General features: G+C 47.2%; 60 protein-coding genes, 1 tRNA gene, 1 rRNA gene and 1 riboswitch (1 of these 63 running past the window's edge). Of the genes, 46 read left to right on the forward strand and 16 right to left on the reverse strand.

The window, feature by feature from the left end; all coding sequences use genetic code 11:
• The first annotated feature begins 36 nt into the window (after window positions 1-36).
• From ATH33_RS13065 to purD, 15 genes are all read left to right on the forward strand, one after another.
• Window positions 37-113: transfer RNA gene (locus ATH33_RS13065), tRNA-Arg, on the forward strand.
• 9 nt (window positions 114-122) lie between these two features.
• A 5S ribosomal RNA gene (rrf, locus tag ATH33_RS13070) occupies window positions 123-237 on the forward strand.
• An 883-nt stretch (window positions 238-1120) separates the two neighbouring features.
• A riboswitch (purine riboswitch) is annotated at window positions 1121-1222 on the forward strand.
• Between the two features lie 102 nt (window positions 1223-1324).
• The gene (gene purE, locus ATH33_RS13080; RefSeq protein WP_037996222.1) at window positions 1325-1813 is read left to right on the forward strand and encodes a 5-(carboxyamino)imidazole ribonucleotide mutase; all 489 of its coding nucleotides are present in this window, start codon (window positions 1325-1327) and stop codon (window positions 1811-1813) included.
• Window positions 1810-3009 carry a 5-(carboxyamino)imidazole ribonucleotide synthase gene (gene purK, locus ATH33_RS13085; protein WP_231564614.1) on the forward strand — a complete coding sequence of 400 codons (1200 nt, stop codon included), beginning with the start codon at window positions 1810-1812 and terminating at the stop codon, window positions 3007-3009. Before purE ends, purK begins: the two co-directional genes overlap by 4 nt.
• A gap of 16 nt (window positions 3010-3025) precedes the next feature.
• A complete protein-coding gene (gene purB, locus ATH33_RS13090; RefSeq protein ID WP_121874500.1) occupies window positions 3026-4324 on the forward strand; it encodes an adenylosuccinate lyase in 1299 nt (432 codons plus the stop codon).
• A gap of 60 nt (window positions 4325-4384) precedes the next feature.
• Entirely contained in the window at window positions 4385-5104 is a 720-nt protein-coding gene (gene purC, locus ATH33_RS13095) for a phosphoribosylaminoimidazolesuccinocarboxamide synthase (RefSeq protein ID WP_037996219.1), read from the forward strand.
• Window positions 5097-5348, forward strand: coding sequence for a phosphoribosylformylglycinamidine synthase subunit PurS (purS, locus tag ATH33_RS13100; protein ID WP_037996215.1), 252 nt, complete (start codon window positions 5097-5099; stop codon window positions 5346-5348). The genes purC and purS overlap by 8 nt, the downstream gene beginning before the upstream one ends.
• Window position 5349: 1 nt before the next feature.
• Complete coding sequence (gene purQ, locus ATH33_RS13105) at window positions 5350-6033, forward strand: phosphoribosylformylglycinamidine synthase subunit PurQ (protein ID WP_037996214.1); 684 nt, start codon at window positions 5350-5352, stop codon at window positions 6031-6033.
• Complete coding sequence (gene purL, locus ATH33_RS13110; protein ID WP_276319276.1) at window positions 6023-8305, forward strand: phosphoribosylformylglycinamidine synthase subunit PurL; 2283 nt, start codon at window positions 6023-6025, stop codon at window positions 8303-8305. The genes purQ and purL overlap by 11 nt, the downstream gene beginning before the upstream one ends.
• Window positions 8269-9693: an amidophosphoribosyltransferase gene (gene purF / locus ATH33_RS13115; protein ID WP_037996212.1), complete on the forward strand. Its 1425-nt coding sequence runs from the start codon at window positions 8269-8271 to the stop codon at window positions 9691-9693. The genes purL and purF overlap by 37 nt, the downstream gene beginning before the upstream one ends.
• Window positions 9690-10733, forward strand: coding sequence for a phosphoribosylformylglycinamidine cyclo-ligase (gene purM / locus ATH33_RS13120; RefSeq protein ID WP_037996208.1), 1044 nt, complete (start codon window positions 9690-9692; stop codon window positions 10731-10733). Before purF ends, purM begins: the two co-directional genes overlap by 4 nt.
• Window positions 10724-11299 carry a phosphoribosylglycinamide formyltransferase gene (gene purN, locus ATH33_RS13125; RefSeq protein WP_062843403.1) on the forward strand — a complete coding sequence of 192 codons (576 nt, stop codon included), beginning with the start codon at window positions 10724-10726 and terminating at the stop codon, window positions 11297-11299. Before purM ends, purN begins: the two co-directional genes overlap by 10 nt.
• Before the next feature lie 33 nt (window positions 11300-11332).
• Entirely contained in the window at window positions 11333-12883 is a 1551-nt protein-coding gene (purH, locus tag ATH33_RS13130) for a bifunctional phosphoribosylaminoimidazolecarboxamide formyltransferase/IMP cyclohydrolase (RefSeq protein WP_121874501.1), read from the forward strand.
• 103 nt (window positions 12884-12986) lie between these two features.
• Window positions 12987-13259 (forward strand): hypothetical protein, encoded by a 273-nt coding sequence (locus tag ATH33_RS13135; RefSeq protein WP_037996198.1) that lies wholly within the window; start codon window positions 12987-12989, stop codon window positions 13257-13259.
• A 23-nt stretch (window positions 13260-13282) separates the two neighbouring features.
• Window positions 13283-14542 (forward strand): phosphoribosylamine--glycine ligase, encoded by a 1260-nt coding sequence (gene purD, locus ATH33_RS13140; protein ID WP_037996191.1) that lies wholly within the window; start codon window positions 13283-13285, stop codon window positions 14540-14542.
• A 136-nt stretch (window positions 14543-14678) separates the two neighbouring features.
• Here purD and ATH33_RS13145 read toward each other — a convergent pair whose 3' ends face one another.
• Both ATH33_RS13145 and ATH33_RS13155 read right to left on the reverse strand, forming a co-directional pair.
• Window positions 14679-14891, reverse strand: a complete 213-nt coding sequence (locus ATH33_RS13145; RefSeq protein WP_037996188.1) for a hypothetical protein — start codon at window positions 14889-14891, stop codon at window positions 14679-14681.
• Between the two features lie 708 nt (window positions 14892-15599).
• On the reverse strand, window positions 15600-15797 hold the full coding sequence (locus tag ATH33_RS13155) for a YgaP family membrane protein (RefSeq protein ID WP_037996180.1): 198 nt from the start codon (window positions 15795-15797) through the stop codon (window positions 15600-15602).
• 122 nt (window positions 15798-15919) lie between these two features.
• Between ATH33_RS13155 and ATH33_RS13160 the strand changes: the two genes are divergently transcribed.
• On the forward strand, window positions 15920-17701 hold the full coding sequence (locus ATH33_RS13160) for an adenine deaminase C-terminal domain-containing protein (protein ID WP_052186760.1): 1782 nt from the start codon (window positions 15920-15922) through the stop codon (window positions 17699-17701).
• Between the two features lie 110 nt (window positions 17702-17811).
• On the opposite strand, the gene ATH33_RS13165 is transcribed toward ATH33_RS13160, so the two are convergent.
• Entirely contained in the window at window positions 17812-18639 is an 828-nt protein-coding gene (locus ATH33_RS13165; protein WP_049719587.1) for an ABC transporter ATP-binding protein, read from the reverse strand.
• A 355-nt stretch (window positions 18640-18994) separates the two neighbouring features.
• On the opposite strand from ATH33_RS13165, the gene ATH33_RS13170 reads away from it, so the two are divergent.
• From ATH33_RS13170 to ATH33_RS13660, 4 genes are all read left to right on the forward strand, one after another.
• Window positions 18995-20344 carry an O-antigen ligase family protein gene (locus ATH33_RS13170; RefSeq protein WP_037996176.1) on the forward strand — a complete coding sequence of 450 codons (1350 nt, stop codon included), beginning with the start codon at window positions 18995-18997 and terminating at the stop codon, window positions 20342-20344.
• 124 nt (window positions 20345-20468) lie between these two features.
• Window positions 20469-21065 carry a 3D domain-containing protein gene (locus ATH33_RS13175; RefSeq protein WP_049719588.1) on the forward strand — a complete coding sequence of 199 codons (597 nt, stop codon included), beginning with the start codon at window positions 20469-20471 and terminating at the stop codon, window positions 21063-21065.
• 163 nt (window positions 21066-21228) lie between these two features.
• Complete coding sequence (locus ATH33_RS13180; RefSeq protein ID WP_121874503.1) at window positions 21229-22128, forward strand: DNA-3-methyladenine glycosylase family protein; 900 nt, start codon at window positions 21229-21231, stop codon at window positions 22126-22128.
• Between the two features lie 45 nt (window positions 22129-22173).
• The gene (locus tag ATH33_RS13660) at window positions 22174-22326 is read left to right on the forward strand and encodes a hypothetical protein (RefSeq protein WP_165489714.1); all 153 of its coding nucleotides are present in this window, start codon (window positions 22174-22176) and stop codon (window positions 22324-22326) included.
• A 77-nt stretch (window positions 22327-22403) separates the two neighbouring features.
• Here the strand turns inward: ATH33_RS13660 and ATH33_RS13185 are convergent, their stop codons facing one another.
• Window positions 22404-23336 (reverse strand): mechanosensitive ion channel family protein, encoded by a 933-nt coding sequence (locus ATH33_RS13185; protein WP_049719590.1) that lies wholly within the window; start codon window positions 23334-23336, stop codon window positions 22404-22406.
• A 34-nt stretch (window positions 23337-23370) separates the two neighbouring features.
• Window positions 23371-24348, reverse strand: a complete 978-nt coding sequence (locus ATH33_RS13190; RefSeq protein ID WP_037996171.1) for a metal-dependent hydrolase — start codon at window positions 24346-24348, stop codon at window positions 23371-23373.
• Window positions 24349-24590: 242 nt separating this feature from the next.
• On the opposite strand from ATH33_RS13190, the gene mutY reads away from it, so the two are divergent.
• The 16 genes from mutY to ATH33_RS13275 all read left to right on the forward strand — a co-directional run bounded on the left by mutY (window position 24591) and on the right by ATH33_RS13275 (window position 40890).
• Window positions 24591-25694 (forward strand): A/G-specific adenine glycosylase, encoded by a 1104-nt coding sequence (gene mutY, locus ATH33_RS13195; protein WP_206760065.1) that lies wholly within the window; start codon window positions 24591-24593, stop codon window positions 25692-25694.
• Between the two features lie 3 nt (window positions 25695-25697).
• Window positions 25698-27050 (forward strand): VanW family protein, encoded by a 1353-nt coding sequence (locus ATH33_RS13770; protein ID WP_220214893.1) that lies wholly within the window; start codon window positions 25698-25700, stop codon window positions 27048-27050.
• 457 nt (window positions 27051-27507) lie between these two features.
• Entirely contained in the window at window positions 27508-28197 is a 690-nt protein-coding gene (locus tag ATH33_RS13205) for a hypothetical protein (protein WP_037996169.1), read from the forward strand.
• 64 nt (window positions 28198-28261) lie between these two features.
• A complete protein-coding gene (locus ATH33_RS13210; RefSeq protein WP_082240699.1) occupies window positions 28262-28705 on the forward strand; it encodes a GNAT family N-acetyltransferase in 444 nt (147 codons plus the stop codon).
• 687 nt (window positions 28706-29392) lie between these two features.
• Window positions 29393-30223: a pyrroline-5-carboxylate reductase gene (gene proC, locus ATH33_RS13215; RefSeq protein WP_037996166.1), complete on the forward strand. Its 831-nt coding sequence runs from the start codon at window positions 29393-29395 to the stop codon at window positions 30221-30223.
• Window positions 30224-30253: 30 nt separating this feature from the next.
• Window positions 30254-30592, forward strand: coding sequence for a hypothetical protein (locus tag ATH33_RS13220; RefSeq protein WP_121874504.1), 339 nt, complete (start codon window positions 30254-30256; stop codon window positions 30590-30592).
• Between the two features lie 133 nt (window positions 30593-30725).
• Complete coding sequence (lepB, locus tag ATH33_RS13225) at window positions 30726-31250, forward strand: signal peptidase I (protein WP_170151269.1); 525 nt, start codon at window positions 30726-30728, stop codon at window positions 31248-31250.
• Between the two features lie 220 nt (window positions 31251-31470).
• Complete coding sequence (gene codY / locus ATH33_RS13230) at window positions 31471-32250, forward strand: GTP-sensing pleiotropic transcriptional regulator CodY (protein WP_037996159.1); 780 nt, start codon at window positions 31471-31473, stop codon at window positions 32248-32250.
• Between the two features lie 167 nt (window positions 32251-32417).
• Window positions 32418-34199 carry an ABC transporter ATP-binding protein gene (locus tag ATH33_RS13235; protein WP_052186753.1) on the forward strand — a complete coding sequence of 594 codons (1782 nt, stop codon included), beginning with the start codon at window positions 32418-32420 and terminating at the stop codon, window positions 34197-34199.
• A gap of 12 nt (window positions 34200-34211) precedes the next feature.
• A complete protein-coding gene (locus ATH33_RS13240; RefSeq protein WP_037996158.1) occupies window positions 34212-34622 on the forward strand; it encodes an ATP-binding protein in 411 nt (136 codons plus the stop codon).
• A 430-nt stretch (window positions 34623-35052) separates the two neighbouring features.
• Window positions 35053-36003 (forward strand): heme o synthase, encoded by a 951-nt coding sequence (gene cyoE, locus ATH33_RS13250; RefSeq protein ID WP_231564613.1) that lies wholly within the window; start codon window positions 35053-35055, stop codon window positions 36001-36003.
• A 167-nt stretch (window positions 36004-36170) separates the two neighbouring features.
• On the forward strand, window positions 36171-37124 hold the full coding sequence (gene coxB / locus ATH33_RS13255) for a cytochrome c oxidase subunit II (RefSeq protein ID WP_049719596.1): 954 nt from the start codon (window positions 36171-36173) through the stop codon (window positions 37122-37124).
• A gap of 196 nt (window positions 37125-37320) precedes the next feature.
• Complete coding sequence (ctaD, locus tag ATH33_RS13260; protein WP_231564615.1) at window positions 37321-39090, forward strand: cytochrome c oxidase subunit I; 1770 nt, start codon at window positions 37321-37323, stop codon at window positions 39088-39090.
• A complete protein-coding gene (locus ATH33_RS13265) occupies window positions 39090-39704 on the forward strand; it encodes a cytochrome (ubi)quinol oxidase subunit III (protein WP_037996154.1) in 615 nt (204 codons plus the stop codon). The genes ctaD and ATH33_RS13265 overlap by 1 nt, the downstream gene beginning before the upstream one ends.
• A 3-nt stretch (window positions 39705-39707) precedes the next feature.
• Complete coding sequence (locus tag ATH33_RS13270; protein WP_049719597.1) at window positions 39708-40016, forward strand: cytochrome C oxidase subunit IV family protein; 309 nt, start codon at window positions 39708-39710, stop codon at window positions 40014-40016.
• 142 nt (window positions 40017-40158) lie between these two features.
• On the forward strand, window positions 40159-40890 hold the full coding sequence (locus ATH33_RS13275) for a hypothetical protein (protein WP_037996153.1): 732 nt from the start codon (window positions 40159-40161) through the stop codon (window positions 40888-40890).
• Between the two features lie 65 nt (window positions 40891-40955).
• Here ATH33_RS13275 and ATH33_RS13280 read toward each other — a convergent pair whose 3' ends face one another.
• Both ATH33_RS13280 and ATH33_RS13285 read right to left on the reverse strand, forming a co-directional pair.
• On the reverse strand, window positions 40956-41165 hold the full coding sequence (locus ATH33_RS13280) for a hypothetical protein (RefSeq protein ID WP_131470860.1): 210 nt from the start codon (window positions 41163-41165) through the stop codon (window positions 40956-40958).
• 247 nt (window positions 41166-41412) lie between these two features.
• The gene (locus ATH33_RS13285) at window positions 41413-42468 is read right to left on the reverse strand and encodes an alpha/beta fold hydrolase (protein ID WP_170151270.1); all 1056 of its coding nucleotides are present in this window, start codon (window positions 42466-42468) and stop codon (window positions 41413-41415) included.
• Between the two features lie 401 nt (window positions 42469-42869).
• On the opposite strand from ATH33_RS13285, the gene ATH33_RS13290 reads away from it, so the two are divergent.
• Window positions 42870-43214, forward strand: a complete 345-nt coding sequence (locus tag ATH33_RS13290; RefSeq protein WP_037996151.1) for a hypothetical protein — start codon at window positions 42870-42872, stop codon at window positions 43212-43214.
• Window positions 43215-43248: 34 nt separating this feature from the next.
• On the opposite strand, the gene ATH33_RS13295 is transcribed toward ATH33_RS13290, so the two are convergent.
• Entirely contained in the window at window positions 43249-43647 is a 399-nt protein-coding gene (locus tag ATH33_RS13295) for a globin domain-containing protein (protein ID WP_049719600.1), read from the reverse strand.
• A 21-nt stretch (window positions 43648-43668) separates the two neighbouring features.
• The gene (locus ATH33_RS13300; RefSeq protein WP_121874506.1) at window positions 43669-44961 is read right to left on the reverse strand and encodes a glutamate-1-semialdehyde 2,1-aminomutase; all 1293 of its coding nucleotides are present in this window, start codon (window positions 44959-44961) and stop codon (window positions 43669-43671) included.
• 252 nt (window positions 44962-45213) lie between these two features.
• Between ATH33_RS13300 and ATH33_RS13305 the strand changes: the two genes are divergently transcribed.
• From ATH33_RS13305 to ATH33_RS13315, 3 genes are all read left to right on the forward strand, one after another.
• The gene (locus ATH33_RS13305; RefSeq protein ID WP_037996149.1) at window positions 45214-46905 is read left to right on the forward strand and encodes a coiled-coil domain-containing protein; all 1692 of its coding nucleotides are present in this window, start codon (window positions 45214-45216) and stop codon (window positions 46903-46905) included.
• Window positions 46906-46983: 78 nt separating this feature from the next.
• Window positions 46984-47727 carry a sporulation protein gene (locus ATH33_RS13310; RefSeq protein WP_052186751.1) on the forward strand — a complete coding sequence of 248 codons (744 nt, stop codon included), beginning with the start codon at window positions 46984-46986 and terminating at the stop codon, window positions 47725-47727.
• A gap of 43 nt (window positions 47728-47770) precedes the next feature.
• On the forward strand, window positions 47771-48523 hold the full coding sequence (locus ATH33_RS13315; protein ID WP_121874507.1) for a sporulation protein: 753 nt from the start codon (window positions 47771-47773) through the stop codon (window positions 48521-48523).
• A gap of 59 nt (window positions 48524-48582) precedes the next feature.
• Here the strand turns inward: ATH33_RS13315 and ATH33_RS13320 are convergent, their stop codons facing one another.
• From ATH33_RS13320 to gerPC, 6 genes are all read right to left on the reverse strand, one after another.
• Entirely contained in the window at window positions 48583-49350 is a 768-nt protein-coding gene (locus tag ATH33_RS13320) for a MurR/RpiR family transcriptional regulator (protein WP_062843400.1), read from the reverse strand.
• Window positions 49351-49460: 110 nt separating this feature from the next.
• Window positions 49461-50807: a 6-phospho-alpha-glucosidase gene (locus ATH33_RS13325; protein WP_037996264.1), complete on the reverse strand. Its 1347-nt coding sequence runs from the start codon at window positions 50805-50807 to the stop codon at window positions 49461-49463.
• 147 nt (window positions 50808-50954) lie between these two features.
• Window positions 50955-52547, reverse strand: coding sequence for an alpha-glucoside-specific PTS transporter subunit IIBC (locus ATH33_RS13330; RefSeq protein WP_037996263.1), 1593 nt, complete (start codon window positions 52545-52547; stop codon window positions 50955-50957).
• Window positions 52548-52786: 239 nt separating this feature from the next.
• Entirely contained in the window at window positions 52787-53110 is a 324-nt protein-coding gene (locus ATH33_RS13335) for a FluC/FEX family fluoride channel (RefSeq protein WP_232335546.1), read from the reverse strand.
• Window positions 53001-53516, reverse strand: coding sequence for a fluoride efflux transporter FluC (locus ATH33_RS13780; protein ID WP_049719607.1), 516 nt, complete (start codon window positions 53514-53516; stop codon window positions 53001-53003). The genes ATH33_RS13335 and ATH33_RS13780 overlap by 110 nt, the downstream gene beginning before the upstream one ends.
• Before the next feature lie 61 nt (window positions 53517-53577).
• Complete coding sequence (gene gerPC / locus ATH33_RS13345; protein ID WP_049719608.1) at window positions 53578-53895, reverse strand: spore germination protein GerPC; 318 nt, start codon at window positions 53893-53895, stop codon at window positions 53578-53580.
• Between the two features lie 146 nt (window positions 53896-54041).
• Between gerPC and ATH33_RS13350 the strand changes: the two genes are divergently transcribed.
• The 6 genes from ATH33_RS13350 to nth all read left to right on the forward strand — a co-directional run bounded on the left by ATH33_RS13350 (window position 54042) and on the right by nth (window position 57253).
• Window positions 54042-54449, forward strand: a complete 408-nt coding sequence (locus tag ATH33_RS13350) for an Hsp20/alpha crystallin family protein (protein ID WP_049719609.1) — start codon at window positions 54042-54044, stop codon at window positions 54447-54449.
• A 20-nt stretch (window positions 54450-54469) separates the two neighbouring features.
• On the forward strand, window positions 54470-54676 hold the full coding sequence (locus tag ATH33_RS13355; protein WP_082240704.1) for a spore germination protein: 207 nt from the start codon (window positions 54470-54472) through the stop codon (window positions 54674-54676).
• Window positions 54600-54860 carry a hypothetical protein gene (locus ATH33_RS13665; protein WP_037996256.1) on the forward strand — a complete coding sequence of 87 codons (261 nt, stop codon included), beginning with the start codon at window positions 54600-54602 and terminating at the stop codon, window positions 54858-54860. Before ATH33_RS13355 ends, ATH33_RS13665 begins: the two co-directional genes overlap by 77 nt.
• 381 nt (window positions 54861-55241) lie before the next feature.
• Window positions 55242-55709, forward strand: a complete 468-nt coding sequence (gene bcp / locus ATH33_RS13365; RefSeq protein WP_037996254.1) for a thioredoxin-dependent thiol peroxidase — start codon at window positions 55242-55244, stop codon at window positions 55707-55709.
• A 91-nt stretch (window positions 55710-55800) separates the two neighbouring features.
• The gene (locus ATH33_RS13370; RefSeq protein ID WP_037996253.1) at window positions 55801-56571 is read left to right on the forward strand and encodes a class I SAM-dependent methyltransferase; all 771 of its coding nucleotides are present in this window, start codon (window positions 55801-55803) and stop codon (window positions 56569-56571) included.
• 19 nt (window positions 56572-56590) lie between these two features.
• Window positions 56591-57253, forward strand: a complete 663-nt coding sequence (gene nth, locus ATH33_RS13375; protein WP_121874508.1) for an endonuclease III — start codon at window positions 56591-56593, stop codon at window positions 57251-57253.
• A 65-nt stretch (window positions 57254-57318) separates the two neighbouring features.
• On the opposite strand, the gene ATH33_RS13380 is transcribed toward nth, so the two are convergent.
• Window positions 57319-57671 carry the 3' portion of a DUF4383 domain-containing protein gene (locus tag ATH33_RS13380; protein ID WP_049719610.1) on the reverse strand. The gene runs 19 nt beyond the window's last position, so the window shows 353 of its 372 coding nt (coding positions 20-372); its start codon lies beyond the right edge, outside the window; the stop codon is at window positions 57319-57321.

Consider the following 57671-nt stretch of genomic DNA (forward strand, 5'->3'; position numbering starts at 1 on the left):
TTGCTTCTTCCATCCTCATTTTCAGGGTGTGTTCATGTGCCCTTAGCTCAGCTGGATAGAGCGTCTGACTACGGATCAGAAGGTCGGGAGTTCGAATCTTCCAGGGCACGCCAATCAAATTGTCTGGTGACCATAGCGGAGGGGATTCACCCGTTCCCATCCCGAACACGGAAGTTAAGCCCTCCAGCGCCGATGGTACTTGGGGATGACCCCTGGGAGAGTAGGTCGTTGCCAGGCGAATTGTCACCCGAACCACCTTCAGCAATCATGCTGAAGGTGGTTTTTTTATGCTTGTTTTGATTTTTTTATGCTTGTTTTGATTTTTTTTTCTTCTTTTGCTATGGATGAGAGGGAATGGGGGCATTTATGGTCATATGTATTTCCTGAAACATATGTCTTCCCATATAAAGTGATGATGGGCAAAGATTGACGAAAGCTGTGGAAAGGATGGCAGGAAAAGATAGATGAACGGGTTTTCCTTTGCAAACCAAAACGTTGAAGGCATCTGGTTCAGCTAAAGGATTGAATGCGTGAATTTTCAATACGTAATGCAGGAATCAAAGAAAGCAAACAAATTATCAGGTTGAATGCATGTATATTTAACACGAATGGCTTGGTGTTTTCTGCCCGGATCTGCAGAAAATATGAAAGAACCGGTCAAAAAATCCGGAATCATTTATTCCGCCAGAGGATGCGGATGCAGAATGATTGCCTCTTGGTTCAGGACGGATATGGATTAAAAAATTTCAATCATCCGGAAAGCCGGTTTAAAAACGGGTATGAGAGGAATTTGGCAACGTCTTTGGCCGATACGTCCATACCGGCATCTGTTTTTTCAGAGGGAGTGAAAGATTTTACATACGAGACGCAGGCGGGCGGTACAAATATAGAAAAGAAAATCCGGATGTTTTTGCAACGAATGGAAACGGAACGAGACGACTGTTTCTTATCAAGCGGATCCCCAACAAGGTTTTTACGGATTTTGTGTTGTCAGAGGCCTCTTTTTTTCTTGAAACACCAGATTTATGATAAAAAACACGAACGAGATGAAATTTTTTAACCGTAAATGTTCGTTTATTATATTGACGCGTTCCTTGGTTTCCTGTTACACTGAGAGTGAATTGAATAGCTGTTGTTTTCTCATATATGCTCAGGAATATGGCTTGAGCGTCTCTACCAGGAAACCGTAAATTTCCCGGCTATGAGAAAAAACTGTTTGTTTGGGATCTTCTTGAGAGAAGATGAGCCTAAGCAGTAGTTTTTCTCATGCCCTTTTTCAGAAAACCTGCTGTTTAGGCTTATCTTTTTGAAAAGGAGAGGAACCATGGATCAGGCAAAAGTCGGAGTGATTATGGGGAGCACCTCAGATTGGCCGACAATGAAAAATGCATGTGAAGTGTTAGACGAATTGGGAATCAGTTATGAAAGCAAAGTCGTATCTGCCCATCGTACCCCGGATGAAATGTTTCAATATGCCAGTGAAGCCGAAAACAGAGGCATTCAAGTCATTATTGCGGGGGCAGGGGGAGCGGCCCATTTGCCGGGCATGGTGGCAAGCAAAACCGTGTTGCCGGTGATCGGGGTTCCCATCAAAACTTCTTCCCTGAATGGATTGGATTCCTTGTTGTCCATCGTGCAAATGCCGGGAGGCGTTCCGGTGGCAACCGTTGCCATCGGCAAAGCCGGCGCGGTCAATGCCGGATTGCTGGCGGCGGAAATGCTCGGCATCAAAGATCCGGAAATTCGCAAACGCCTGCAGCAGCGAAGGGAGCAGATCCGTGAGCGGGTATTGAAGGAGAGTGATCTTGCTTGAATTCATACCTGAAGGAAAAACCGCAAGCATTGATCTCTCCGGGTCAAACCGTCGGTATTTTAGGCGGGGGGCAATTGGGAAGAATGGTCATTAATGAAGGGAGAAAGATGGGCTTTCACTTTGTGACCCTGGATCCCGATCCCGATTGTCCGGGAGCGCAAGCATCAGACCGGCATATTGCGGCTAAATATGACGATTGGGATGCTGTGGCCAAACTGGCCGGACAATGCGATTTGATTGTTTATGAATTTGAAAACATCCCTCCGGAAGTGGTCGAATACCTGGAAAAGATCAAACCGCTCCCCCAGGGAAGCCGGTTGCTGAAAACCACCCGGCATCGGTTGAGGGAGAAAAAAGCGCTCCGGGAAGCGGGCGTCCCGGTGGCCCGTTTTCAAGAAGTGAATACGTTTCAGGATCTCATGCAAGCAGTGGAAGAGTTGGGATGGCCGGCCGTGCTCAAAACGACAACCGGCGGGTATGACGGAAAAGGACAGTGGATTTTGCATTCCCTGGACGATGTGGACCGGTTGCCGGCCGGACTGTTTGAAGAAGGCAAACCCTTCATTTTGGAGGAATGGGTTCCTTTTGAAAAAGAAATTTCGGTGGTCGTTGCCAGGAGTATTCACGGAGAAATGGCAGCTTTTCCGCCGGCTGTTAATTTGCACCGCAATCATATTTTGCATCTGTCGGTTTCTCCGGCTCCTGTTTCCGATTCCGTCATCCGACAGGCCGTCCATTGGGCAAAGCAAATCGCGGAGTCTTTGGAGGTTGTCGGGCTCATTGCAGTGGAGATGTTTTGCATGGAAGACGGAAGGCTGCTGGTGAATGAACTGGCTCCCCGGCCTCACAATTCCGGCCATTACACCTATGATGCCTGCCTGACTTCACAATTTGAACAGTTGATCCGCGCTGTTGCCGGGCTGCCGCTCGGACCGGCAGAGCAAGTAAAGCCGGCTGTGATGGTAAATCTCCTCGGCGAGCACATGGAAATGTTCCGGAGTCATTTTCCCCGGCTCCCGGGGGATATCAAGCCGCATTGGTACGGAAAAAAAGAAGCAAAGCCCGGACGGAAAATGGGGCATCTGACCTTGCTCGGCCGGTCCATGGAAGAAGCAGTTCAGTGGATGGACGGGAGCGGAATTTGGCCTCCTTTGACGGAACAAGAAAAAAAGGTTATTTATAATAGAGATTCTTAAAAAAGGTGGAAAAGCAATGATTGAACGTTATACGCGACCCGAGATGGGACAAATCTGGACCGAAGAAAACAAATACCAAGCATGGTTGGAAGTAGAAATCCTTTCCTGCGAAGCTTGGGCCAAATTGGGCGTCATTCCGGAAGAAGACGTCAAACAGATCCGCAAAAACGCGGAAATTCATGTGAACCGCATTTATGAAATTGAACAGGAAACGCGCCATGATGTGGTGGCCTTCACCCGGGCAGTGGCGGAAACATTGGGCCCGGAATCCAAATGGGTCCACTACGGATTGACCTCCACCGATGTGGTGGATACGGCGCTTTCCTATCTCTTAAAGCAAGCCAATGAAATTTTGCTGAAAGACCTGGACCGTTTGATTGAGGTGTTGAAAGAAAAAGCCAAAGAGCATAAATACACCGTCATGATGGGGCGCACCCACGGGGTTCATGCCGAACCGACCACATTCGGATTGAAAATGGCCCTGTGGCTGGAAGAGATGAAACGAAACAGAGAGCGCTTCGTGCAAGCCATGGAGACCGTGCGGGTCGGAAAAATTTCCGGGGCGGTCGGAACGTATGCCAATATTGATCCCTTTGTGGAGAAATATGTTTGCGAAAAACTGGGGTTGAAACATTCCCCGATTTCGACGCAAACCCTGCAACGCGACCGTCATGCGCAATACGTCTCCACCTTGGCCCTGATTGCCACATCGCTGGAGAAGTTTGCCACCGAGATTCGCGGTTTGCAAAAAAGCGAGACCCGGGAAGTGGAAGAGCCCTTCCGCAAAGGACAAAAAGGATCATCGGCCATGCCGCACAAACGCAATCCGATCGGTTGTGAAAACATCAGCGGATTGGCCCGAGTGGTTCGCGGACACATGGTCTCTGCATATGAAAATGTTTCTCTCTGGCATGAACGGGATATTTCCCATTCATCGGTGGAACGGGTGATTTTGCCGGATTCCACGATTTTGCTCAACTATATGTTGAATCGTTTCACCAACATCGTTCGTGATTTAACCGTATTCCCGGAAAATATGAAACGGAATATGGAACGGACCTTCGGGCTCATTTATTCGCAACGGGTGCTGCTCAGTCTCATCAATAAAGGATTGAAACGGGAAGAGGCTTATGACCGTGTGCAGCGTTTGGCCATGCAGGCTTGGGAAGAACAGCGTCCGTTTAAGCCTCTGGTGGAACAAGACGAGTTGATTTCCCGGACATTAACCCCCGAAGAGGTGGAAGATTGTTTTGATTACCGTTACCACTTAAAACAAGTGGACACGATTTTCACCCGGTTGGGATTGGATGATTGATTTCGCGGTGAAGCCGGTTTTCCGGCTTCCCTCCCACCTTCCTTTGAAAGGAGCAGGCCAATGGATACCTTGGAGATGTTATATGAAGGAAAGGCCAAGCAAATTTTTAAAACCGGTGACCCTTCCTTGGTTCTGGTGCGCTACAAGGATGCGGCAACGGCTTTTAACGGTGAGAAGCGGGCTGAGCTTTCAGGCAAAGGCGAATTGAACAACCGGATCAGTTCCTTCTTCTTTCAATTGTTAACCAAAGAAGGCATTCCACATCATTTTGTAAGAGAAGTTTCCGCATGCGAGCAACTGGTGAAAAAGGTGAACATCATCCCGCTGGAAGTGGTGGTGAGAAACCGGGTGGCCGGTTCCATGGCCAAAAGGCTGGGGCTGGAAGAAGGAAAAATCCTGCCGCAACCGGTGGTGGAGTTTTATTACAAAAACGATGAGCTGGGGGACCCGCTTTTGACGGAAGACCACGTGGCCATTTTGAATCTGGCGACCCCTGCGCAAAGAGCCCGGCTCAAAGAGACGGCTTTAAAGGTAAACCGCTTTTTGTCGGAATGGTTGGATCAACGGGGAATTGTGCTGGTGGATTTTAAATTGGAATTTGGAACGGATGAAAAGGGCGAAATATTGTTGGCGGACGAAATTTCACCGGATACTTGCCGCTTTTGGGATAAAGAAACCGGGGAGCGTCTGGATAAGGATCGTTTTCGCCGTGATCTCGGCCAGGTTGTGGAATCTTATCAAAAAATTTGGAATCGTTTGGAAGGGGATAGCCATGTTTAAAGCTGAAATTTTCGTGTCGCTGAAAGAAAGTGTTCTGGATCCGCAGGGAGTGGCCGTCAAAAGTTCACTGCATTCCCTCGGGTTTCAAAAAGTGAGCGATGTCCGCATCGGCAAGCGCCTGGAGATGATGCTGGAATGCGACAGCCGGGAAGAGGCGGAAAAACAGGTTCAGGCGATGTGTGAAAAAATGTTGGCCAATCCAACGATCGAAAATTATACCTTTGAAGTGGAGAGGGTGTCCTGACGTGAAATTTGCGGTTCCCGTATTTCCCGGATCCAATTGTGACATGGACTGTATCCATGCGGTTGAAGACGTATTGGGCAATCCGGTGACACCGGTATGGCATCATGAATCGGATTTGTCTTCCTATGATGCCGTGATTTTGCCGGGAGGATTTTCTTACGGCGATTATTTGCGCTCCGGTGCCATTGCACGGTTTTCCCCGGTGATGCAAGGTGTCAAAAAAGCAGCGGCAGACGGAAAACTGGTGATCGGTATCTGCAACGGATTTCAAATTTTGCTGGAAAGCGGATTGTTGCCGGGAGCGATGTTGAAAAACAAAAACCTTTCTTTTCTCTGTGATTTTCAGACCCTGCGCGTGGAAAACGCCAAAACCCCGTTTACGATGCAGTATCAGGAAGGCGAACGGATCCGGATTCCGATCGCGCATCAGGAAGGCAATTATTACTGTGATGAAAAGACCCTCGCCGGGTTGGAAGAAAACGGGCAGATTGTGTTTCGTTATGCGGATGAAAATCCCAACGGCTCCGTGCAAAACATCGCAGGCATTTGCAACCGGGAAGGAAACGTGCTGGGCATGATGCCCCACCCGGAAAGGGCAATTCACGAGTGGATGGGATCCGAAGACGGAAGACGCCTGTTTCAATCGATGTTGAAATACGGGAAGGAGAATGGCGGTGCAGCTTGAGAACAAAGTGATCGAGAAGTTGGGCAATGAACCCTCCCCGGAAGTGATCAAGGAGAAAAAATTATACCGGGAGATGGGGCTGTCGGATCAGGAGTTTGAACAAATTGCCGGGCATCTGGGACGTTTGCCGAACTGGACGGAAACAGGGATTTACAGTGTCATGTGGTCAGAACACTGCAGTTATAAAAATTCAAAACCGTTGTTGAAGCGGTTTCCGACCCAGGGCCCAAGGGTGATTCAAGGGCCCGGGGAGGGAGCCGGGGTGATCGACATTGATGATGGCCAAGCCGTTGTTTTTAAAATCGAAAGTCACAATCACCCTTCAGCCATTGAACCGTTCCAGGGGGCCGCAACCGGGGTGGGCGGCATCATCCGGGATGTCTTCTCCATGGGCGCCAGACCCGTTGCGCTTTTAAATTCGCTCCGGTTTGGCGATTTGCGTTCCCCGAGGGTCCGTTATCTGTTTGAACAAGTTGTGGCCGGGATTGCCCATTATGGAAATTGCATCGGCATCCCGACCGTGGGCGGGGAAGTCGTTTTTGACGATGCATATGACGGCAATCCGTTGGTCAATGCCATGTGCGTGGGTGTCTTGAATCATGACGAGTTGCAAAAAGGGGTTGCCATTGGTCCGGGAAATCCCGTGATTTATGTCGGTTCCAGCACCGGACGGGACGGGATCCACGGAGCCACGTTTGCCAGTGAAGAGTTGAATGAATCGGCCGGGGAAAAACGTCCGGCGGTTCAAGTCGGTGATCCGTTTATGGAGAAGCTGCTGCTTGAGGCTTGTTTGGAAATGGTGAAAAAGGAAATGTTGATCGGGATTCAGGACATGGGCGCCGCCGGACTCACCTGTTCCAGTGCTGAAATGGCGGCCAAAGGCGGGCACGGATTGGAACTGAATCTGGATCTGGTTCCCCAGCGCGAAAAGGGAATGACCCCCTATGAGATCATGCTTTCCGAATCCCAGGAACGGATGCTTCTGGTGGTGGAAAAAGGGCGGGAGCAAGAAATCATGAACATCTGCAAGAAGTGGGGCTTGCAATCCGCCGTGATCGGGCAGGTGACTGAAGGGGATCGTTACCGGATTTATTCCCAAAATCAATTGGTTGCCGACATTCCTGTCAACACGTTGGTGGATGATGCTCCGGTTTATACCCGGGAGGAAAAAGTCCCAGAATATTATGTGCAAAATGCCTCGGTCCAACCGGAAGAAGACTTGAAAGATATTGATCCGGGGCAAGCGCTTTTGCAGATGGTTTCTTCCCCCAACATGGGAAGCAAAAAGTGGGTTTACCGCCAATATGACCACATGGTGCGTGCCAGCACGGCGGTGCGGCCGGGATCGGATGCCGCGGTGGTCATTCTTCGCGGGACGGAGAAAGCCTTGGCCATGTCCACCGACGGAAACGGGCGTTATGTTTACCTTGATCCGGTTCAGGGAGGAAAAATTGCCGTCAGTGAAGCGGCGCGAAATGTGGTTTGTTCCGGGGCTGAGCCTTTGGGCATCACGGATTGCCTGAATTTCGGAAACCCGGAAAAACCAGAAGTGTATTGGCAGCTGTCCAAGGCGATTGACGGCATGTCCGAGGCTTGTCGCGTGCTTGAATCCCCAGTTATTGGCGGAAATGTCAGCTTATACAACGAAACCAAAGGAAATCCGATTTACCCGACTCCGGTGGTGGGAATGGTCGGGCTGATCCAAAAGCGGGAGCATATCACGACGCAAGCGTTTAAAAACGACGGGGATGTGATTATTCTCCTGGGGGACACTTATGCCGAATTGGGAGGAAGCGAGTTGCAACATCTGATCACGGGCTTGGTCAGCGGCCGGCCGCCGGTATGTGATCTTCAGAAAGAACAGGCTGTGCAAAAAGCGGTTCTTCAAGCCATTCGTTCCGGATACGTCCAATCGGCGCATGATGTGTCCGAAGGCGGTTTGGCTTTGGCTCTGGCCGAATCTTGTATTTCCGGCGGAAAAGGGGCAACCGTCTTCGTGGAGACTGACTTGGCACCGGCCGTCTGTTTGTTCAGTGAAAGTCAGTCGCGCATTTTGATCACCGCTTCCCCGGAAAATGCGGGTCAGATTCAGGAGATTGCCCGCCAATACGGAGTTCCTTGCCGCAAAATCGGGGAAGTGACCGGTGAACGTAAGTTGAAGGTCTCGGTAAACGGGCGCGGTGTTATTCACCAAGATGTTGATCTTTTGAGCAAACGATGGGAGGCTGCCATTTCATGCGCGATGAATCCATCTTCGACTTCGATGAGTTAAACGAAGAATGCGGTGTATTTGCGATCATCGGACATCCGGATGCCGCGCTGCTCACATATTACGGCTTGCACGCTTTGCAACACCGGGGGCAGGAAAGTGCCGGTATTGTTTCCGCTGAGGACGGGGAATTGTTTGCCAAACGGGGGACCGGGCTGGTGACCGAAGTGTTTGATTCCGCGAATTTGAAAGGGTTAAAGGGAACCACCGCCATCGGCCATGTCCGGTACTCCACCTCCGGGGGATCAGGATTGGAAAATGCCCAACCCTTGGTCTTTAATTTTTCGTCGGGCAAATTGGCGATTGCGACCAACGGCAACTTGGTGAATGCCAAACGGTTGCGCTTGCAACTGGAAAAAGAAGGATCCATTTTTCAAACCACATCCGATACGGAAGTCATTGCCCATTTGATTGCCCGTTCCAAAGCCCCGACATTGGAAGAAGCCGTCAAAGAAGCCCTGAAGCAAGTGGTCGGCGCCTATGCTTTGCTCATCCTGACCAATGATCAATTGATCGTCGCTTCGGATCCGCACGGCCTTCGTCCTTTTGCCATGGGGAAAATCGGAGAGGCTCATGTCTTTTCATCCGAAACCTGTGCGTTTAATGTGATCGGCGCAGAATTGGTAAGAGAAATCGAACCGGGGGAGATGATTGTTTTCGACCGGAACGGCGGGATGAAAACCACCCGGTTTGCCGGAAAAAGAGAACGCGCGCTTTGCGCATTTGAATATGTGTATTTTGCCCGTCCGGACAGTTTGATCCGCGGGGTGAATGTGCATGCGGCCCGCAAGCGGATGGGAAGAATCTTGTCGCAAGAAGCACCGGTGGAAGCGGATGTGGTGACCGGGGTGCCGGATTCCAGCACCTCAGCGGCAATCGGGTTTGCCGAAGCCACAGGCATTCCGTACGAGTTGGGATTGATTAAAAACCGCTATATCGGACGGACTTTCATTCAACCGAGCCAGGAATTGCGGGAACAAGGCGTGCGGATGAAGTTAAGCGCCGTGGAGGGTGTGGTTTCCGGAAAAAGAGTCGTCATGGTGGACGATTCGATTGTCCGGGGCACCACCAGCCGCCGGATTGTACGGATGTTGCGGGAAGCGGGCGCCACGGAAGTTCATGTCCGCATCAGTTCCCCTCCTGTGAAAAATCCGTGTTTTTACGGAATTGACACGCCGGACCGCAAACAGTTGGTGGCGGCGGTGAAAAGCATCGATGAAATTTGCAAAGAGATTGGCGCCGATTCGCTGGCTTTTCTCAGCGCCAAGGGAATGCTGAATGCCATTGGATACACTTCATCCGATCAAAACCACGGGCACTGTCTGGCTTGTTTCACCGGTGAATATCCGACCGAAGTGGAAGAGGGACTGGCATTGGAGGGGAAATCATGAGTCAAGCGTACAAGGCCGCAGGAGTCGATATCCAAGCCGGCAATGAGACTGTCAAACGGATCAAAAAGCATGTGCAAAGAACCATGCGTCCCGAAGTGTTGGGGAACATCGGCGGATTTGGCGGATTGTTTGCCTTAAAGCCTTATGAGGAGCCGGTGTTGGTATCGGCAACCGACGGCGTCGGGACCAAACTTTTGATTGCCATGATGATGGACAAACATGACACCGTCGGCGTGGATTGTGTGGCCATGTGTGTGAATGATATCATTGTTCAAGGGGCAGAGCCCTTGTTTTTCCTGGATTATTTGGCAACCGGCCGCCTTTTGCCCGAACAGGCCGAACAAGTGATCAAGGGGATCGCCGATGGATGCGAACAGGCAGGCTGTGCGTTGATCGGGGGAGAAACAGCAGAAATGCCCGGGATGTATTCATCGGGAGAATATGATATTGCCGGGTTTGCAGTGGGGGTTGCCGAGAAGAAAGATCTTTTGCCGCGGAAGGACATTCAAGAAGGCGATGTCTTGATCGGGCTTGCTTCCAGCGGACTCCACAGCAACGGGTTCAGCCTGGTGCGGAAAGTGCTGCTTCAAGACCGAAAACATTCGCTTCACGAAGAAATTCCGGCACTGGGACAAACCTTGGGCGAAGAGTTGCTCACCCCGACCCGCATTTATGTAAAAACCATATGGACGCTTCTCCGGGAATTTACCATCAAAGGCATGGCCCACATCACCGGAGGCGGGTTTGTGGAAAATATTCCCCGCGTTTTGCCGGAGGGGGCTTGTGCCTTGATTGACCGGTCTTCATGGGAGATCCCACCGATTTTTTCCTTGATTCAAAAAGAAGGAGCCATTGGTATTGAAGAAATGTACCAAACATTCAACATGGGAATCGGCATGGTTCTGATCGTTCCCGAAGAAGAGGCCAAAGCGGTGCTTCAAGCTGCCGGGCAACTTGGTGAGAAGGCTTGGGTGATCGGAAACATCGGGAGCGGAACACAACCTGTCCGGTGGGCAGGAGGGGATGCAAAGTGGGTGTAGCCATTTTTGCATCCGGAAACGGGAGCAACTTTGAAGCACTGGTCCACCATTCCCGCAAGCACGCTTGGGCAGATGAAATCAGGCTGTTGTTTTGCGACCGGCCGGGAGCCGGTGTGATCGGGCGTGCCCAGCGGTTGAAGATTCCGGCCATTCAACGGAGCCCCAAGGAATTTGCCGATAAAGCGTCTTATGAAAGATGGCTGCTCGGGGTGTTAAAGGAACATGGGATTGACCGGATTGTGCTGGCAGGATATATGCGGTTGATTGGCCCGACTTTGCTTGAGGCATATCCCGACCGGATAATCAATATCCATCCGTCTTTGTTGCCGGCATTTCCCGGAAAAGATGCCATATTAAAAGCCTACCGCCATCCGGTGTGTGTGTCCGGCGTCACGGTTCACCTGGTGGATGAAGGAATGGATACCGGACGGATTTTGGCACAAGTCCCGGTTTCTATTGAAAAAGGGGACACTCTGAAAACATTTGAGGAAAAAATGCATCAGGCAGAGCACCGGTTGTATCCCGAAGTTGTTCAAAAATGGATTGCCGGTGAAATCGGGGATTAGAAGAACAGTACAGCTGATAAGGGAGGCAGAACATTGGCAAATGCAAAGCGCGCATTGATCAGTGTGTCGGACAAAACCGGGATCGTCGATTTCGCGCAGAAACTGGCATCCTTGGATATGGAAATCATCTCAACGGGAGGAACCTGCCGGTTATTAAAAGAAGCCGGGATTCCTGTCAAAAATATCTCGGAAGTCACCGGGTTTCCGGAAATATTGGATGGCCGGGTCAAAACCTTACATCCCAAAATTCACGGCGGGATTTTGGCCAAACGGGACGCCGTTTCCCACCTGGAGCAATTAAAAGAAAACGGGATCGGGACCATTGACGTGGTCATCGTCAACCTTTATCCCTTTCAAAAAACAATTGAAAATCCGGATGCAACGTTGGAAGATGCCATCGAAAACATCGATATCGGCGGCCCTTCCATGCTTCGTTCCGCGGCCAAAAATCATCAAGATGTCACGGTCGTGACCGATCCTCAGGATTATGACCGCGTTTACCGGGAATTGTCGCAACAGGGAAGCACCAGCTTGGAAACCAGAAGATATCTGGCCGCGAAAGCTTTTAACCATACGGCTTATTATGATGCGCTCATCGCCGGATACTTTAATCAGTTGCTGGACAATCCATTCCCGGAACAACTGACGATGACATTCACCAAAGCACAATCGCTCCGCTACGGGGAAAACCCGCATCAAAAAGCGGCTTTCTACAAAAAAACCTTTGGCAACCACAGCCATACTTTGGCCGGAGCCAAACAACTGAACGGAAAAGAACTGTCTTACAACAACCTCAATGATGCCAATGCCGCCTTGGAACTGGTGCGCGAATTTGACCAGCCGGCCGTCGTTGCAATCAAGCATATGAATCCTTGCGGAGTGGGACTGGGTTCCAACCTTTTGGAGGCATATCAAAAAGCGTATGAAGCCGACCCGGTATCCATTTTTGGAGGCATTGTCGCAACCAATCAGACGGTGGATGCCCAAACGGCGGTGGAAATGAAAAAAATCTTCTTGGAAATCATCCTGGCGCCGGCCTTTACGGAGGAAGCCCTTGAGATTTTAAAAACGAAGAAAAATTTGCGTTTGTTAACCGTGGCAGAAGCGGCGCAAGGACAAGCGGGCATTCCGCTGAAATTGCAATCAATCGGCGGAGGACTTCTTGTACAGGAAGAAGACCTCAAGGGCTTGGCGAAAGACGAATGCCAAGTGGTGACAGACCGTGCACCCAGTGAAGAAGAATGGGAGCAATTGTTGTTTGCCTGGAAAGTCGTCAAACATGTCAAATCCAATGCCATTGTGTTGGCGAAAGATTTCCGGACGGTGGGTGTCGGTGCCGGGCAGATGAACCGGGTTGGTTCGGCGAAAATTGCCATTGAGCAGGCCAAAGAGGATTCCAAAGGATCCGTGCTTGCTTCGGATGCTTTCTTCCCGATGAGGGACACGGTACAAGCCGCCGCCGAAGCTGGGGTGACTGCCATCATCCAACCGGGCGGATCGATCCGGGATGAAGAGTCCATCGAAGAAGCCAACCGGCACGGCATTGCCATGGTGTTCACAGGCATTCGCCATTTTAAACATTAATCATTCATGAAAGAGAACGGGAGATGTATCAGAAGCCTTTTCTTGTGCGTATACTGAGAATAATTTTTGTGGAAAATGTAAATAGCACAAAGGAGGAATGTTGATGCGTCTCCTTTCATGGTCTCTCATGTGGATCGGCATCGCTCTGGCTTTAACCGGGGTGACGACCTATTGGGCGTATGACCTGGATCCCGCTGTTTGGCAAAGGCAACTGCAGACCGCAAGCGGTGTCTTTTACATGGCGGCGATGATCATCGGCGGGGTGTTTACAACCAAACGGTCTTATCGCCATAAAAACCCTTTGGATAAAGAGCGGTCCTTTATCTGCATCATGGTCACACTGGGATTGTTTACGATCAGCCTGATGATTTCATAAGAAGAGCGGGGAGGAGACAATAAGTGAAAGTGCTGGTTGTCGGCAACGGAGGAAGAGAACATGCCATTGTTTGGAGTTTGCTCAAAAGCCCCAAGGTGGAAAAAGTGTATTGTGCACCAGGCAACGGAGGCATTCAGAAAGATGCCGAATGTGTGGATATTGCCGCCACCGACATTGAGGGGCTGGTTCACTTTGCAAAGGAAACCAAGGTGGATTTAACGGTGGTCGGTCCTGAAGTTCCCTTGTTGTCGGGAATTGTTGACCGCTTTGAAGAAGAGAGGCTTGCCATCTTTGGGCCCCGCAGGGAAGCGGCACGGATTGAAGGAAGCAAACGTTTTGCCAAAGAGTTCATGAAAAAATACGGAATTCCGACGGCGGATTTCAAGTCATTCACGGAATCTTCGAAAGCGATTGAATATATCCGCGGGAAAGGAGCCCCCATTGTCGTTAAGGCGGATGGTTTGGCTGCCGGAAAAGGGGTTGTGGTGGCAAGCACTGTGGAAGAAGCGGAAAAAGCCGTCATTGACGCAATGGAAGAAAAGGTTTTTGGCGATGCCGGCCGGGAGATTGTCATTGAAGAGTTTTTAAGCGGTCAGGAAATGTCGTTGATGGCGTTTATGGACGGAAAAACGGTCAAACCGATGGTGGTTGCTCAAGACCATAAGCCGGTGTTCGATCATGATCAAGGCCCCAACACCGGGGGAATGGGCGCTTATTCACCGGTTCCCCAGATTCCGGAAGAAGTGATCCGCGAAGCCGTTGAAACAATTTTGCTTCCTGTACAAAAGGCGTTTCAGGAAGAAGGAATCGAGTATAAAGGCGTCTTGTATGCGGGGTTGATGATCACCGCATCCGGGCCGAAAGTGATCGAATTCAATGCCCGCTTTGGCGACCCGGAAACACAAGTGGTGCTGCCCAGACTGAAAACGGATTTGGTGGAAATCATGGAATCGGTCATCGATGGCAAGCTCTCGGAACAGGACATCGTGTGGAGTGATCAAGCTGCTGTTTGCGTGATTCTGGCCTCGGGCGGTTATCCGGGATCGTATCAAAAAGGAATGGCCATTCAGGGGCTTGACAAACCGGCTGCCGATACGGTGATTTTTCATTCCGGAACGGTTTTGAGCGGTGAAGAGTGGTTAACGGCAGGAGGACGGGTTTTGGGAGTGACGGCATGGGGTGAGTCGATTCAAGAAGCACAAACGCGGGCTTATGAGCGGGTTAAACAAATTTCGTTTGACAATGTTCATTACCGGACAGATATTGCAAAGAAAGCTTTGTAAATCGCTGAACGGGACTGCTGGAACCAAACCAGCAGTTTTTTTATATGTAAGGAAAATAATAAAAACGAGCCACTGGGTCAGGCTCGTTAAATTTGGCAACCGGCACCGGTTGCGCAATAAAAGCCGTTTTCATTGATTATCCAATTTGAGTCGTTTCTTTTTCACCTTGAATGCTGATTCCATTGACCGGGATCTTAAACCACCAACCACCTTGTGTTTTTTTGACCGGTTGGTAACCCGCTTTTTTCAGGGAACGGGCAACCGTCCAGCTGGCGGTGTATACGGTGGCCAAATTGGTCGACTCATCAAATTGGATCACAGTTTCTTTTTCCATTTCGCTAAGAGACATATAACTCACGCTCCTAAACGGTTTTAATTTTCAAAAAACCGATCGTTTGTTCGCATTGCTATTAACCTTATTGTACCACTTTTTTTATGAAATGCCACCTCTGAATCAAAATCAACTTGATTCTTTTTTTCGACGTCAGGTTACAAATTATCCTGCTTATTCATGATAAAAAATGACGAAATTTGTATACAATATTACCAAAGTTCGATTTTTGTCGAATGAAGAGTTGGAAAGGTCGGACAAGTGTTATGGTGATCTTAGCTTGATTCTACGCCATCTGACGCATTTAATCAACTGCCATCTTACAGCACAGGAAGGAAAAAGGCTGAAAAAAGCGTTAAAATTCTTGTCGATCAGGTGGATGAGAGATTTTTATGAAGAATTTTTCATCAATTTTTCACGAATGAAAGCGTTTTCCTGTGTGTTGGCAGACACCTCGTATGTCAGAAACCGTCAAATTTCGAAGGTGACCCGCGGGACAGATTTTCTTGAAAATCATTATACAAAAGAGTCAGAATTTAATCAAGAGATTCTCTTTTATATTTTTATATTTTCATGTTATTTATGATTGCGTCTCCCCTTTCTTTTTCTAAATCAGGAAAAAAGGGGAGAAAAAAATTAAATTTTCATAGATTCCGTCATGAAAATGCAATCATCCATTCCATGATTCATTCTAATATTGTATAGTTTTAATTAAATATAACTTTTTCATGAAAGGTTTCTGTTTTCTTTTCCGAAAATGGCGATAATTGGACAAAAACGGGTGATCCCCTCTGCGACTTTCAGAGCCGAATGAATCGCCAAACACCAAGGAAAACGTCGTTTTGTCGATGCACAATAAGCCAAACCAACCAGTCCGAACGTAATGCGAATCAAAGCATCCAACGTACCCACATTCTTTTGCAAAGGAATTCCTCCTTTCGGCTTGTTACTGTTATTTTTGCAGGTTGTGCGCCGAAGTATGCAACCTGTGGGCAGGTAAAATGTTGTTCGACTGGCAAGTACAAAAATTGAAGGGGAGAGAAAGATTGTTCATCGAGATTTCAGCTGCGGAACAAAACAGGTTGATTGATGTGGCAATGGGAAGAATAGCCCCCAGCAAGTTGATCTTGGGAGGAACGGTACTGAATGTATACACCGGACAGCTGGAAAGAGCCGATATTGCCCTGTCCGGAAAAAGAGTGGCCTATGTTGGTCCGATGGAGCAAAGCGGGCTGAAGCTGGATGAAGAGATTCCCACTCTGGATGCGACCGGGCAGGTGTTGGTCCCCGGATATATCGAACCTCACGCACATCCGTCACAAATTTACCATCCGTTGACACTGGCTGAAAAAGCCGGATCACTGGGTACCACCACTTTGATTTGTGATAATGTGGTCTTTTTTGCCGAAAAAAATTTGTCACAAGTCATACATATGATGGATCAATTCAAGAAGTCACCCGTTAAATTTTTCTGGTGGGCACGGCTGGATCCCCAAGCTACTTTGCCGGATGAACGGCAAGGATTGTTTGAGCAAAAACGGGTGGAAGAAATGATCGGCTATGACCAGGTGGTGCAAACCGGCGAGCTGACCGACTGGGCGTCCCTGTTGGATGGCGATGAGAAAATGGTTTCCTGGATCACTTCGGCCAAGAATCAAGGCAAAAAAGTGGAGAGCCATGCTCCAGGGGCTTCTTATCAAACTTTGGCCAGATTGTCTGCGGCCGGCGTGACCGGTGATCATGAAAGCATCAGCTGCGATGAAGTATTAAATAGACTCCGCTTGGGTTATATGGTCTCCTTGAGATACAGTTCCATCCGCCCGGACCTTCCGGAGATCATGAAAGAACTGGTCCGGCAAGAGAATGTGCCGTGGCACCGGTTGATGATGACAAGCGACGGAGCGACGCCGTTATGTTTTAAAGATGGCTTTGTTGATTATTTGATTCGTTTGGCCATCGAAAGCGGTTGTCCCCCGGTTCATGCTTACCAAATGGCAACCATCAATCCGGCGGTTTATTACCGTATGGATGAGCATTTGGGAGGGATTGCCCCGGGACGGATCGCCGACATTAACTTTTTGTCTTCATTAAATGATCCCACTCCTGTCAAGGTGATGGCAAACGGCGAAGTGATTGCTGAAAACGGAAGATACAAGGAAGAGAAAAAATTGTCGCGTGAATCCGTCTATGCGGGAATGAAGTGGGATATGTCATCCTTTGAAGTGAAGCCGGAGGACTTGACCATTCCGGATCCGGGGAAAAAGAAATTTCCGGTGATCCAATTGATCAACTCTGTGATCACCAAACGGTCCAAAGAAAAAGTGGAAGCAAAAGATGGAAAAGTTTATTTGCCGGAGGGAGATGAACGGCTGTTTTCTTTTTTGATTGACCGGAACGGCCGATGGATCACCCCCGGATTGTTGCGCGGATTTGCCGTCGGGATTGACGGAATGGCGACAACCAACACGGGGTCGCGCGATATATTGGTTTTGGGAAGGGATCCGGAAGCGATGGCGATGGCTGCCAATCAAGTGATCCGGGATCAAGGGGGATTGGTTTGGATTCAGGATGGAAAGGAAAAGTTTCATCTGCCTCTGCCTTTATTGGGCATCATGGTGGATTTGTCCATCGATGAACTGATCGAACGGTTGGAGCTTTTTATTGACGAACTGAAACAGTATGGGTTTTCCCATTTGGATCCGCTGTTTACCATGACGTTTTTATCTTCCACGCATCTCCCTTATATCCGGCTCACCAGTGAGGGGATCATGCAAGTGAAAAAGAAGAAAGTGGAGTATCCTTCCAGTCGGCTATTGGAGTTGGTATAGTGGTTTTGAAGCGCTGAAAAATGCAGGTGGGCTTCTCTGGATGAGACCCACCTCTTCCCTTCCCAAATGGCGGAAAATTCGGATAATAAAAATGGCAGCCGCAGAGGATTTCAGGAAATCCCCGTTGCTGTGAAAGTTTGTTGAGAGATCCGGCGCCCTTTTCCGTAAGGGATGCACAAGGGGGTGCCAAAAATCGGATCGGTTGTAACCTTGGACTTCAGTTTGAAAACTTCTTCCACCATGCGTTCGTTGACCACCTTTTCCGGAGCGCCTTGGGCATAGACGGTTTGGTTTTGAATGGCGACAATATGATGGGCATACCGGCAGGCCAAATTCAGATCATGCAGGACCATCACAATGGTACGTCCTTCTTTTTGATTAAGGTCAAACAAAAGATCTAAAATTTCAATTTGGTGAGTAACATCCAGATAGGTGGTCGGCTCATCCAACAGAATGATATCCGTGTCTTGAGCCAGGGTCATCGCGATCCAGGCACGTTGCCGTTGCCCTCCTGACAAGGAGTCCAAGGGATGATCGGCATATTCCGTCATTTGGGTCATTTTTAAAGCCCACATTACTTTTTCTTCATCTTCCTTGGACCATTGGCTGGCCCAGGTTTGATAAGGATAACGGCCTTGCTTGACCAGTTGCATCACGGTGAATCCTTCGGGGGTTTCGGGCCCTTGGGGAAGGATCGCCAACTGTTTGGCGATTTCTTTGGAAGGACGTTTGTGAATTTCTTTTCCATTTAAAGTGATTTGCCCTGCGATCGGTTTTAAAAGCCGCGCCAGCGAGCGCAGGAGAGTCGATTTCCCGCAGCCGTTGCTTCCGACAAAAACCGTGATTTTTCCATGCGGGATTTCCAAATTTAATTCCCGGATGATGGTGGAAGAGCCGTATGCCAGTGTCAATTGGTGAGCGATGATGCCTTTTTGCAATAGGAACGCCTCCAGTCAGCCCTTGATCGGACAGCATTTGCATTTGTCTTTCATTCTATGAGAATAATTTTCAATCGTCAACGTGATTAAAATTTGTAATCCATTTTATTCTTTTTAGATAAATGATATTTTCTATTTGACCCGGAGAGAGGGTTTGGATATATTAGTCTTTATGGTAGGGAAAGGGTTGCTTTTTTCTTGAAGGAATAAAGAGGAATGAACCGATGGGCGAATCGAAATATATATAAATTACGTGTACAATGTAGAGTAGGAATAAAAAAGGCGATTTTGTCCACAATAATTTTGCATGTGCTGTCGAAGATGAGCGAAACTTGATCAAAAGGAGTTTATACTCTTGAAAGTAATAAATTTCTGGGGAAATCAACGGTTGGCACAGTTTTTATTTTTATCCATTATCTTGACGCCATTGTTGCCGCCGGTTGCCCTTTTGTGCATTGCAGCAGCTGTTTTGTGGCATCGGAAAGAATACCGGTTTTTGAAATCCCTTGATTGGCCGGAGAAGGCTTTCATCGGGTTCATGCTGATTTCCGCGGTCAGCTGGCTGGTGGAACCTTCCTGGTTTTACGGGATTCCCGTCGGGTTGATTCCGATTGCCATGTTTGGGCTTTATTGGATGTTGGCGGTTTGGATCCGCCATTTGAGCTGGTCTTGGCAAGAAGTGCAAAAGACGTACCTTGCTTTTTGGCTGAGCGGTCTTTACATTGCGGTCATTGTTTTTATCCAGCAAATGGATTGGCATGTCATCAATGACTCCTTTGTAGGTAATATTTTACAATTTTACAATGATTTTCGTTTTCAATCGGAACGATCCGTCCGCAGCATCGGAACGTCGGGAAATTCCAATTTGACTGCCGCTTTGCTCATCTGTTTTTCCTTGATGAGCATTTATGCCGCATCCGTGTTGAAGAAAAAATGGCATAAGTTGATGGCATTTTTGATTTTCGGGGTTTATGTGACGGCGATTTGGTGTACGGGTTCCCGCGGTGCATGGGCCGGATTGCTCATCGGCTTGATTGTCCAGCTGTGGATGACGGGACACCGAAAACGAACTGTGACGATTACGCTTGCCATTTTTTTGCTGATTTCTTGTTTTCCCGAGCTGATCCCGCGCAAGGAAACCTTGCAGGCAACCATTGAAGTCCGTTTGGAAGTGTGGACAACCGCGTTCAAGATTTTCAGGGAACATTGGTTGCTCGGGGTGCTGCCCCTTCATTTCGGCCAACTTTTTGTCAAAGAAGCCGGATTTTATGTTTATCATGCCCATAACATTTTTTTGGGGGTTGCCAGTGAGTTCGGTGTGTTGGGGTTGGGGCTGTTTCTTTGGATGTTGCTTTTGACCATCCAACGGGCGAGGCGCTGGCGGAAGGTGGCCAACCAAAAAGAAGAAAAAAGGCTGGCCGGAATGCTCTTGTCTTTGACCATTGCTCTTTTGGGGCATGGAATGTATGACTATCCGATTATTGCTCCGCAGATCGGCCTGATGTTTATGCTTAGTGTCATTATCATTCATACTCAGTATGTTCGTCGTTGCGTCAATAAGCCGGACTGGAGCAAGTCTTCGGAACCCGAGCGGGAATTTCCCGCTTTTTCGGAGCGAAAAGTGATTTCATGGATCTTGCTCTTTATCCCGTATGAAGTGATGTACTGGATTTATCGCGTTTTTGTACACCGGAAAATCGAGTAGAAGCCGGGGAAATGCATTTCCCCGGCTTTTTTGTATTCATCCAAGAGGAACAAGAGTGTATAAAATCTGAAAAATTAGATCAGGATGGTACCATGAAAAAACTTTTTGGTTTGAGGTGGTACCCGTGAAATGGATACATATGCTTTGCTTTGTTTTGTCTTTCTCTCTGGCAGCCTGTTGGTTGGCCGGTGATGCCGGGGCCGAAAGCCTTGCGGAGGACGCGGTGGTGGTTCAAAAAGGGGATACGTTGACCCGGTTGGCGAGGAAATATGAGGTTTCCGTGAACGATTTGGTGCGGATGAACCACCTGAAGGATCCGGATAAGATCTATCCGGGACAAAAATTGCGGATCCGGAAAAAACAAGGATCCGTCCAATTGTCTGCCCATGCCATGCCGGCGATGAAAAGAGGGAAGGACCTCGGTGAATTTACGCTCACGGCCTACACGGCCGGACCGGAGTCGACAGGCAAACGGCCGGGTGACCCGGGGTACGGGATCACAGCCAGTGGAAGTCCGGTAATGGAAGGATTGACCATTGCCGTCGATCCGGATGTGATTCCCATCGGCTCCCGTGTTTACATTGAGGGAATTGGTTACCGGATTGCCCAAGACACCGGAGGGGCGATCAACGGGCGGCGGATAGACGTTTACATGGAAGATCTGGATGAAGCCCTTCAATTCGGAGTCAAGAGAAATGTCCGCGTCGAAATGGTGGAATGAGTTTTTTCCGTCTTGGGCGATGGTTCGTTCACCGGATCATTGCCGCCCTGCCAAAAATCCGATCCATAATTGTGAATTTTACGAACAATGGGCTTTTCCTGATGGAAAAGTCTTTTTTTTTGATTGGGGATGAGCATAAAATGAAAGGGAAAGGAGAAATCCGATGGAATTTTCACTTCCATTGCGTTATCCGTATTCATTTAAACTTACGACCAAACGCCTTCATTCATTTGAAAAAAGCATTTATCGTTGCCGACATGGCCGTTTTCAGCGTACCATTCACGGAAAGCACGGTCCGTTATTGCTCTCGGTAAGCTGTGACGAGGAGGATGTTGCCCTGAAGGTGGAGATCACCGGGAAGGTGGAGGAACAGGAAGAAGAAGGGTTCCGCAAAAAAGTGGCCCGCATGTTTTCCACCGAAGTGGACTTGCAACCGTTCTATGAACAAATGGAACAAGTCCCGGAGTTGGCCCCGGTGATCCTGGCACGGAAGGGATTGCATTTTGTGCTGGATCCCGACTTGCATGAGTGTTTGATCAAAACGATCATCGGGCAACAATTGAATGTATCTTTTGCAGCTGTCCTCATTCGCCGTTTGATTGAACTGGCAGGGGATGAAGCCGAATTTCAAGGAGAACGATGGGCTGTTTTCCCGACCCCGGAACAGATTGCCCGGCTCAGGTATGAGGATTTGCAAGAGATCCAGTTCAATCGTCGCAAAGCAGAATACATTATCGATTTGTCGAGAAGGATAGCCGGCGGCAAATTGGATCTGGAGGCACTGGACAGATGTTCCGATGAGGAAGTCTTTGCCCGCTTGCTTCCAATCCGGGGGATTGGACGTTGGACGGCGGAATGTGTGATGCTATTTGGACTGGGGAGGCCCGATCTGCTCCCGGCCCAGGATATCGGGCTGAGAAATGCGGTCAAACAGTTTTATTCCATGCAAGAAAGACCGGATGAACCGACCATCCGGCAACTTGGCAGAAGTTGGTCCCCCTATGCCAGTTATGTTACTTTTTATTTATGGGATGCCCTGAGCGACCTGAAAAACGGGGAATAATGGAAATGGCAATGTCGATCGACATTTGTAAAGGAGAAGATGAAAGTGGCAAGGAAGAGAGCTCAACAAAAGAAGAAACGTGTTGCGGAAGTCGATGCCCATGGCATCTTGATGCGGGATCTCAAAGCGATGGCAGTGTGGACAGGGATTGCAATTCTTGCCATTACCGTCTTTGTGCTTGCCGGGCAGTTTCTATAAAAAAAACCGTTGACGAAACAGTGGTCGGAAAAACAGAAAAGCCCCTCCTTCAAAAAGGAGGGGCTGATTGTATTTCCTTACACTTCAAAGCCTTCTTTGACCAGTTTCGCTTCTTGTCCGTCTTCTAAGTGATATACCACACTGCGCGGATAAGCGAAGTCGATTTTGTATCTGTGCAAAACAAGAATGGTTTCTTTTCGGATCGCCCTTTCCAGTGCCCAAAATTGATCCGGTTCGCTGAGGGCGGTCAGAGTGAATGTGACCCCGCTTGCATCCATCGTGGTGATCCCCATGATTTCCGGTTCTTGAATCAGAGAAGAGGCAAACTTTTCTTGAATGTTTGCACAAACCTCTTCCAATGCTTCATTCACTTTTGACAAGTCGGATTCATAAGGAACCGTCACGTTGACAATGGCCCGCATCTGATCCCGGTTGTAATTTGTCACTTGGTTGATGTTACCGTTCGCGAGATAATGCAGCCGTTGGTTAAATTCACGAATTTTGGTGATGCGGAGGCCGACTTCTTCGACCGTTCCGCGGATTTGACCGTTGATTTCCACATAATCGCCGACTTCCAACTGTCCTTCGAAGATCATAAAAAATCCGCTGATGACATCCCGGATCAGATTTTGTGCCCCGAAACCGACCGCCAAGCCCAGAACCCCGGCACCGGCCAGCACAGGCAGCGGATCAAAGCCGAGATTGATTAAGATGGTGAGTGCGGATATAAAGTAAATGGCATAACGGGCAATGGATTTGATCAACTTGCGGAGGGTTTGCGCTTTTTTGGATTCCATCCGGCTGATGTCAAAAATTTTATCCACAATCCGGTCGACAAAGCGAAGTGCCACGATCGTCAAAACAACGATGAGCGCAATTTGACCGGCTGGAAGGACAATGTAAGACATCGGATCTTCAATCATCCGGGTCAACAGGGTTTTGGTTTGCACTGCCAATTCCCCGGCGGCCGCAATTTGTGTATTCAATGTTTGTTCCGTTATTCCATTCATTCTTTTACTTCTCCTCCGGTTTCATCAAGCGAATTTATGAAATGAATTGTTTTGTTTTTTTATCTAATTGTTCTCTGCTCATCCAACCAACATAAGCGTAAAAGATCTGGTGTTGATGGTCAAGTAAAGCAATGGCAAAAAAGGGATAATGCCTTTTATAATGGTACCGGACGTCCAGCCAGCGGACTTCATAACCGTAGGGACGTTCAAAGACTTTGGGATATCCGTAAGAAGTAAAAGAAAGGAAAGCACGGATGGGTTCGGCCTTTTTCGATTCCTTGACGGCCGGATGAAGCATATCTTTGGTCGGAAAACGGCCGGTCCAATGGATTCGTTTACTCCGAATTTCACCCACTTTTGCCATTTCCGGGGTTTCAACGATCAAATTCCACACATTCCAGCGAAAAGTGGGGGTCAGAGTGTATCTGCCGAGCACATTGACTTGTTTTTGTGCCATCCGGAGCAGATTTCGCTGTTGCCAAAACCGGAGCGCAATATAACCGGCGATTGCCAAATAGACCAGAAGGAAGATTTTTCCGCTTTGAGCCGGCCATATCCACCACAAGGCAAATCCGGCCAGATGAAGGGAGAAAATGAAAGGATCAAAGATGTTCAAAACGTTAAAAGCCACCCAGTTTCTGGATAACGGACGGAACGCCTGGGTTCCGTAGGAATTAAACAAATCAATAAAGATATGGATAAAGACGGCAAGAAAGCTCCATAAAAACGTGTGTAACACATTTATTTCCGGTAGCAGAAGAAAAAGCCCAAGGGTGATGAGACCGGGCCAAACCAAAAGCATTGGCAATGAATGGCTGAATCCCCGGTGATTCCGGATATATTTGGCATTTCCTTTCAGGCGGTAAAGCGTATCGATATCCGGTATTTCAGATCCGATCACGGTTGCCAACAGCACCGATTTCATTGTTTCAGGATCGGTTGTGACCGCCGGATCCAATTGAGCCAATCCGAAAAGTCCCACCCCCATCACAAAATGGGTTCCTGTATCCATTCTTAGACCCTCCTCCGGGACAGACTGAACAAATTTTATCAGATTTTTATAATGAAAAGATTGACGTAATCGATAAAATTTATTTTAATAAAGCAACTACTGTCCATAGTTTAAAGGAACGTTAAAATTCATTTATACAAATTGGGGTCAGGTCGTGTATGATGTTAATAACAGGATTTTCTGTATCATCTCATTCAGATTATAACCTTTGGAACCGAATTCATGCTAAAGGAGGACACTGATTGCCAAAAAGTCGCGATATTGATAAACATTTATCCATCAGTGAAGAAAAACGACATACTATTCAGACACAATTACTGGCGTGGTACGGACAAAACAAGAGAGATTTGCCGTGGCGAAAAAACAAAGACCCTTACCGAATCTGGGTTTCCGAAATCATGCTGCAACAAACCCGCGTCGATACGGTGATCCCTTATTTTGAACGGTTTATGAAGCTGTTTCCCACGGTGGAAGATCTGGCCAATGCCCCCGAAGAACAAGTGCTGAAGGCTTGGGAAGGTTTGGGCTATTATTCGCGTGTACGAAATTTGCACCAAGCCGCCAAGCAAATCGTTCATGAAGGCGATGGGAAAATCCCTTCAGATAAAAAATCCATTTTAAAATTAAAAGGAATTGGCACTTATACCGCCGGAGCGGTGTTAAGCATTGCGTTTGACCAAAAAATTCCGGCTGTGGACGGGAACGTGATGCGCGTTTTTTCCCGTTTGTTTGCCATCGAAGAGGATATTGCATCCGGCACCACCCGGAAAAAGATGGAGTCTCTGGTGGAGCGTGTCATGCCGGAAGAAGCCCCGGGGGATTTCAACCAGGCGTTGATGGATTTGGGGGCAACCATTTGCACTCCGGTATCACCCGGCTGCTTGCTCTGTCCGGTTCGTTCGGTGTGTGAAGCCTATGAAAAAGGGATGGAAGAACAACTTCCGGTCAAAAAAAAGGCAAAACCGCCGGTGCAACAAGAGATGGTGATGGTCTTTTTTCAACATCAAAACTTGTTTATCGGGGAGAAAAGGCCTGAACAAGGATTGCTTGCCGGGCTTTGGGGTTTGCCGACCTTTGAGATCCCCAAAGGAGATCATCATTTGACAATCATAGAAAAATTTTGCAAAGAAAATCGAATACCTGCTTTAAATTATATAATCAAAGGAGAATTTCAACATGTTTTCAGCCATCGCCATTGGAAGGTGACGGTGGTGGAAGTGGAGCTTAAAAATACCGGCTTTGATTTGCCAACGTCATGGTCATGGCTGGAAAAAGAGAAAAGAGAAGAAAAAACCTGGGCCAATGTTTACCACAAAGCGTTTAAAACAGAACGAAAAAAAGTCTGACGGATGGATGATAAAAGGGAGAGTGTGATTGTGGAGGAAAAAGAGAAGAAGCATGAGGAACATTCCTCTGAAACAAAATCTGAGTTGGAGATCCGTGTGGATGATGGAAAGAAGCCGGAAGGGACAGGAAGCGGAGAGCAGCAGGCATTTGGCGATCCGGGGGCATTTTCCCCGACCGGGGCTGAAGAGCATGCAAAGGCTGAACAAGCCCATGCGAAACCGGAAGCAATGAGCAATGAGCAAAACAAACCAAATGAGAAAGCGGACGGGACCCCGGCCGGCGTGCCGCAGGAAAGAGGAATCCGGGAAAGGATCAAGAGTGAAATCAAAAACACTCCCCGTCCCAAAAAGATTTTGGTGAGCACCATCATCGCATCCATGACGGTGGTGGCGATCCTGGGCTTTGGTGTTTACGGCCCGGCAGGGACGACGGAAGAAGTTGCTGCGGTTCAAACGGAGGAAGAAAAGAAAGATCCGGCCAAACTGATTTTGCAACATGAGGACAAAAAATACGAGTTGGATTTGTGGCAATTGGGTTATGATGGAAAAAGTCCGGAAAGTGTGGATATGAAAAAATTAACCGAATGGTTGGACAGCGTCCGCAAGGAAGTGCGTGTCGAACCGAAGAATGCCCGGTTTGAGAACAACCGTTGGGGGGAGACCCTGATCAAGGGAGAATACGGAGAAGACATGGATGTGGAAAAAATGAAGGAATGGCTGAATAATTGGCATGCTTCCTTGAATCAACCGTATACGATCCCCATGGTTGAGGTGAAACCGGAGGTGACCAGCAATGATTTGCGCCAAGTGGATAAAAATTTGATCGGAAGCTACACCACCAAATTCAACCCAGGAAACGTCAACCGGACCACGAATATGCAGCTGGCCTCCAATGAGATTCATAATTTGGTCATGTTGCCCGGCGAAAAATTTTCATTCAACCAAGTGGTGGGAGAGCGCACTGAAGCAAGAGGATATAAAACCGCTCACGTGATTGTCAAAGGAGAATATACCGAAGGCATTGGCGGAGGCATTTGCCAAGTCTCTTCCACGTTATACAACAGTACGGACCGTGCCGGATTGAAAATGTTGAGAGTGGTCCATCACAGTGCAGATGTCGATTATGTGCCCAAAGGCCGGGATGCCACGGTTTCATGGGGCGGTCCGGATTTCCGCTTCCAAAACAATCTGGATGCTCCGATTCTTTTGAGGATCTTTATCAACGGCGGGGAACTGACGGCAAATGTTTATACGGTTCCCGGAGCCAAAGTGAAAAAGCGCAATGTGGCGCCGGCACCCGAATCCTTTACGGAAGTGGTCGTTGATCAGAGCGGAAAGGAAGTGCCGCAGTCTTAAACAAAAAACACCCTTCGGCCAAGATGAACGGGTCAAAGGGTGTTTTTTGTTCAGCCGGTTGGTTTTCATCCAACATGGCCGTGTCGGAAATAAGCACCAGATCGCATTGAAAACGTTTTTTGTATCTCTGTAAACAAGGGATGAGATGAGGACTGCCGATTTCTTCTTCTCCTTCAATCAGGAATTTCACATTCACGGGAAGACGTCCCTGCAAGACGAATTCAGAGGCTGACGCTGACCCGGGTGGTCAGTCCTTTTTGCTTATGGAACAACTGCGCGGCATGCATGATTTATACCGGTTATGCACCAAAGTGAATCCGCAAGGAATGCGTTTTGCAAATCACAACAAAAATAAAAAGATCTGGAAAAAAGTGATTGAAAGAAGAGGGGGCAGGATAAAATAAAGAAAAAGGAAAATTTTGCTGTTTTCTGAGTGTTCCGGCGGGGGTGGTAAGTGATGAAACATGTGTCTGTGGGGGTTCGCAAGCATTGGTTTTTATGGGTATTCCGCGGGTCGGCTCTTCTTCATTTTGTCACCGTTCTTTTTGTCATGTTCGTTCTTTTCCAACTGTCTCAGGGGTCCTGGCTCAGACGGTTCCGTTTTATGCAGGCGAATGAGGTCCTGGTGACGATCTCCTGGATTAGCATTCTGATTGCCGTTTTGTCCATTCTGGCTGTTTTCACCATCTTGTTGTTCACCCTCGACCGGCAATATCGCGTGATTTTGCAGTGGGGTTGGTTTATTCAATTGATGGGCAGCCTTTCCTTATTCATCCATGTCTTTATACAAATGTTTGTCTATCCATTGCTGATGAAAATGGCTTGGGAGACAACCAATCCGCTCTTGTTTCATCATCTGGATGATTGGGAACATTTACTTGTCCCCGCGATCAGCGTCTTTGTCCCCTCTTGTTGGGCCGTCGGCGGGTTGATCTATACCGCCGTGATGTTCCGGTCATCGGGTCTTTCCCGCTTGCTTCATTGGTGGTCGTTGCTGGTTTGGGTCATGGTTCTGACCGGGGCGGTCTTGGTGCGGTGGGTCGGTTCTGCGGCGGTTTTCTGGCAGGGGGCTGCCATCCTTTTGTTTGTCCCGTGGCTTTGGTATGCGGCTGAAGATATGAATCCGATTGGAAATGAAATGGATTGAAATAAAATTAGTTCTTGAGGTAAAATAAATAAGCCGAGAATGGGATCTGAAGCGGGGGGAAAAAATGATACGCTTACGTTCTTTTCGATTGTCAGATGTACATGATGTATCAAACATTTGGCAAATGACAGCTTCTCGCGAGCAGGAAAAAGAAACGTTGCAAGTGTTGGCGGAACAAATCAGCTTGGACCGGGATTTGGTGATCGTGGCTGAAGAAGAAGGAACAGTGGTTGGTGCGATTGTTGGTACGATTGATCAACAAACGGGCTTTTTTTATTGTCTGGCTGTCCATCCTGACCATCAAAAGAGAAAAATTGGCACCATGTTGGTCCGTGAGTTGGAACATCGTTTTTGGAAAAAAGGAGTCAAAAGGATTTGGATCACAGTCGATGAAGGAACGAAAAAACTGCTCCCATTTTATCAACATCTCGGCTATACCAATAGTTGCTCCACTCGCTTGGAAAAAGAGTTGTATTCTGTCTTTCAAAGGCGTCAAACCGTTTCATAATTTTTTATGCTTTGAGTTTCTGCCGAAAGGCAGAGATTTTTTTGTGTCCAAATCCTTTTTTGGACCCCAAGCCTATTTAAGGATATCTGTTTTAAGTTAAGATTACTACACTTTGAATGCGCTTTCAAATTAAAATTATTTGAACGGTTTATTTTTTTGCCTGTTCCGCTTTTTTGAAAAGATGAACCGGCTTTCTTGTTTTGTTTTTTGTTATGTAAATTTTAATGATTCATCAAAAAATTATTAAATGTGTTTGGATGAATGCATTTGCTTTTTGCTTTCTCTTTTCTGCAAGCTCAAAACGGTTGCCGGGGTGGGGGCCGGGCCGTGATCTCCGGTTGACATCCCGATCGCAATGATTCATAATAGTTAGCAGAATTTCATGATCAGTGAGAAAAAACCGTTCGTACAACCGATATATGTTGGAAACGCGATGACGAGGGCCAGTAAAACATGACAAGCCGTACAGAGAGTAAAGCCCGCCGGTTGAGAGGCTTTGCCGGTGTTGTCTGTTTGAACCCACCCTTGTATGCGGAAGATGATGAATCTATCCGGGTTTTCCCGTTACAGATAAAAAGCCGGGCACAATGGATGTGCCAACAAAGGTGGTACCGCGGAAGACAAACCTCTTTCGTCCTTTAGGCGAAAAGAGGTTTTTTATTTTGAAACAAAGAGGAGGGATTTTTGATGCTTGCACACAAGACCATCGGGTTTATCGGCGCCGGATCCATGGCGGAAGCGATTTTGGAAGGGCTGATCACGGAGAAGAAGGTGAAGCCGCATCAAGTGAGCATGGTGAACCGGCAAAACCGCACGCGCATCAAAGAAATATGTCAAAAATACGGGCTTGATTGGACGAAGCAAAGCGAAGAAAATGTGGCCGGGGCAGAGATTGTGATTCTTGCGGTAAAACCCAAAGATACGGTCGAAGTGTTGAAAAAATGGGGAGAGCGTTTACAGGACGGACAAATTTTAATCTCTGCGGTGGCGGGAATCACCACGGAATTCATTGATAATTATTTACAAAATCGCGTTTCGGTGATGCGGGTGATGCCAAACACCTCTTGCCGGGTGGGGCGATCGGCCACGGCGATGAGCAAGGGAAGCCGGGCGACCCGGGAAGCGGTTGAGATCACAAGAGAGATTTTTTCCACTATCGGCTTGGTGGTCATGGTGGAAGAAGCTTTGATGGATGCCGTGACGGGCCTGTCGGGAAGTGGTCCGGCTTATATCTATACCATGACGGAAGCCATGGAGTCTGCCGGGGTATCGGCCGGTTTGGATCCGGAAACAGCCCGGATCTTAACGGTTCAAACTTTGCTGGGAGCGGCACATATGCTCATGGAAAGCGGAAAAAATGCCAGGCAGTTGTGTGAAGAAGTCACATCTCCCGGAGGCACCACCATGGCCGGTTTGCAGGCATTAAGGGATTATCGCTTTGACGAAGCGGTGAAAGCGGCCGTGCTGAAGGCGGCGAAGCGGGCCGGTGAATTGGGCAAACAACATGCTTCTTATTGAAATGTTGAGAGTCCATGACAAGGCGGGTTCATGGACTCTTTTTCATACCGGAGTCCGGTTTTCCCTGAAGTTGATTTAGTAAGGGATTTTTCTTTATTACAGAAAAAAATTAAATTCAGAGTTTTGGGTGTTTTATTTTATGTTATTTTTGGAAATAAAAAGACTAGAAACTTCATTGAGAGGAATGGAAAAGAGCCAAAAAAGACGGTGATGCCATCGGAGGAGCGGATGATAAAACTGCGTGTTTTTGGGTGTATTTGCCAAAAATACGTCATTTTGTTAACAAATGTTGGGTTTATGCTTGCAATTGACAGGGGAAAAGTGGTAGAACAAGATGATGTGAGTGAAAATTCCTTGGTTTGGCAATAGGTTTCTTTTTTAAAAAAAAAGATTCATTCTTTGTCTTCACCGTGTCGTCAGAAACCTTTTGCTCCGCGTCTGCTTCCTTCCGGTATCACCGGTACCTTGCGAGAATTGGGGGTAGATGATGGAGTGAATGAACATGGACTTGGTGAAACGATTGTATAAATGGGTGTTTGTGCTCATTTATGCAATCTTGTTTTCCTGGGCGGTCAACCATTACGGGATTGCACTATCCGTTGTGAACGGGACATCAATGAAGCCGACACTTCATGACGGGGACTATCTCCTTGTGAACAAATTTACATTCTTGTGGAATGAACCAAAACGGGGAGATATCGTCACGTTTCAAGATCCATCCAATCCCGGGCGTTATTTGGTGAAAAGGGTGGTGGGTGTCGGAGGGGACATCGTTGAAGTGAAAAATGGATATTTATACCTGAACGGGAAAAAAGCAGTCGAAGAGTATATTGACACCAAGATCGAAGACGGGGATTTCGGACCCGTCCGGGTAAAGCCGGGGACAGTATTCGTCATGGGAGATAACCGGCACCGGTATGCCAGCAAAGACAGCCGTTATGAAAGCGTGGGATTTGTTCCCTGCGAATTGATCAATGGAAAAGTGGAACGGATCTTATGGCGGTCTTTGTCCGGTTCTTCCCTTTAAAGCCATAAAGGAAACAATTTGGAATAGGTATAAAAGTCGAAAATTGTTCACAGAATTGAAATTGCGTAATTGCTTAAATGTCGCATAATAGGTAAGTGTTTACTTTTATTGATTTTCCCCGGAATTCAATCCCGTTAAAAATAACCCGTCTTTTGGACGGTCAAAAGGACGGCCCATAAACATACAAGAATCAAAGAAAATGAACTTGGAGGTTATGGATATGGATCTATTGAACAAAACACGACGCATTTCCAAAATTTTGCAAAGAAACGCAGGTCACAACCTGGTGGATTTTGATGAGGTTGCAGAAGCGCTTTGTGACATTATCGGCGCCAACATCTATGTCGTCGGGCCTGAAGGAAAACTGTTGGGAATGGCGATCAACCATGACGTCGAGAATGAACGGATGAATCAGTATTTGAAAACCCGTGAATTCCCGCCGGAATATGCAAAATTGCTCATGGAAGTTGACAAATCCATGACAAACGTGGATGTGGACAGCCCGTACACGGCTTATCCGACTGAAATGAAAGAGATGTTCAAAAACGGGTACACCACGATTGTTCCGATCATGGGTGGCGGTGACCACTTGGGAACATTGGTATTGTCCCGTCTGAACAATAAATTTGAAGAAGACGATTTGATCTTGGCAGAGTATGGGGCAACCGTCGTGGGAATGGAAATTTTGCGTGAGCGTGCCGGCCAAGTTGAAGAGGAAGCACGGAGCCGTGCGGTTGTACAGCTGGCCATCAACTCCCTGTCCTTCAGCGAGTTGGAAGCGGCTGAACACATTTTCAACGAATTGGATGGCATGGAAGGGCTCTTGGTCGCAAGCAAAATTGCCGACCGTGTGGGAATTACACGTTCCGTCATCGTAAATGCTCTGCGCAAACTGGAAAGTGCCGGGGTTGTGGAATCCCGTTCATTGGGAATGAAAGGAACCTACATCAAAATCCTGAATCCGAAATTGTTGCCGGCTTTGGAAAAAGCCCGTCACTGATGGATAAAACACCGGTCCCTTGTTCAAGGGGCCGGTGTTTTTTGCCATGTATGTTTTGCAATGGTTGTCTGTACGGACGAAAGGGGAGATCTTCCCCTTATTGGTGATCCGATTCTTGTACCCTGTTATAATAGAAGTCAGTTCTTAACATACAGGGGTTGAAAGAAATGGGTAGCATGAAGCGATATCTTCAATTTGTCAAGCCATATTGGAAAGAAATCACTCTGACGATGATCATCGGGATCGTGAAGTTCGGGATTCCGTTGCTTCTTCCACTGCTTTTGAAATATGTGGTGGATGATTTGCTTTTGTCATCGTTGCCGGCTCAGGATAAGATACAAAAATTGATGTGGGTGATGTTGGCGGCCCTTTTTGTGTTCACGGTGATCAGAATTCCGGTGGAATATTTCCGGCAATACTTTGCCCAATGGACTGCAAGCAAAGTATTATTTGACATACGCAACAAACTTTTTGATCATATTCAAAAGTTATCCTTGCGGTATTACCAAAATCACAAAGTGGGGCAAATCATTTCCCGGGTCATTCACGATGTGGAACAAACCAAAGAATTTGTGATTACCGGCATGATGAATATCTGGCTGGATTTATCCACCCTGCTTATTGCCGTCGGTTTCATGCTTTGGCTGGATCCGTGGATGACACTGATTTCTTTGTCAGTCTTTCCGTTGTATGCCATCTCCGTCAAGTACTTCTTCCAAAATATGCGAAGAACCACCAAAGAGCGTTCACAGGCTTTGGCTGAATTGCAAGGGCATTTGCATGAGCGGGTCCAAGGCATTTCAGTCATCCGTGCGTTCCATTTGGAAAATCACGAACAGAAACAGTTTGAACAGCGAAACCGGCATTTCTTGGACAAAGCCCTCAACCAAACCCGCTGGGTGGCCAAAACGTTTGCAGCCATCAATACCATCACCGATCTGGCCCCCATTCTGGTGATTGGCGTGTCCGGTTACCTGGTGGTTCAAGGACGGCTGACCATTGGTGAAATGACGGCTTTTTACGGATACATGGGATTGATTTACAACCCGATCCGGCGCTTGGTGAACTCTTCAACCACACTGACCCAGGCTTTTGCATCGATGGACCGGGTGTTTGAGTTTGTGGATGAGCCTTATGACATCACCGATTTGCCGGATGCTAAAAACGTTGAACGGGTTAAGGGGGAAATTATCTTTGACCATGTCAGTTTCCGTTACCACGAGAATCAGGATTATGTGTTGGAAGACATTGATCTGAAAATCGCTCCGGGACAAACCGTTGCATTGGTGGGTCCAAGCGGCGGAGGAAAATCATCTTTTATTTCCCTGATTCCGCGTTTCTATGATGTCGATCAAGGACAAATCCGCATCGATGGCCGTGACGTCCGCTCTTTTACTTTAAACAGTTTGCGGAAACAAATCGGGATGGTTTTGCAAGAAAACATCTTGTTCAGCGGGACGGTCAGCGAAAATATCCGGCTGGGAAAAGTGGATGCATCCTTTGATGAAATTGTTGAGGCGGCCAAAGCGGCCAATGCCCATGACTTTATCCAAGAGCTTCCCCAAGGGTACGATACTGAAATTGGCGAACGGGGCATTAAATTGTCAGGAGGGCAAAGGCAGCGGATTGCGCTTGCCCGTGTTTTTTTGAAAGACCCGTCCATTCTGATTTTGGATGAAGCAACCTCGGCACTGGATTTGCAAACGGAGCACTTAATCCAGGAATCTTTGGAGCGTTTGGCCAAAGACCGCACCACTTTGATCGTTGCCCACCGTTTGTCGACGATTACCCATGCCGACCAGATTTTTGTCATTGACCATGGCCGGTTGATCGAACACGGCACACATGATGAATTGATGCGCCGAAACGGCAAATATGCCGAGCTTTACCGGGTGCAAAACTTCGACCACGGGACATCGGCGGAAGCGGACCGGAAGCTTACCACGTGATGGAGGGGAAACATGCAGAAAAGATTTGAGATCCATGCAGAAGAGGATATTTTCCACATACGGAGTGAAGTGAGGGAAATGGCAAAGGAAATCGGTTTTGACGAACTGGAACAATCGCGGATTGTCCAGTCCATGTCGGAATTGGCCCAAAATGTGGTGCAATATGCTGACAAGGGGATTTTGACCATTTCCCCGGTAAAGGAAGAAGGGGGACGCAAAGGGTTGAAGATTCAAGTCCGTGACGAAGGGCCGGGATTAAACAACCTGGAAGAATTGGCAAAAGGAAAAGCCCGGCAAGTCGGGGAAACTTCCGGCCTTCAGCATGTATATATGCTGATGGATGAGTTAAGGCAAATTCCGGTTGAATCCGGCACTTGCCTCGAAGCGGTCAAATGGTTGAAAAACAAACCCATTATTTCATAATCCACCCATTAAAAAACCTTATTTTGGATAAGCCGGCCATTTGGTTTCCATTGCCGTTGCAGGCCGGGAAAAATGTTCACAAATATGTCATCTTCCGCTTGGAACAATCGATTAGACTAATGAGTGAAAAGGTTTTTTGCAGAAAAAAGGGCCGCGAGGGCAATAATAAAAAATGAAGGAAACTGTTTGATCGCACGGCAGCGCTTTTACCTGCTCTTGCACGAAGGGGTTCTATCATCTAAAATGATGATGGTAATTAGGCAAAAAGTATCTCTTTTTTTGCAACATGCCCGAGAAAGAGAACAAAAGAGCATGTAAAGGAATTTGTGTTTTTTTCTTTGTTTGTATTATGTTAAATTATATTGTTCCCTTTCTTCAACAGTCATTTCCAGTTGAAGATGGTTTCTTGGTAGAAAGGAGGTTTGTACGGGTGAACCATACTGTGTCCGAGCAAACCGCATCTGAGCAGATGTTAGATTCTGTGGAATCGAAAAATAAAGCCTCCTGGCGTGATTATATAGAAATTACGAAACCGGGGATTAATAAGAGTAATTTGATTGCCACGTTTGCAGGGTATTTTGTAGCGGCGGGATTGACGGATTTGAATCTGGTCACTTTGATCCTGACTTTGCTCGGAACCGCACTTACGATTGCAGGCAGTTGCACATTGAACAATTTTATCGACCGGGACATTGACCCGTTGATGGAACGTACCAAGAGCCGCCCGGTGGCTGACGGAAGAATCAAACCGGCTACCGCTTTATGGTATGGTCTGACATTAACCCTTTTGGGACTCATGTTATTGGCTGTCGGTGTGAACATTCTTGCTGCATTTGTTGCATTTATCGGGGTAATGGTATATGTTTTGATTTATAGTTTATGGTTAAAAAGAACCAGTACTTTAAACACAGTGGTTGGCGGGATTTCAGGAGCTGTTCCGCCGATGATCGGTTGGGTTGCGGCCAATCCGGCCATCGATTTGAATGCTTGGGCACTCTTTCTCATTTTGTTTATGTGGCAACCTCCTCACTTTTTTGCCCTTGCGATGCGGCGTGTGGAAGAGTACCGTCAGGCAGGAGTTCCGATGTTGCCGGTCGTCAAAGGGTTTCATGAGACCAAGAAACAAACACTGTTCTTTACGATTCTTTTGCTCCCTTCTTCTTATTTGTTGTTTTACACAGGGACTTTGGGTTGGTTTTATCTGATTGTGTCACTTGTGCTGGGTGGGATTTATGTCGTTTTATCCATCCGCGGCTTTTCTGCAAAAGATGATATCAAGTGGGCAAATCAGATGTTTTTTTATTCTTTGATTTACTTGACGGTGATTTTGCTTTCGATGGTGATCGATGTTTTGATTCGTGATTTGATGCGCATTTTATAAATACGATACAGTGCTTATCATGAGCTTGATATAAATAGATTTGATGCACTGTGAAAATGATTGGTCCGGCTTCGGTTGATCGGGGTCGGATCAACCTTACAGAAAGCGAGGTAGGAAATGTGGTGAGTCGAAAAGGCGCATGGCGAGTATTAAGTTTATTCGCACTTATGTCTCTGGCTCTCACTGGATGTTCCGGGGTTGACGGGTTCAGTGTTTTGAAACCGAAAGGGACATCAGGTGAGATGTCGCTTGATATGATTAAATTAGCCTTATTCATCATGTTGGGCGTCTTTGCTGTCGTTATATCCATCTATATTTACGTGCTGATCCGGTACAGAAAACGGAAAGGCAAAGATGTGATGCCGGAACAAGTTCATGGAAACAATGTTCTGGAAATCGTCTGGACTGCTATTCCGATCATTTTGCTTACGATATTGGCAATTCCGACGGTCAAATACACGTTTAACATGTCGGAAATAAAAGCTTCGGAAGACTCCCTCACGGTAAAGGTGACGGGGTATCAGTATTGGTGGGAGTTTCAGTACCCTGACCTGGGAATCAAAACAGCCCAAGAGCTACATATCCCGGTAGGGAAAAAAGTGAATTTGATTATTGAAGGAAAAGATGTTCTGCACTCCTTCTGGGTACCCGCGCTCAGCGGAAAAGTGGACGTCGTTCCAGGACGCACAAACACCTTGCCGTTGGATGCGAAAGAACCGGGTGTTTATCAAGGGAAATGTGCAGAATTGTGTGGAGCGGGCCATGCTTTAATGGACTTTAAAGTGATCGCTCAAGAAGAAAGCGACTTTAACAAATGGGTGGCACAAATGCAACAACCGTCCACCGTTCAAACCGCCCAGCAAAAACAAGGGGAAGCATTGTTCAACCAAAACTGTCTGGGTTGTCATGCCGGAACAAACAAAAACATCAAAGGTCCGGATTTGACCAAGTTTGGAACACGTTCCACCATTGCAGGGATTTTGCCGCATGACGAAGAGAATCTGAAAAAATGGCTGAAAGACCCGACTGCGGTGAAACCGGGTGCGCAAATGCCGAAAATTGACTATTTAGAACCGCAAGAAATGGAAGCGCTTGTGGAGTATTTGATGAGCAGAAAATAACTTTTCACACATCGTATCGTAACGGATCACGTTAGAAGGAGGGAACACCATGGGTACGCTCTTAATATTGATCGTCTTTGCTCTTTTCATATGGGCGATCTTTACGGGAGGCTATAATAAAAATTTACTCAGTCTCGTAAAGAAGAGCAAAGTTTGGGAATGGCTTACCACGGTGGACCATAAGAAAATCGGGATCATGTATTTTATTTCCGGGATCGTTTTCTTTGTCATCGGGGGAATTGAAGCCTTGTTGCTGCGGTTGCAGCTGATCGTGCCCAATAACGATTTTATTGTTGGCGACACCTTTAACCAAGTGTTAACCATGCACGGAACCACGATGATTTTCCTTGCAGCAATGCCTTTGATTTTCGGATTGATGAACGTGGTGGTTCCGCTTCAAATCGGTGCGCGTGATGTTGCGTTTCCGTTTTTGAACTCACTCGGGTTCTGGCTTTTTACAGCGGGTGGAGTCATTTTAAACCTCAGCTGGATTTTTGGGGGTGCACCCGATGCCGGTTGGACTTCCTATGTGGGATTGGCTTTGAATGAATACAGCCCCGGACCGGGTGTGGACTACTATGTGATCGGTTTGCAGATTTCCGGGATCGGGACGTTGCTCAGCGGGATCAACTTCCTGGTGACCATTATCAACATGCGGGCTCCCGGAATGACATTCTTGAGATTGCCGCTGTTTACATGGACGACGTTTGCAACGTCCGCATTGATCATTTTTGCCATGCCGCCATTAACTGTCGGCTTGTTGCTGTTGATGTTTGACCGCTTGTTTGGTGCGAACTTTTTCGATTACACGATGGGCGGCAGCGCCGTGCTGTGGCAACACTTGTTCTGGATTTTCGGGCATCCGGAAGTATACATTGTGATTTTGCCGGCGTTTGGAATCATGTCCGAGGTTATCAGCACGTTCTCGAAAAAGCGCTTGTTCGGATATACCTCCATGGTCTTTGCAACGGTTTTGATTTCTTTCCTCGGGTTCATGGTGTGGGTTCACCATATGTTTACCGTTGGACTGGGACCGGTTGCTAACTCCATTTTCGGGATTGCGACCATGACCATTGCGATTCCGACGGGGATCAAGGTCTTCAACTGGTTGTTTACCATGTGGGGAGGGGAAATCCGCTTTAAAACCGCCATGTTGTTTGCCCTCGGGTTCATTCCCACCTTTGTGATGGGGGGTATGACTGGGGTAATGGTGGCTTCGCCGCCTGCAGACTTCCAATACCATGACACTTATTTCGTCGTGGCGCACTTCCACTATGTATTAGTCGGAGGAACCGTCTTTGCATTATTTGCCGGTGCCTATTATTGGTGGCCGAAAATGTTCGGGAAACTGTTAAACGAAAAATTGGGTAAAGTTCACTTCTGGACTTTCTTTATCGGTTTCCATCTGACCTTCTTCCCGCAACACTTCTTGGGACTGTTCGGTATGCCGCGCCGGGTGTTTACCTACCAGGCAGGGGCCGGATTGGAAACCTTGAACTTCATCAGTACCATTGGCGCACTCTTCATGGCAATTGGTACGATCGCGTTTGCACTGAATATTGTTCTGACTTTCAAAAAAGGCGAAAAAGCATCGGGAGACCCGTGGAATGGACGGACTTTGGAATGGTCGATTCCTTCGCCGGCTCCGGAATATAACTTTAAACAAACGCCTTTGGTGCGTGGTTATGATGCATGGTGGCTTGAAAAGCAGGCCGGAAACAAAGAAATGCAACCGGCTGAACCGTTGGGCCCCATTCATATGCCATCCCCGACCTATATTCCTCTTTTGATGGCATTAGGCTTGTTTGTAGCCGGTTTGGGATTCATTGCCCGTGGCGATTTCAGCGCGGCGATTATCGGGATCATTGTCGTCTTCATTGCCATGTTTATGCGCTCGTTTGAGCAGGATCATGGCTATCATATCGATCCGGAGGAAATTGACAAAGAAAAGGGGGTTAAGGCATAATGGCAGCCCAAACGGAAGCGGCCCAAAAGCCTCAACATCTGGAAACGGCCACGCTGGAAGGGAAAAACAAAGTCTTGGGCTTTTGGCTCTTTTTAGGAGCCGAAACCGTCTTGTTCGCTTGTTTGTTTGGTTCTTATTTGGCTCTTCGCAGCCAAAACATGGGCGGACCGGACAGTACCGAGTTGTTTGACTTGGAACTGGTTGCGGTCACCACGGCAATTCTTTTGACAAGCAGTTTGACCAGTGTGCTTGCGATGGTGAAAATGAACCAGCGCCATTTGAAAGGAACACTGGTATGGCTCGGAATCACGGTTCTGCTTGGTCTGGCTTTTTTGGTGCTGGAAATTTATGAGTTCATTCATTATGTGAGCTTGGGGCATACTTTCATGAGCAGTGCTTTTGGTTCCGCTTTTTATGCCCTGGTCGGTACCCATGGTGCGCACGTCACATTCGGGCTTTTCTGGATCTCGGGGTTGATGATTCAGGCAGCCAAACGTGGGATCACAAAGGAAACGGCGCCAAAATTGTTCCTTTCCAGTTTGTATTGGCACTTTATTGACGTGGTTTGGGTGTTTATCTTTACCCTGGTTTATCTTTTGGGAAAGGTGGGCTAAACGGTGGCACAACAAGTCAGTCAGTCTTCAAACGAGCAGTCTGCCCATAAATCAGAGCGCGTGACGAAGCATCTCATTTCGTTTGCCGTGATGATCGTGTTGACAGCGGCTGCTTTTTACCTGGTCGCCACCGATGTGGCACCGGAACACCTGGTCTTGCCGGTTCTTTTGATCTTGGGTGCGGTGCAGGTGTTTTTGCAGTTGTTTACGTTTATGCATCTGGATCAAAAAGGAACGGCTTTCTACAGGATATTTATTGTGGCAGGCATTTTCTTCGCAGTCATCAGTGCTGTGGGAATCTTTTTGATGTAAAGGTCATTGCAAAAGCCTCTTGTTGGATAGCAAGAGGCTTTTGTTTTTGTATATAATGGCTCTGGATATATAAAAGAATTATAGATTAAAAATCATTTATTTTATGTTAAATTGATCACGTTTCGAAAAAACAGGAGGAAACATGAATAATCTGTTGAGAGATCAACTCCTAACCAACCCAAAGACCTTTTTGCGCTCCATTCCTTTTATGAAAGTGTCTGAGGGAATTGCCATCGGGGCGGTCACCGGACTGGGTTATTTTTCGGCTTATTTGTCCGATGTCAGTTACAAGGCTTATTTTGGATTGCCTGCCCTTTATGCGAGTGTGGGGTTAAATGCCATCATTCTCTCCATTTTTGCGTTTGTGATCATGTCGCTTGTGCTTTTGGCCTATTTGCAATACCCGATCGTGGCCCGGTATGGAAAATGGGTTTTACCCGTTTTTTTGCCCGGGGCGGTGGCATTTATGCTCGGGTTGCGGTTGGATTTTGAGTTCCATTATTCGGTGGAAGTGCTTTTGTTTTTCTTTTTGTTGTATGTTGCTTTTACATATGCGTTGATCCGGATGGTTTCCAAGCGAAAATGGTTCATTGCCGGGCTGATTTTCATGGTTTTGGTGATTTCCATTTCCAGGGCTTGTGGCTATTTGATTGCTTTAAACCAAAAGGAATATCTGGTGTTCATGGAGGAACCAAGGCCTTATGCAGTGGTGGATGTCAACGGGGAAGCCATGATTATGATGCCTGTTGATTTAAAGAAAAAAACACTCCTGCCGGAATACCGGTTTGTGGATCAAAAAGCGGAAATGGAGAATTCGATTCCTTTGAAAAAAATGAATATTGGTCCTCTTCATGTGCAGGGAACCCGGCCGTGAAAGGACAAAAATTAAAAAACACCGATAGCTTGGACTATGCGGTGTTTTTCATCGTTTATGCATATTCATAAAAAATCACTGAACGTTTTGTATTTCCTGGATACTTGTGTGTCCACATATTCTTTCCACATTTGCTTTGCACATTCTTTTGAACAAATGGGGGATTCAAAGCTGATTTCAACATAGTATGCTTCTTTCCCACAGATTGAACAAGGAGCCGTTTTGTTAGCGGGCAAAAGAATGTCTTCACCATGCAAATCATCTTTATAATTCAACAGAATCATCCTCTCCTTATTCGGTTTTGTGGTGTCCCACTTCCGCTAAGGAGGAATTGATTGAAGCAATCAATTTCTCTTAAGCTTATTTTCTCATATTTCCCATGAGATCTAAAGCCTTTTTTTGTAGAGTCACAAGAGATTTCAGATGATTACAAAGCAATAACCGGCCACGATGGAAAAGAACGCAAAATTTTGACGGGTTTACTGTAAAAAATGAGAAATTCAAGATCCGGGCCAAGCCGGTTTAAGGCGCGTGTTTGACGGTCGGTTCCCCGGCTTTGCCGTTTGCCGCTTTATGTGATTGATTTTGGAGTTTTTTTTGTTGGAATAACAAGCTTTCTTCTTTGACACGCAAAAGCAAAACGAGGAACGAAGATGATTCTTCAAGATGAGGCGCATGCGCCGAATTTTCAAACCAAATCATGTCTTTTACGGGGGCATCAAGCTGCTCGTAAAATTGTTCCTGCAGCTCAAAAGGAGAGTAAAAATCATAACGGCCCACACAGAAATAAGCCGGAACCTTCAGTTCTTGAATTTCTTCAAAAAGATTGACTTGCAGCAGTTGGGGCATGAGCCGTTTGAAAGAAGTCCGATAGCCCCGGATCCATTTAATCCAGTCCAAAAGTGTATACTCCGAAGAAAAGAACCCTTTGGCCAAATATTGAAAAAGGTTTCCCTTCCGAATCAATCCCCCGAAACGAGTCAGCCACTTGTGTTGTACAAGCACATGGCGCAAATCTTTATATGGTGGATAGCCGATGCGTTTCAAAGCACGCATCGCCAAGAATTTCCGGTTGTGTCGGGCATGAATCAATACAAACTGATACGAGAGCAGTGCGCTTTTTTGCACATCGGTCATTTGGCCGATGCCGATGTAGGCGTGGAGCAAAGACGGATATTTTTTGGCAAAGCGTGCTCCGATGATGCTGCCCCAGGAGTGTGCAGCCAAATAGATTTTTTTCTGTTTAAAGCGTTCCAAGAGGATTTGAACCAATTCATGAGTATCTGAGACGAACTGGTCAAGATTGATGGCTTTTGGATCCATTTTTGCGGAAAAAGATTTTCCGGCTCCCCGTTGATCCCAATGAACCACGATAAAGTGCTTTTCCAGTTCTTCTTGATAATGCCTCATAAACCCGATTGGCGCAAATCCAGGACCCCCGTGCAAAAACAAGAGAATTGGATGGCTGGTGTCTTGGCCCCGTATCATAATGGATTGCTTTGCGATTCCCAGTTGAATCGTTTCAATGGTTGCCGTTCCATTCTCCAGCGTTTTGTTGGGGGGTTGACTCTTAAACATTTGTTTCCCTGCCTTTTCATCATAATCAATGGATAAATATGTCGGGATAAAATAATTCTGCATTTCTTCGGGGTTTCCTTCAAAAAAACGGGATTTTAATCTAAATTACAGAACGGAATGATCGGATCACACGAAAAAACAGCCGGATTTTGCAAACGATAAAGGGGCAGAAACGGAATAATTTTAATCAAGTTCCTTCTTTTTTCATGTTTTTGCGGGATGTTTACGGAGTCGTTAAAAAGGGGTAAATTGTGTTTGAGTAACTGGCAACAAAATGAATTCTTGCGGACAGATGGCAATCTTTGTGATTGGAAAAAATTAATTTCAAAGAGTATAAATGGAATGAGGCGGCTGTTGATTTGGGATGACGCGACACGGGTTTTGGAAAGGGGGAAAGATGGTTGCGAAGATGGACGGTATGCGGATGGATTCTTTTGGTTTCTTTTTTGTTGTCAAGCGGTGAAACCTGGGCCAATGAGATGGGCTGTCATTCATTTGAGAACTGGAGCGAGTCGCAGAAATATTTTGAAGAAAAAGGCGGATCCAAACATCTGAATATCGATGGCTTGGACAGTGACCAAGATGGATTGGCTTGTGAAGAGTTGATCGGCTTTGATCCCGGCCACATCAATCCGAACAATGACCGGCGACCGGATGCCAACAAAGGCAATGATTCCGCGGAAAAAGGCGTTTGGGTGGAGATTTTGTCGGTGCTGAAAAAATGGTGGCGTCAGTGGTTGGATTAAAAAAGCCCCGGACAAGTTTCCGGAGCTTTTTTGTTTACGGTTGCCGGTTGGAAGGTTGGTTCACCATGTGGTGGGCCGTCAAGACCAAACGGCTCCAGATCGCTTCTCTGATTTTCCCGCCGATCTCCACTTCATCCAATGCCTGGCTCATGCATTCCAGCCAGGCTTCGGCTCTTTCCGGGGTGATGGGAAAAGGCATGTGGCGTGCCCGAAGCATGGGGTGTCCGTATTTTTCGCTGTAGAGCGGGGGGCCCCCGAAAAATTGCGTAAGAAATAAGTATTGTTTTTCCATCACAGGGAGGATGTCTTCCGGAAAGATCGGCTTCAAAAGCGGATGTTTGATGACACGCGGGTAAAATGCTTCGACCAATTGCCGGACTTTCTTTGCTCCCCCGATTTTTTCATAGATCGTGACAGGTTCGTTTCGTTCCATCGAATCACCTTTTCCACAATGTTACGGTTTCATTTTTTTGAAAGCCCGTTCGACGGCACGTAAAGTGAATTGGATGTCTTCTTCCGAATGCTGGGTTGTCAAAAACCAAGCTTCGTATTTGGATGGAGCAAGGTAAACCCCTTCTTCCAGCATCAGCCGGAAAAACTGTCCGAATTGTTTACTGTCCGCTGCTTGGGCTCCTTCGTAGTCGGTCACTTCCTGATCGGTGAAGTAGACGGTCAATGCTCCCACCACTTGATTGATTGTGATGTTCAAGCCATATTTGTCGGCCAAACGGGAAATCTCGTTGTTTAATGTTTTGCCCATTTTTTCTAGTCGTTCGTAGGTGTTGGGTTGCTTTAAGGTTTCAATGCATGCCAGGCCCGCGGAGATCGACAACGGATTTCCTGCCATCGTTCCCGCTTGGTACATCGGCCCCATCGGGGAGACTTTTTCCATGATTTCTCTTTTTCCGCCATAAGCCCCGATGGGAAGTCCGCCGCCGATGATTTTGCCCAAGGCGGTCAGATCCGGCTCCACATGATAGTAATCCTGGATTCCGCCGTAATGAAAGCGGAAAGCGGTGATCACCTCATCATAAATGACCAAGGCGCCTGCTTGATGGGCCAATTGGTTGATGGTTTCTAGGAAATTCGGTTGGGGCGGGACGATCCCGAAGTTTCCGACCAGCGGCTCGACCAAGATGCCGGCGATTTCGTCTCCCCATTTTTCCATGGTCTCTTCCAAGATTTCGATGTTGTTGTAAGGGATGGTAATCACTTCATTGGCGATGCTGACGGGCACACCGGCGCTGTCGGGAGTGCCGAGGGTGGAAGGGCCTGAGCCGGCGGCCACCAGAACCAAGTCAGAGTGACCATGGTAACAGCCCGCAAATTTCAGGATTTTGGTGCGGTTGGTATAAGCGCGGGCCAAACGGATGGTTGTCATGACCGCTTCCGTTCCACTGTTGACGAAGCGGATTTGTTCCATGGACGGGATGGCTTCCCGCAACATTTTTGCAAAACGCACTTCTTTTTCCGTCGGCGTTCCGTATAACACCCCGTTGGCGGCCTGTTCAACAATCGCCGCCGTCACCACCGGATGGGCATGCCCCAAAATAATCGGGCCGAAAGCCGCGAGATAATCGATATACCGGTTTCCATCTTCATCCCAGAAATAAGCGCCTTGTGCTTTTTTCATAAAGATCGGCGTGCCGTTTCCCACTGCACGAAAAGACCGTGACGGGCTGTTGACACCGCCGACAATGACATCCAATGCTTCCTGATAAAGTTTTTCCGATTGCTGTATATTCAAGAATATCCCCCATTTCGTCTCCTTTGTGACATTTGATGACGATTTGAAAAAACGACGTCATGTGCAGGAACCATGCATCATATTTTTTTACTGACGAAACAAGTCCCTTTTTTAATTGTAACGTGATGCACAGAAAATGCCTAGGGAGGATTGTCTCTGTGAATCATCCTGTGATATGCTGAAATTGGGTATATATGTCGATTTTTCGGAGTTTATATATATTTTGGGAACGGAAGATGGAGGCGAAGTATCTTGTCATTCAGATTTCAAGTCGGTGAGCGTTATAGAGATTTATATCAAATCGAATATGTCGTCCGGTTTTTTGACGGTGAACTGGCGGTTGCCCGAAAAGGTTCGCAACGCTACTACTTGCAGTCATCCCGTTTGGAAAAACAAGCGCCGATCTCCCGTGCGATTGCGCACTACCGCTCCTTTGAACATCCGTTGGTGATTCCTTATGAAGATGTGTATGCCGAAGACCGTTCGATCGTATTTGTCCGCCCTTATGTTCCCATCCTGCCTTTGCGGGAGGTTTTTGCCAATCATGAGGTGGAAGAGGCGAAACTGGTCGAATGGGGAAAGCAACTGCTTGGGTTGGAAAAGGATTTGAGGGCGCAACCGATGCGGATGTATTTGCTTTTGGATCCCGGAAATATCGGGGTGACGGAACATAATGAGGAGCTGAAGGTGTTATTTTGCGGTACGGAAACCATTACGGCACAAAAAAACATACTCGATTGGGGAACCTTTTTTTATTCCCTTTTATCCGGCGAACCCGTGGATAAGCCGATTCAAAGATTGCCGAACGATTTCAAGGCATCGAAAAAGATGGTGCGGTTAATTCAACGGAGCTTGCAAAACGACTCGCCTGATTCGGTCTTGTCCCATATCAAGCAGTATGAGAAAGTGGGACTGTTGGACCGTTTGTTTGGCAGCGGAGGGGAGAAAAAGAAGGACCCCAAACCCCGAAAATCTCCAGTGAAACATCAGCCATCCACAACCGATACCCCGGTTTCTTCCGCTTCTGAACCCCAAGAACCGGCAGAAACAAAAAAGGCGGAGGCCGCGAAGGTCACATCCGATATACCTGAAACAATACAGAAGAAACAGGAAGAAGATTATATCGCAAGTTTGAAAGAAGAATTTGAAAAGAGACAAAAAGAAGCCTTGGAAAAACAGCGCAAAGAATTGGAAAAGCGCCAGCAAGAGTTGCTGGAGCGTCAGCGGCTGGAATTTGAAAAACGGGAACAAGAGTTGTTGCAAAAGCAGAAAGAAGAGTTTAAACAACAAATTGAAGAGCCGGAACAGCGGGAGAATTGGGAACGGGAGATTGCGGAAAGAGAACGCATGCTTGAAGAACAAAAACGAAAAGAAGAAGAAGAAAAAGCCCGTCAGGAAGAAGAGCGCTTGAAACAGGAGCGGCTCGAGCAAGAACGCATCGCATTGGAACAAGAAGAGCGGCTGCAAAAAGAATTGGCCAAAGTGGAAGAAGAACGGATCAAGTGGGAACAGAAGCAAAAAGATTTGGAGAAAAAAGAAGAAGAATTACGGGAGAAGTTGCAAAAAGAATTTGAAGAGATGGCGAAGTCTTTGCTGCAAAAACAAGAGGAAGAATTTAAAAGACGCCAAGAGGAGTTGCTGCAGCAACAACGGGATCTTTTGGAAAGCCAGACCAAAAAACGCCTGGAACGGCATCGCGAAGAGTTGGAGCAAACATCCAGGCATTACTTGATCACCCCGGACACCAAACCGCGTGCCAGCTTGTTGGATTTGGAAAAAGAAAACAAAGCGAAAAAAGAAAACGAACAACCGAAAGAAAACACCCAACCGCAGCAGGACGACCGCGAGCGCTTGCGTAAGGAAAAACTGGCTAAAGAAAACAAGGATCACGACGAATTGGTGAAACAGTTCGAGGAGTATATGAACCAAATGTACCCCAAATAAGGTGGACAAGAGAGAGCGGGTTTCCTGTTCTCTCCTTCTTAAACGGTTTTTATCTTTAAGCTGGAAAGGATTGAAAACATGGTTCTTTACAGATCATTGGCCCGTTTGGGCATCGGCGGAACCACCGTGGATGCGCAGATCGAGGAAGAACAATTCCGGCCGGGGGATGTCATCAAGGGGGAAATCAAGATTCGGGGGGGACAAGCCGAACAGCAAATCGATGACATTTACATGTACCTGATGGTGACGGTGTCCAAAAACGGAAGAAAAGCTTCCCATCTCATGCAACAATATCCTTTGTCCCATTCCATGATCATTCAAAAAGACGAGATCAAAAAGGTTCCGTTTCAAATTAAACTCCCCATGGAAACGCCCATGTCGACGGGAAGCTTTCCTGTGTACCTGAAGACGGGATTGGACATTAAAATGAGCCTGGATCCCACCGATCTGGATAAAATTGAAGTCGTGCCCGCGAATTTGGTGCAAAAAATCTTGAAAAAAATTGAGGATGCTGATTTTATTTTATATCGGATACATAACGAATATGATCCGCAACAGAAGCCTTATCCTTTTTTCCAGATGTTTCAGTTCCGCCCGACAGGCCGTTATCACGGATATGTCGATGAATTGAACGTATTCTTCAAAGTGACGGATATGTCAATCCGGATGGATATCGAGCTGATCCGTTCCGACCGTGTTTTAAACAGTCAATTTTCCTGGGAATACCATGATCCCAAAGGAACCCTCATGATCAATAACGAGCGGGTGATTCGGGATCCGCTTGAAAAAATTGATGAAATGCTGAACCGCAAAATGCATTAACAGAAAAAGGACGGATGCTTATTTGGGATTGGAGTGAGAAAGCATGTTTAACAAAGTGTTAGCCGGCTTGGGTGTCGGAGCCGCCAAGGTGGACACCCGGCTTGAAAAATCAACGTACCGCCAAGGAGAAATGATTAAAGGGGAAATATTTATTCAAGGCGGGCAAACGGAACAACGAATTGATGAAATCTATTTGTACCTGATTGTCCGGTATCATCATGAAGGAAAAGATCAAAAGCATGTCATCAGCCAGTTTCGGATCACGGACACATTTGAAATCGGAGAAAGGGAGAGCAGAGTGATTCCGTTTGAAATTGAAATGCCGTTGGATGCCCCGATTTCAACCGGAGGGTGCCCCATCTATTTAAAAACCGGACTGGATATCAAAATGGCGATCGACCCGAAAGATACCGACGGCATCGAAGTTCTTCCCCATCCGTTGGTGGACAAAGTGCTGCATGCGGCGGAAAATGTCGGATTTCGGTTGACCAGTGTCGACTATGCGTTTGACAAATTTTATTCCCGCCATCCTTTTGTGCAGGAATATCGCATGACGCCAATGGGCAAGTATGAAGAGTATTTTGATGACATCAGCATGGTTTTTTATCCCGATCATGATTCGTTGGATGTTATCATGACTTTGGACCGCAAAGCCATTGATTTGATGAGTTCGATGGAAGAAGCGCTGAATCTGGATGAGCGGCTGATGAGATTTACGGTGACAAGAGAAGAGCTGGAAGATAAAGAGAACCCGTTTGAGGAAAGATTCACCGAAATCGTGGAGCAGTATATTTAACGGGCAAATCCCCGGATTCCTGTGGATAAGGCGTTCCACCATGAAGTGGAATGCCTTTTTCAGTTGGTTTCTTCTTTTTTCTGATTGATGAAATCCACATAATGGCTGAATATCGCTTCCACGATCATGAAAAAGGAAGCAAAGGTATCCAGATGAATTCCGTTATGGATGGAAATGGTCGAGCTTCTGGCATACAAATGATACGGAGTCATTTTGGCCAGCCGGTTATTGACCAGATTCGTGACGGAAACAAAAGGAACGCCTTTGGCCACCAAGGTTTGTACGGCGGGAAAGATGGACGGGGTGTCTCCCGATAAAGAAAAAATAAAGACCAGGTCGTTTTTTGTCATATCCTTGACGACGATTTCAAATTCAGAGTGAGAGGGAATCACATTCATATACTTTTGAAGAGGCAGAAACATCCGGTGCAGTTCCAATGCACAATTCCGCTGGGCATTTCCCGTGCCAAAAACAAATAATTTCTGCGCCTCATCGATTAATCTGCAAATGTCCGAAAAGTCCTTGGTCTGTATATATTTCATGGTCTCGCGAAAGTCTTCTTCCAGAATTTCAATACTGCTTTTATTTTTCACTGTTTTATCCTGGTTCTGCCATTTCAAAAAAATGCGAAACTCACTGTAACCGGTAAAGTCCAGCTTTTGTGCCAGACGCAAGATGGAAGAGCGGGACACATTGCACCGGTCGGCCAGATGATTAATCCCCAATTGATAGCACGTATCTTTGTGATTCATAATGTATCTCAAAATGTGTAAATCGGTTTCATTGAGCTTGTTGTAATGTTCATTGATAAGTTCTTCTAATGTCAAATGATTCTCCTCCCTGCACCAAGAGAATTCCTTTATAAAAATTAAAACAAAAAGTGCAAAGAGGTACAAGCTCTTTGCACTTTCCGTCCGTATGGTGTACGGATCCCTGTTTATAAATCTTCACGCACGACGACATCCTCTTTGTGCAGTTTTGGCCAATAATCTTTGTTTGCCTCAATCAAGTCATCCAGGATGGCTTTGGCCACTTTGGCGCTGGGAACGGTTTTGGATAAGGTGAGGGCTTGCCACAATTTTTGATAAGAGCGGGTGATCCAGGCTTCGACCACGAGTTTTTCAACGGAAACTTGCTGTTCCATCAATCCTTTTTGGAATTGCGGGATTTCTCCGATGGCGATGCGTTCGGGCCCGTTGCTTCCCACGATACAGGGAATTTCCACCATGGCGGTCGGATCGAAATTGGAGATGGCCCCTTGGTTTTCAACAATCAACAACATCCGCTCTTGTGTGTTGAATGCGATGGCGCGTGCCAGATCCACGATATAGGAAGCGTGTTCGTCAACATGCAGTTTGGAACCTTGGGTTGATTGGTTTTCGATGATTTTTTGGCACTCACCGAACACAAATTTTTCCCGGCCCTCCATGACTTCATTGGCCCGCGTGTATTCCGGGTTGGAATGTTCAAACACATAATCCGGGTAAAAATAATATTTCAAATACGTATTCGGCAGGGTGTCCGGATCCAGTGCGTAGACATCGCGGGCTTTTAAAAAGGTGTCGCTCCAGCTTGCGTCGGCATCATCTTTGGGGACGGTGTAACCGTGTTTTCGGACATGTTCTTTCAGTTTGGGTATCAAATCGTTCCCGTTTTGATCACGGATATCCGTCCACCAGCCGAAATGATTCAATCCGTAATAACGGACCTTCATTTCCTTGCGGCTTTTAAGTCCCAGAATTTGAGCCATGCGGTTTTCAATGCCGATGGGCATGTCGCAGATGTTGAGCACTTTGGAATCCGGTCTCAGGCGCCGGGTGGCCTCGGCGACAATGGCCGCCGGATTGGAGTAGTTTAACATCCATGCATCGGGAGAGTATTTTTCCATGTAGTCGATCAATTCTAAGACTCCCCCGATGGAGCGCATGCCGTAGGCAATTCCTCCGGGGCCGCATGTTTCTTGACCAAATACGCCATGTTTCAACGGGATTTTTTCGTCCAGTTCCCGCATCGCATATTTTCCAACCCGAATGTGTGCCATGACGAAGTCGACGTCGGTGAATGCTGCTTCCGGATCGGTGGTGGCCAAAAACTCGATTCCCGGCGCTTTTTCTTTCAGGATGATTTTGCAGGCTTCGGCAATCGTCGACTGGCGGGCTGCATCATTATCGTAAAGTTTTAATTTCTGAATCGGAAATTGATTCAAATTTTCAAGAAGCATCAAGACAATTCCCGGTGTAAAGGTGCTGCCTCCTCCGGCAATGACAATGGAGAATTTTTTCATTTTGCTGATTCCTCCTTATTTTTGTGACCGCTTACAACTCAGTTATAACAACCTGGTGACGAGAGAACAACAGATCGGGCGGATGCTGTTCATAATCACACATCTTGTTATTTTTCACGTGAGTATGGAAATTTTCCCGCCACCATTTTATGCATTTTCCCGGTTTGGATGATTCAACAGGTTCTCAAACTGTTCCCGGATCTGCGGGGAAGACAAACCGACGATGACCTGGATGGCTTTTCCGTTTTTAACGACCCCGTGGGCCCCGGCGGAGAGGAATTGTTTGTCCGGTGCCGTTTTGGTTTCATCATGCACAGTGACGCGCAATCTTGTGGCGCAGTTGGTCACTTCCGCAATATTGTCCGGCCCGCCCAATGCTTCCAAAAACCGGGTGGCTTTTTCCGCATAATCATTTTTCTTTTGCTTGGCCGCTTGTTTTTCTTGGAAATCTTTTTTGGTGTACAGTTTGGTTTCCTGTTCTTCGTCATCTTCACGGCCCGGCGTTTTCACATCCAGTTTCAAAATCAAATAGCGGAACAGGAAGAAATAGATTGCCGTAAAGATCAAGCCGACTACGATTTGAGCCAAATAAGTGGCGCTGTGGTATTTAAACAGCGGAATCCAGTTTTGGATGGCCACTTCAAGCAATCCGCCCCCCATATTTCCGGAAACCCCGAGGGAGTATATGATGGTGGACATGGTTGCCGCCAGGAGGGCATGAATCAGAAAGAGAACCGGCGCAACGAACAAAAAGGTGAATTCAATTGGTTCCGTGATTCCGGCGATCACAGAAGTGAGTGTTGCCGCGATCAACATCCCGGAGATGATTTTTTTCTTAGAGGATTTGGCCGTGACATACATGGCCAGTGCAATGCCTGGAATTCCGAATATTTTTGAAAGTCCGTGCAAAGCAAAACCGCCTTCCGGGAACATTTCCTTTAATGATTGCGAATTGGTGGCAAATTCGCTCAAATGTTCCACCCAATATTTTACGATTCCGCCGTCCACCACGGCCGGACCGAAGACGAAAGGACCGTAAATAAAGTGGTGCAATCCGGTCGGGATCAAAATCCGCTCAAGAAATGTATATAACCAGACACCCAAGGCCCCTGACGAAGCAAGGAACCCTTGCATGGAAGCGATGCCTTTTTGAATGACCGGCCAACCCCAGGATGTGAGGAGTGCCAAAGGCAGCATGATAAAAAAACTGAGGATGACGACATAGGAGGTCCCTTGAAAAATCCCCAAAAAATCAGGCAACTTTTTATCGAAATAACGGTTATGAAGATAAACGACGATAGCAGAAATAAGGATGGCTCCAATGATATTGGTGTCTAACGTTTTAATGCCGGCGATTTCCGTCAGTCCGCTCACTCCGCCCGCTTCTTGTTCAAAATCAACGCCAAATTGGGGTCCCCAAATCGTCAAAATGGCATTGATAAAATAGTTAAAGGTCAGATAAGAGATCAAAGAAGCCAAAACGGCTCTGGCTTGGGCCTTTTTGGCCAGGCCGATCGGGAGGCCCACCGCGAACAGCAAAGGCATTTGTTTGAACACCGCCCAGCCGCCTGCTTCGATCACGGTCCAAAATTTGTACCAAAAGCTATCGGGATGTGCAAGGGCATTCATAATATCCTGATTTTTCAGCAGGGTGGTCAGCCCGACCATGATCCCGGCAAAGGGGAATAACAGAACGGGTACAAACATGGCTGCCCCGAAGCGCTGGAACTTTTGCAGCATGGAAATCACTCCTTTTTTTAATTTACATAGCATGTTTTTCTGAGATTTTTGTTATCTTTTAATTGAGATGCGAACAAATTGTTAACGCTTACAAATAAAATATCTTATAATTCACGTTCCAACAATTGTTTTTGCTCATTTTGAAACAGAATCACTTTTTTTGTACATTTTCACACTGCATAAAAACTTTCCCATAAAAAAACTCCATGGCTGGCTTGCGCCTGTACCATAGAATTTTTTTACGAAACCATGCCGGAGGAGATGTGAAAACCGGACCAAACCAAAAACAAACCGAGGAAAAGGCTGGAGAGGAGATAAGCCCAAAATTTCCCCTTTCGCTTTTGTTGCCGGAGCCTCTCCGCTTCATATGAAAAAGTGGAAAAGGTGGTGTAACCGCCGAGAAAACCCGCTACAAACGGACGGTTTGCCATCATCCAGGCGACCGGCAACCGGTCATGAACCCATCCCAAATAAAGCCCCATGATGAAACAACCAGTCATATTGACAAGAAATGTTCCGAGCGGAAATTTCCCATCCCGGGCGGGAAACGCCTCCGTGACCAGCCAACGGCATATGGCTCCGATTCCCCCGCCCAAAGCAATCCACATCATTTCCAACCGGCTTTCCCCCTTTGGGCCAGCCAAACCCCCAGGCGGCAAAAAGCAGGCCGCCCGTGGCGGTGACGACGATATAAAAAAGGGATAAAAGCGGAGGCAAGAGATGGGTTTCCACGCACAGTGTTGAAAAAGTGGTGTATGCTCCCAAAAGTCCGGTGCCCAATCCTTTTTGCCAAACAGGAGAAAAAGCGGTTTTCGTTTGTTCATTCAACCAGGCCAACCCGAGACAGCCTGTCCAATTGGCGATCAAGGTTCCGAACGGAAAAACGGGGTCATTAAAAGCCTGCGCCACCCCAAAGCGGAGCAAGGTTCCGACGGCACCGCCGATCCCGACAGCAATGATCATTCTCATACCGGCAGCTCCTTCGCTTTTTTTGGTTTAAGATTAGATCAAATTGCAACTGCCGGCAACATTATGAAGAAGATTCCGCCGGTTCCTGTTTTTCTTCTTCGTCTTCCACCACGATTTGGGAAGCGTGGTTGTCTACCATTTTTTCAATGATTTCTCCCACACCGGCATCTTCTCCGTTGGCGGTCAGTCCGATATTTAAAGTCCCGCTTAACGTTTGGACATGCAATTCGTGGATTTTATATTCCATTTTTTCGATGTGCACGGGTTTCAGTTGCTCTAGGTCCTCTTTCAGTTGATGGTTTTCTTGTTGCAGGCGCCGGATTTCTTGTTCCAAATCTTTTAGCCGTTGATCTATCCAATCAAGCGGATGCTGGTACATGCGAACCATTCCCCCGGATTCTTTTTATCCTTGTTCCATTATATGATGAGGGTCTCTTAATTCATGCCCTCCTTGTGACAAGACGGGCCCGCATCGAATAAAATATGGGCATCATACCAATGTACCGGCAAAAGGAGAGATGATGGGTGAAAAATACTTTCCGCAAAATGCCCTGGCATGAGCTGGCCCGTCAATTTTTGGGGGAGGACTTTTTTGAAGACATGCAAACGGCGGCCCGTCAAGATGAACCTGCAGCCGATGTTTATCACGGGGAAAATGAAGTGATTGTGGTGGTCAATTTGCCCGGACTGGAAAACGTTCATGCTTTGGATTTGAAATTGGAAGGAAACAATTTGATCATTCAAGGGGATTATCCGTCTCCGTATGAGGGGTATCAAACCATCTTCTCAGAAAGAAAAAAAGGCATGTTTCAAAAGGTGATTCCTTTACAGGCATCGGTATCCAAAAGATACACGCATGCCAGATACCGCCGGGGGGTTTTGGAAATCCGTTTTCCGAAGAAGCCAAGGCAGACCCGATCCCTGCAAATATGACACCATGAGGAGGGGAAAGCGTGGGGACCATCAATAACATTCTGAACATCAAAATCAACAATATAAGTAACTCAGGTTCAGTCAATTTTGGAAACACGATCAATGTGGGGAATGACAGCTTGACCAAATCGTTGGGAGGATCTTCACCGATTGGCGATTTTCCAAAGAATTTGGATTTTGAGCGGAATGTATATTTTGATCCCGATCAATTTGATCAAAACGATTGAGGTGGTTTTCTTGTTGAAAGTGTGTATTCAATCCATTCGGATTTATACGGTGGGAGATGCCGGATCGTTTAACGTGGGAACAACTTTAAATATCATTTCAAAAAAGGGAGGAGGGGAAGAAGCTCCGCAACAGGTAGAAACGCCCACACCGGAGCCGACACCTCCGACCACCATGTCTGCCTGAACTGTGGTTTGTATTTTTCTCGTTTGCGGACCGTCAGGAGAAAAAGAATTCTTTCGGGATGCTTGAACCATCGGGCAAATCCCGGTCGGACAAGCAAGAGGGAACGGATTTTTGAACGAATTCTTTTTCCTCAAGCGGAAGGAGGTTGGGATTCTCTCGCAGGGCCCATTAGCAAAAGCTGTTTTCTTCGCTTGGTCATCCGTGGTCACCATCGTGATGGTTGTGAAGTGATCAGGAATTATTTTTATTATAAATCCAATCGTGTTTATTACGATTAATTCATTTCCGTAACCTTACGGTAAGGGCTGAACGTTTCTTCTCCTTCTGAGAAGTGTTAAAATATGTTTACCGTTTTCGGAAGCATTCAGGAGGTGGATTCCTATGGTCAAAGAAGGAGATCATGCCATTGACTTTACGCTTGAAGCCACAAACGGGGAAACCGTGACTTTATCTGATTTCAAAGGCAAAAATGTGGTTCTGTTTTTTTACCCCAAGGATCAGACACCGGGCTGTACCAGGGAAGCTTGCGACTTTCGGGATGCCTATCAGGAATTTTCGGATCTCAACACCGTGATTTTGGGAATCAGCAAAGATTCCATTGCTTCCCATCAAAAGTTCGTTGAAAAGCAGAATTTGCCTTTCCTTTTGTTGAGTGACCCGGAGGGAGAGGTTTGTGAAAAATACGGAGTGATCAAAGATAAAAACATGTTTGGAAGAAAGTACAAGGGAATTGAACGATCCACATTTGTGATTGATAAAGAGGGGAAGATTGCCAAAGCTTACCGGAAAGTGAAGGTTGCAGATCATGTGCAGGAAGTTCTGCAGTTTGTCAAAGAAAACTTACAGTAGGACGGTAAGAAGGGTTTCCCGGTGAAACCCTTCTGATCAATTGTTTTGGTGGTTTCATTGATTTTTGCCGTTGGACGGACGGAGGTGGAACATGGATTTCCATACATATGATTGGCCGGACTATTATGACTGGACTTCAACGGGGCTGGATCATGACATCACTTACTACACCGAACTGGCCAAACAACAGGGCGGTCCCGTTTTGGAATTGGGCTGCGGAACCGGCCGGTGCACCCTTGCGATTGCGCGGGAAGGAATCCCCGTCGTCGGGTTGGATTTGAGCGAACCGATGTTAAAAAGGGCCGAAAAAAAGGCTAAAGAGATGAATTTGGACGGGGAAACCGAGTGGGTTCACGGCAATATGGCGGACTTCCGTCTGGACCGGAAGTTCCCCCTGATCATCATTCCTTACCGGTCTTTTTTGCATCTGTTGACGGTGCGGGATCAGGTCAATGCGTTGAAATGCATTCGTCATCATTTGACGGATGATGGGATTTTGGCCTTTAATGTTTTTGTCCCGTTCATCAAGCATTTATATGAAATGGATAATCAGTATGCCTACAGAGGAACGTTTCCTGTGCCGGGGACGGAAGAAACGGTTGAGCTTTATGACTTTACTGAATTTGATCATTTTTCCCAGCTGGCTCATGTTATTCGTTATTTTGAGCACTACAGCCCGTCCGGCCGGCTCATGGAGCGGATCCGGACCACCTTTCGCTTAAGGTACATTTATCCGTCGGAACTGAATCATTTGCTCACTTTCTGCGGATTTAAAGTGGTCCGGCGGTATGGGAACTTTCGTTATCAGCCTTTTGACAACCGGAGCCAGGAATTGATCATCGAAGCAGTCAAACGCAAATAGACAAGAAAGAGGGAGTGTTTTGAAACCGAAACCGAAACGAATCCAAACAGGGAAGATCCTGGAGCTTTTGGAGCAGATGTACCCGGACGCTCATTGTGAACTCAATTTCAAAAATCCGTTCGAACTTTTGATTGCCACGATTCTGTCTGCGCAATCCACGGACAAACAAGTGAATAAAATCACCAAACCCCTGTTTGCCAAGTTTCCGACCCCGTATGATTTCATCACATTGACTGAGGAAGAGTTGGCTGAACACATTCGCGGGATCGGGCTGTTCCGGAATAAAAGCAAAAATATCCTGCAAACTTGCAGGATTCTGGTTGAAGAATATGAAGGGGAAGTTCCGCAACAGAGAGAGAAGCTGGAAGCATTGCCGGGGGTCGGCCGCAAAACGGCCAATGTGGTGCTTTCCAATGCTTTTGGTGTCCCGGCCTTGGCAGTGGACACGCATGTGCACCGGGTGGCCAATCGTTTGGCATTGGCAGACAGCAAGACCCCGCTTGAAACCGAACGCCAATTAACGCGAAAAATTCCCCGCAACCAGTGGAGTGATACCCATCACCGCCTGATCTGGCACGGCCGTCGTTGTTGCACGGCCCGGAATCCCAAATGTGATATTTGTGATTTACTTCCTTATTGCTGGTATGGAAAAAACCGGGGAGATGTTCCGGAAAAGAAATGACCCCCCGGTATAAAAAAACAGGCATGAATTGCCGCCGGCCGGGCATCATGCCTTTGGTGAAAGGTTCAAGTGTTTGCTTGTTCCTTTTTTTCTTGTTTTTGGCTGATCCGCTCGTGGACAAATCCGAGGTAAAGTGCACCCAAAGCGACGATGAAATTAAAGATTTCGGTGGTAAGAGTAATGTTTACAAGGCCGAAGAGTTGGTCGCTGAATAAACCGTAAACGGCCAGCAAACCATAAAGGATACCAAAGACTCTCATGGCAAGCCGGTCCCAATTTTCTTTCAGACTCGCCCCCAAATAGATCAGACCGCTCAACAAGTGAATGAGATTGTGCGTGAGCGTCAATTGGAGGGACTCATTGGATGACAGGAAGAAACCGGCGATCCCAATCAGTGTGAGAACTCCTCCGTAAATTT

It is taken from the genome of Thermoactinomyces vulgaris (assembly GCF_003688725.1).
Taxonomy (GTDB): Bacteria; Bacillota; Bacilli; order Thermoactinomycetales; family Thermoactinomycetaceae; genus Thermoactinomyces; species Thermoactinomyces vulgaris.

Bases quoted from the DNA above. Each gene is read 5' to 3' on its own strand.
- purB (WP_121874500.1), top strand. From the start codon at position 3,026: ATGATTGAACGTTATACGCGACCCGAGATGGGACAAATCTGGACCGAA.
- ATH33_RS13770 (WP_220214893.1), top strand. From the start codon at position 25,698: ATGGATGATAAAAGGGAGAGTGTGATTGTGGAGGAAAAAGAGAAGAAG.
- ATH33_RS13180 (WP_121874503.1), top strand. From the start codon at position 21,229: ATGGAATTTTCACTTCCATTGCGTTATCCGTATTCATTTAAACTTACG.
- purF (WP_037996212.1), top strand. From the start codon at position 8,269: ATGCGCGATGAATCCATCTTCGACTTCGATGAGTTAAACGAAGAATGC.
- ATH33_RS13325 (WP_037996264.1), bottom strand. From the start codon at position 50,807: ATGAAAAAATTCTCCATTGTCATTGCCGGAGGAGGCAGCACCTTTACA.
- bcp (WP_037996254.1), top strand. From the start codon at position 55,242: ATGGTCAAAGAAGGAGATCATGCCATTGACTTTACGCTTGAAGCCACA.
- ATH33_RS13265 (WP_037996154.1), top strand. From the start codon at position 39,090: ATGGCAGCCCAAACGGAAGCGGCCCAAAAGCCTCAACATCTGGAAACG.
- ATH33_RS13145 (WP_037996188.1), bottom strand. From the start codon at position 14,891: ATGTCTCTTAGCGAAATGGAAAAAGAAACTGTGATCCAATTTGATGAG.
- coxB (WP_049719596.1), top strand. From the start codon at position 36,171: ATGTCTCTGGCTCTCACTGGATGTTCCGGGGTTGACGGGTTCAGTGTT.
- ATH33_RS13220 (WP_121874504.1), top strand. From the start codon at position 30,254: ATGGACTCTTTTTCATACCGGAGTCCGGTTTTCCCTGAAGTTGATTTA.
- ATH33_RS13315 (WP_121874507.1), top strand. From the start codon at position 47,771: ATGTTTAACAAAGTGTTAGCCGGCTTGGGTGTCGGAGCCGCCAAGGTG.
- ATH33_RS13285 (WP_170151270.1), bottom strand. From the start codon at position 42,468: ATGTTTAAGAGTCAACCCCCCAACAAAACGCTGGAGAATGGAACGGCA.
- lepB (WP_170151269.1), top strand. From the start codon at position 30,726: ATGGACTTGGTGAAACGATTGTATAAATGGGTGTTTGTGCTCATTTAT.
- ATH33_RS13330 (WP_037996263.1), bottom strand. From the start codon at position 52,547: ATGCTGCAAAAGTTCCAGCGCTTCGGGGCAGCCATGTTTGTACCCGTT.
- ATH33_RS13210 (WP_082240699.1), top strand. From the start codon at position 28,262: ATGATACGCTTACGTTCTTTTCGATTGTCAGATGTACATGATGTATCA.
- ATH33_RS13190 (WP_037996171.1), bottom strand. From the start codon at position 24,348: ATGGATACAGGAACCCATTTTGTGATGGGGGTGGGACTTTTCGGATTG.
- ATH33_RS13185 (WP_049719590.1), bottom strand. From the start codon at position 23,336: ATGAATGGAATAACGGAACAAACATTGAATACACAAATTGCGGCCGCC.
- proC (WP_037996166.1), top strand. From the start codon at position 29,393: ATGCTTGCACACAAGACCATCGGGTTTATCGGCGCCGGATCCATGGCG.
- ATH33_RS13310 (WP_052186751.1), top strand. From the start codon at position 46,984: ATGGTTCTTTACAGATCATTGGCCCGTTTGGGCATCGGCGGAACCACC.
- ATH33_RS13295 (WP_049719600.1), bottom strand. From the start codon at position 43,647: ATGGAACGAAACGAACCTGTCACGATCTATGAAAAAATCGGGGGAGCA.
- purC (WP_037996219.1), top strand. From the start codon at position 4,385: ATGGATACCTTGGAGATGTTATATGAAGGAAAGGCCAAGCAAATTTTT.
- ATH33_RS13240 (WP_037996158.1), top strand. From the start codon at position 34,212: ATGCAGAAAAGATTTGAGATCCATGCAGAAGAGGATATTTTCCACATA.
- codY (WP_037996159.1), top strand. From the start codon at position 31,471: ATGGATCTATTGAACAAAACACGACGCATTTCCAAAATTTTGCAAAGA.
- ATH33_RS13205 (WP_037996169.1), top strand. From the start codon at position 27,508: ATGAAACATGTGTCTGTGGGGGTTCGCAAGCATTGGTTTTTATGGGTA.
- ATH33_RS13235 (WP_052186753.1), top strand. From the start codon at position 32,418: ATGGGTAGCATGAAGCGATATCTTCAATTTGTCAAGCCATATTGGAAA.
- ctaD (WP_231564615.1), top strand. From the start codon at position 37,321: ATGTATTTTATTTCCGGGATCGTTTTCTTTGTCATCGGGGGAATTGAA.
- ATH33_RS13135 (WP_037996198.1), top strand. From the start codon at position 12,987: ATGCGTCTCCTTTCATGGTCTCTCATGTGGATCGGCATCGCTCTGGCT.
- purE (WP_037996222.1), top strand. From the start codon at position 1,325: ATGGATCAGGCAAAAGTCGGAGTGATTATGGGGAGCACCTCAGATTGG.
- ATH33_RS13370 (WP_037996253.1), top strand. From the start codon at position 55,801: ATGGATTTCCATACATATGATTGGCCGGACTATTATGACTGGACTTCA.
- purS (WP_037996215.1), top strand. From the start codon at position 5,097: ATGTTTAAAGCTGAAATTTTCGTGTCGCTGAAAGAAAGTGTTCTGGAT.
- purM (WP_037996208.1), top strand. From the start codon at position 9,690: ATGAGTCAAGCGTACAAGGCCGCAGGAGTCGATATCCAAGCCGGCAAT.
- ATH33_RS13780 (WP_049719607.1), bottom strand. From the start codon at position 53,516: ATGAGAATGATCATTGCTGTCGGGATCGGCGGTGCCGTCGGAACCTTG.
- ATH33_RS13275 (WP_037996153.1), top strand. From the start codon at position 40,159: ATGAATAATCTGTTGAGAGATCAACTCCTAACCAACCCAAAGACCTTT.
- gerPC (WP_049719608.1), bottom strand. From the start codon at position 53,895: ATGTACCAGCATCCGCTTGATTGGATAGATCAACGGCTAAAAGATTTG.